The organism is Actinoplanes sp. NPDC024001, from assembly GCF_040638955.1.
Classification (GTDB): Bacteria; Actinomycetota; Actinomycetes; order Mycobacteriales; family Micromonosporaceae; genus Actinoplanes.
Genome location: NZ_JBEZZB010000059.1, coordinates 1 through 54,958, shown reverse-complemented (window position 1 = coordinate 54,958; position 54,958 = coordinate 1). Strand labels below are relative to the sequence as shown.

At 71.7% G+C, this 54,958-nt stretch carries 54 protein-coding genes and 1 pseudogene; 23 read left to right on the top strand and 32 right to left on the bottom strand.

The window, feature by feature from the left end:
• From AB0F81_RS23390 to AB0F81_RS23380, 3 genes are all read left to right on the top strand, one after another.
• The coding region (locus AB0F81_RS23390) for an RHS repeat-associated core domain-containing protein (RefSeq protein ID WP_360200593.1) at positions 1 to 1,817 on the top strand (1,817 nt) is incomplete at its 5' end.
• On the top strand, positions 1,817 to 2,275 hold the full coding sequence (locus tag AB0F81_RS23385) for a hypothetical protein (RefSeq protein WP_360200591.1): 459 nt from the start codon (positions 1,817 to 1,819) through the stop codon (positions 2,273 to 2,275). The genes AB0F81_RS23390 and AB0F81_RS23385, both read left to right, overlap by 1 nt.
• Before the next feature lie 4 nt (positions 2,276 to 2,279).
• A complete protein-coding gene (locus AB0F81_RS23380; RefSeq protein WP_360200589.1) occupies positions 2,280 to 2,870 on the top strand; it encodes a hypothetical protein in 591 nt (196 codons plus the stop codon).
• Position 2,871: 1 nt separating this feature from the next.
• On the opposite strand, the gene AB0F81_RS23375 is transcribed toward AB0F81_RS23380, so the two are convergent.
• Positions 2,872 to 3,636 (bottom strand): IclR family transcriptional regulator, encoded by a 765-nt coding sequence (locus tag AB0F81_RS23375; RefSeq protein WP_360200587.1) that lies wholly within the window; start codon positions 3,634 to 3,636, stop codon positions 2,872 to 2,874.
• Positions 3,637 to 3,724: 88 nt separating this feature from the next.
• Here AB0F81_RS23375 and AB0F81_RS23370 point away from each other — a divergent pair, with 88 nt between their 5' ends.
• The 4 genes from AB0F81_RS23370 to AB0F81_RS23355 all read left to right on the top strand — a co-directional run bounded on the left by AB0F81_RS23370 (position 3,725) and on the right by AB0F81_RS23355 (position 7,766).
• Complete coding sequence (locus AB0F81_RS23370; protein ID WP_360200585.1) at positions 3,725 to 4,423, top strand: CoA transferase subunit A; 699 nt, start codon at positions 3,725 to 3,727, stop codon at positions 4,421 to 4,423.
• Positions 4,424 to 4,427: 4 nt separating this feature from the next.
• On the top strand, positions 4,428 to 5,045 hold the full coding sequence (locus AB0F81_RS23365; protein ID WP_360200595.1) for a 3-oxoacid CoA-transferase subunit B: 618 nt from the start codon (positions 4,428 to 4,430) through the stop codon (positions 5,043 to 5,045).
• 73 nt (positions 5,046 to 5,118) lie between these two features.
• Positions 5,119 to 6,279 carry an acetyl-CoA C-acyltransferase gene (locus AB0F81_RS23360; RefSeq protein ID WP_360200583.1) on the top strand — a complete coding sequence of 387 codons (1,161 nt, stop codon included), beginning with the start codon at positions 5,119 to 5,121 and terminating at the stop codon, positions 6,277 to 6,279.
• 110 nt (positions 6,280 to 6,389) lie between these two features.
• Positions 6,390 to 7,766, top strand: a complete 1,377-nt coding sequence (locus AB0F81_RS23355) for a M20/M25/M40 family metallo-hydrolase (RefSeq protein WP_360200581.1) — start codon at positions 6,390 to 6,392, stop codon at positions 7,764 to 7,766.
• Positions 7,767 to 7,780: 14 nt separating this feature from the next.
• Here the strand turns inward: AB0F81_RS23355 and AB0F81_RS23350 are convergent, their stop codons facing one another.
• The 4 genes and pseudogenes from AB0F81_RS23350 to AB0F81_RS23335 form a co-directional block, all read right to left on the bottom strand.
• Entirely contained in the window at positions 7,781 to 7,972 is a 192-nt protein-coding gene (locus tag AB0F81_RS23350) for a hypothetical protein (RefSeq protein WP_360200579.1), read from the bottom strand.
• A gap of 120 nt (positions 7,973 to 8,092) precedes the next feature.
• On the bottom strand, positions 8,093 to 8,890 hold the full coding sequence (locus AB0F81_RS23345) for a glycoside hydrolase domain-containing protein (protein ID WP_360200577.1): 798 nt from the start codon (positions 8,888 to 8,890) through the stop codon (positions 8,093 to 8,095).
• Positions 8,891 to 8,941: 51 nt separating this feature from the next.
• Positions 8,942 to 9,350: pseudogene (locus tag AB0F81_RS23340) on the bottom strand (glycoside hydrolase domain-containing protein); the annotation flags it as partial.
• A gap of 74 nt (positions 9,351 to 9,424) precedes the next feature.
• On the bottom strand, positions 9,425 to 9,658 hold the full coding sequence (locus AB0F81_RS23335) for a hypothetical protein (protein ID WP_360200575.1): 234 nt from the start codon (positions 9,656 to 9,658) through the stop codon (positions 9,425 to 9,427).
• Between AB0F81_RS23335 and AB0F81_RS23330 the strand changes: the two genes are divergently transcribed.
• The 3 genes from AB0F81_RS23330 to AB0F81_RS23320 are packed head-to-tail and all read left to right on the top strand — an operon-like array spanning position 9,555 to position 11,483.
• Positions 9,555 to 9,782: a hypothetical protein gene (locus AB0F81_RS23330; RefSeq protein WP_360200596.1), complete on the top strand. Its 228-nt coding sequence runs from the start codon at positions 9,555 to 9,557 to the stop codon at positions 9,780 to 9,782. The genes AB0F81_RS23335 and AB0F81_RS23330 overlap by 104 nt on opposite strands.
• Before the next feature lie 31 nt (positions 9,783 to 9,813).
• Positions 9,814 to 10,158: a YciI family protein gene (locus AB0F81_RS23325; protein WP_360200573.1), complete on the top strand. Its 345-nt coding sequence runs from the start codon at positions 9,814 to 9,816 to the stop codon at positions 10,156 to 10,158.
• On the top strand, positions 10,155 to 11,483 hold the full coding sequence (locus tag AB0F81_RS23320; RefSeq protein ID WP_360200571.1) for a sigma-70 family RNA polymerase sigma factor: 1,329 nt from the start codon (positions 10,155 to 10,157) through the stop codon (positions 11,481 to 11,483). Before AB0F81_RS23325 ends, AB0F81_RS23320 begins: the two co-directional genes overlap by 4 nt.
• Here AB0F81_RS23320 and AB0F81_RS23315 read toward each other — a convergent pair.
• Together AB0F81_RS23315 and AB0F81_RS23310 are read right to left on the bottom strand one after the other, a co-directional pair.
• Positions 11,419 to 12,846, bottom strand: coding sequence for an MFS transporter (locus AB0F81_RS23315; RefSeq protein WP_360200569.1), 1,428 nt, complete (start codon positions 12,844 to 12,846; stop codon positions 11,419 to 11,421). The genes AB0F81_RS23320 and AB0F81_RS23315 overlap by 65 nt on opposite strands.
• A 75-nt stretch (positions 12,847 to 12,921) precedes the next feature.
• Entirely contained in the window at positions 12,922 to 13,563 is a 642-nt protein-coding gene (locus AB0F81_RS23310; RefSeq protein WP_360200567.1) for a dihydrofolate reductase family protein, read from the bottom strand.
• A gap of 107 nt (positions 13,564 to 13,670) precedes the next feature.
• Between AB0F81_RS23310 and AB0F81_RS23305 the strand changes: the two genes are divergently transcribed.
• Complete coding sequence (locus AB0F81_RS23305) at positions 13,671 to 14,546, top strand: LysR family transcriptional regulator (RefSeq protein WP_360200565.1); 876 nt, start codon at positions 13,671 to 13,673, stop codon at positions 14,544 to 14,546.
• Here the strand turns inward: AB0F81_RS23305 and AB0F81_RS23300 are convergent, their stop codons facing one another.
• The 6 genes from AB0F81_RS23300 to AB0F81_RS23275 all read right to left on the bottom strand — a co-directional run bounded on the left by AB0F81_RS23300 (position 14,547) and on the right by AB0F81_RS23275 (position 20,112).
• Entirely contained in the window at positions 14,547 to 15,188 is a 642-nt protein-coding gene (locus tag AB0F81_RS23300) for a response regulator transcription factor (protein WP_360200563.1), read from the bottom strand.
• Positions 15,185 to 16,468, bottom strand: a complete 1,284-nt coding sequence (locus tag AB0F81_RS23295) for a sensor histidine kinase (RefSeq protein WP_360200561.1) — start codon at positions 16,466 to 16,468, stop codon at positions 15,185 to 15,187. The genes AB0F81_RS23300 and AB0F81_RS23295 overlap by 4 nt, the downstream gene beginning before the upstream one ends.
• Positions 16,469 to 16,471: 3 nt before the next feature.
• The gene (locus tag AB0F81_RS23290) at positions 16,472 to 17,212 is read right to left on the bottom strand and encodes an ABC transporter permease (protein WP_360200559.1); all 741 of its coding nucleotides are present in this window, start codon (positions 17,210 to 17,212) and stop codon (positions 16,472 to 16,474) included.
• Positions 17,213 to 17,226: 14 nt separating this feature from the next.
• Entirely contained in the window at positions 17,227 to 18,138 is a 912-nt protein-coding gene (locus AB0F81_RS23285) for an ABC transporter ATP-binding protein (protein WP_360200557.1), read from the bottom strand.
• A gap of 129 nt (positions 18,139 to 18,267) precedes the next feature.
• Entirely contained in the window at positions 18,268 to 19,320 is a 1,053-nt protein-coding gene (locus AB0F81_RS23280) for a hypothetical protein (RefSeq protein WP_360200555.1), read from the bottom strand.
• Between the two features lie 126 nt (positions 19,321 to 19,446).
• Entirely contained in the window at positions 19,447 to 20,112 is a 666-nt protein-coding gene (locus AB0F81_RS23275; RefSeq protein WP_360200553.1) for a response regulator transcription factor, read from the bottom strand.
• Between the two features lie 146 nt (positions 20,113 to 20,258).
• Here AB0F81_RS23275 and AB0F81_RS23270 point away from each other — a divergent pair, with 146 nt between their 5' ends.
• From AB0F81_RS23270 to AB0F81_RS23260, 3 genes are read left to right on the top strand one after another with little or no spacing between them, the layout of a single operon-like run.
• Complete coding sequence (locus AB0F81_RS23270; protein ID WP_360200551.1) at positions 20,259 to 20,789, top strand: hypothetical protein; 531 nt, start codon at positions 20,259 to 20,261, stop codon at positions 20,787 to 20,789.
• Positions 20,790 to 20,817: 28 nt separating this feature from the next.
• Positions 20,818 to 21,966, top strand: coding sequence for a hypothetical protein (locus tag AB0F81_RS23265; RefSeq protein WP_360200549.1), 1,149 nt, complete (start codon positions 20,818 to 20,820; stop codon positions 21,964 to 21,966).
• A gap of 6 nt (positions 21,967 to 21,972) precedes the next feature.
• The gene (locus AB0F81_RS23260) at positions 21,973 to 23,049 is read left to right on the top strand and encodes a histidine kinase (protein WP_360200547.1); all 1,077 of its coding nucleotides are present in this window, start codon (positions 21,973 to 21,975) and stop codon (positions 23,047 to 23,049) included.
• A 154-nt stretch (positions 23,050 to 23,203) separates the two neighbouring features.
• On the opposite strand, the gene AB0F81_RS23255 is transcribed toward AB0F81_RS23260, so the two are convergent.
• Both AB0F81_RS23255 and AB0F81_RS23250 read right to left on the bottom strand, forming a co-directional pair.
• Positions 23,204 to 24,442, bottom strand: coding sequence for a PP2C family protein-serine/threonine phosphatase (locus AB0F81_RS23255; protein WP_360200545.1), 1,239 nt, complete (start codon positions 24,440 to 24,442; stop codon positions 23,204 to 23,206).
• 12 nt (positions 24,443 to 24,454) lie between these two features.
• Positions 24,455 to 25,234 (bottom strand): ATP-binding protein, encoded by a 780-nt coding sequence (locus tag AB0F81_RS23250; protein ID WP_360200543.1) that lies wholly within the window; start codon positions 25,232 to 25,234, stop codon positions 24,455 to 24,457.
• A gap of 183 nt (positions 25,235 to 25,417) precedes the next feature.
• Here AB0F81_RS23250 and AB0F81_RS23245 point away from each other — a divergent pair, with 183 nt between their 5' ends.
• Complete coding sequence (locus tag AB0F81_RS23245; RefSeq protein WP_360200541.1) at positions 25,418 to 25,756, top strand: STAS domain-containing protein; 339 nt, start codon at positions 25,418 to 25,420, stop codon at positions 25,754 to 25,756.
• 477 nt (positions 25,757 to 26,233) lie between these two features.
• A complete protein-coding gene (locus AB0F81_RS23240) occupies positions 26,234 to 26,563 on the top strand; it encodes a hypothetical protein (protein WP_360200539.1) in 330 nt (109 codons plus the stop codon).
• A 23-nt stretch (positions 26,564 to 26,586) separates the two neighbouring features.
• Here AB0F81_RS23240 and AB0F81_RS23235 read toward each other — a convergent pair whose 3' ends face one another.
• The 6 genes from AB0F81_RS23235 to AB0F81_RS23210 all read right to left on the bottom strand — a co-directional run bounded on the left by AB0F81_RS23235 (position 26,587) and on the right by AB0F81_RS23210 (position 33,383).
• A complete protein-coding gene (locus AB0F81_RS23235; RefSeq protein ID WP_360200537.1) occupies positions 26,587 to 27,609 on the bottom strand; it encodes a hypothetical protein in 1,023 nt (340 codons plus the stop codon).
• Between the two features lie 153 nt (positions 27,610 to 27,762).
• Positions 27,763 to 28,398 carry a response regulator transcription factor gene (locus AB0F81_RS23230; RefSeq protein WP_360200535.1) on the bottom strand — a complete coding sequence of 212 codons (636 nt, stop codon included), beginning with the start codon at positions 28,396 to 28,398 and terminating at the stop codon, positions 27,763 to 27,765.
• Positions 28,395 to 29,492 (bottom strand): sensor histidine kinase, encoded by a 1,098-nt coding sequence (locus tag AB0F81_RS23225; protein WP_360200533.1) that lies wholly within the window; start codon positions 29,490 to 29,492, stop codon positions 28,395 to 28,397. The genes AB0F81_RS23230 and AB0F81_RS23225 overlap by 4 nt, the downstream gene beginning before the upstream one ends.
• Positions 29,493 to 29,497: 5 nt before the next feature.
• On the bottom strand, positions 29,498 to 31,645 hold the full coding sequence (locus tag AB0F81_RS23220; protein ID WP_360200531.1) for an MMPL family transporter: 2,148 nt from the start codon (positions 31,643 to 31,645) through the stop codon (positions 29,498 to 29,500).
• Between the two features lie 87 nt (positions 31,646 to 31,732).
• Complete coding sequence (locus AB0F81_RS23215) at positions 31,733 to 32,410, bottom strand: DUF6069 family protein (protein ID WP_360200529.1); 678 nt, start codon at positions 32,408 to 32,410, stop codon at positions 31,733 to 31,735.
• Positions 32,411 to 32,414: 4 nt separating this feature from the next.
• A complete protein-coding gene (locus AB0F81_RS23210; protein WP_360200527.1) occupies positions 32,415 to 33,383 on the bottom strand; it encodes an RNA polymerase subunit sigma-70 in 969 nt (322 codons plus the stop codon).
• A 145-nt stretch (positions 33,384 to 33,528) separates the two neighbouring features.
• Here AB0F81_RS23210 and AB0F81_RS23205 point away from each other — a divergent pair, with 145 nt between their 5' ends.
• Positions 33,529 to 34,809: a multidrug effflux MFS transporter gene (locus AB0F81_RS23205; RefSeq protein ID WP_360200525.1), complete on the top strand. Its 1,281-nt coding sequence runs from the start codon at positions 33,529 to 33,531 to the stop codon at positions 34,807 to 34,809.
• A gap of 250 nt (positions 34,810 to 35,059) precedes the next feature.
• Here the strand turns inward: AB0F81_RS23205 and AB0F81_RS23200 are convergent, their stop codons facing one another.
• The 4 genes from AB0F81_RS23200 to AB0F81_RS23185 all read right to left on the bottom strand — a co-directional run bounded on the left by AB0F81_RS23200 (position 35,060) and on the right by AB0F81_RS23185 (position 38,621).
• The gene (locus tag AB0F81_RS23200; protein ID WP_360200523.1) at positions 35,060 to 35,908 is read right to left on the bottom strand and encodes an SDR family oxidoreductase; all 849 of its coding nucleotides are present in this window, start codon (positions 35,906 to 35,908) and stop codon (positions 35,060 to 35,062) included.
• Positions 35,905 to 37,398, bottom strand: a complete 1,494-nt coding sequence (locus AB0F81_RS23195; RefSeq protein ID WP_360200521.1) for an AMP-binding protein — start codon at positions 37,396 to 37,398, stop codon at positions 35,905 to 35,907. Before AB0F81_RS23195 ends, AB0F81_RS23200 begins: the two co-directional genes overlap by 4 nt.
• Positions 37,395 to 38,375, bottom strand: coding sequence for an acyl-CoA dehydrogenase family protein (locus tag AB0F81_RS23190; RefSeq protein ID WP_360200519.1), 981 nt, complete (start codon positions 38,373 to 38,375; stop codon positions 37,395 to 37,397). The genes AB0F81_RS23195 and AB0F81_RS23190 overlap by 4 nt, the downstream gene beginning before the upstream one ends.
• A gap of 108 nt (positions 38,376 to 38,483) precedes the next feature.
• Positions 38,484 to 38,621 carry a transposase gene (locus AB0F81_RS23185; RefSeq protein WP_360200594.1) on the bottom strand — a complete coding sequence of 46 codons (138 nt, stop codon included), beginning with the start codon at positions 38,619 to 38,621 and terminating at the stop codon, positions 38,484 to 38,486.
• Between the two features lie 47 nt (positions 38,622 to 38,668).
• Between AB0F81_RS23185 and AB0F81_RS23180 the strand changes: the two genes are divergently transcribed.
• Complete coding sequence (locus tag AB0F81_RS23180) at positions 38,669 to 39,889, top strand: transposase (protein WP_360200517.1); 1,221 nt, start codon at positions 38,669 to 38,671, stop codon at positions 39,887 to 39,889.
• Here the strand turns inward: AB0F81_RS23180 and AB0F81_RS23175 are convergent.
• Genes AB0F81_RS23175 through AB0F81_RS23165 form a run of 3 tightly spaced genes read right to left on the bottom strand, consistent with a single transcriptional unit; the run spans position 39,886 to position 44,017 of the window.
• A complete protein-coding gene (locus tag AB0F81_RS23175; protein ID WP_360200515.1) occupies positions 39,886 to 41,061 on the bottom strand; it encodes an acyl-CoA dehydrogenase family protein in 1,176 nt (391 codons plus the stop codon). The genes AB0F81_RS23180 and AB0F81_RS23175 overlap by 4 nt on opposite strands.
• 14 nt (positions 41,062 to 41,075) lie before the next feature.
• On the bottom strand, positions 41,076 to 42,656 hold the full coding sequence (locus AB0F81_RS23170; protein ID WP_360200513.1) for a succinic semialdehyde dehydrogenase: 1,581 nt from the start codon (positions 42,654 to 42,656) through the stop codon (positions 41,076 to 41,078).
• On the bottom strand, positions 42,653 to 44,017 hold the full coding sequence (locus AB0F81_RS23165; protein ID WP_360200511.1) for a cytochrome P450: 1,365 nt from the start codon (positions 44,015 to 44,017) through the stop codon (positions 42,653 to 42,655). The genes AB0F81_RS23170 and AB0F81_RS23165 overlap by 4 nt, the downstream gene beginning before the upstream one ends.
• 95 nt (positions 44,018 to 44,112) lie before the next feature.
• Between AB0F81_RS23165 and AB0F81_RS23160 the strand changes: the two genes are divergently transcribed.
• A complete protein-coding gene (locus tag AB0F81_RS23160; protein ID WP_360200509.1) occupies positions 44,113 to 44,742 on the top strand; it encodes a TetR/AcrR family transcriptional regulator in 630 nt (209 codons plus the stop codon).
• Positions 44,743 to 44,749: 7 nt separating this feature from the next.
• Positions 44,750 to 45,493 carry an alpha/beta hydrolase-fold protein gene (locus tag AB0F81_RS23155; RefSeq protein ID WP_360200507.1) on the top strand — a complete coding sequence of 248 codons (744 nt, stop codon included), beginning with the start codon at positions 44,750 to 44,752 and terminating at the stop codon, positions 45,491 to 45,493.
• 43 nt (positions 45,494 to 45,536) lie between these two features.
• On the opposite strand, the gene AB0F81_RS23150 is transcribed toward AB0F81_RS23155, so the two are convergent.
• Positions 45,537 to 46,760, bottom strand: coding sequence for a pectate lyase (locus AB0F81_RS23150; protein WP_360200505.1), 1,224 nt, complete (start codon positions 46,758 to 46,760; stop codon positions 45,537 to 45,539).
• Positions 46,761 to 47,270: 510 nt separating this feature from the next.
• Between AB0F81_RS23150 and AB0F81_RS23145 the strand changes: the two genes are divergently transcribed.
• The gene (locus AB0F81_RS23145; RefSeq protein WP_360200503.1) at positions 47,271 to 48,629 is read left to right on the top strand and encodes a chloride channel protein; all 1,359 of its coding nucleotides are present in this window, start codon (positions 47,271 to 47,273) and stop codon (positions 48,627 to 48,629) included.
• Between the two features lie 2 nt (positions 48,630 to 48,631).
• Here AB0F81_RS23145 and pdxY read toward each other — a convergent pair whose 3' ends face one another.
• Positions 48,632 to 49,483 (bottom strand): pyridoxal kinase PdxY, encoded by an 852-nt coding sequence (gene pdxY, locus AB0F81_RS23140; protein ID WP_360200501.1) that lies wholly within the window; start codon positions 49,481 to 49,483, stop codon positions 48,632 to 48,634.
• A 178-nt stretch (positions 49,484 to 49,661) separates the two neighbouring features.
• On the opposite strand from pdxY, the gene AB0F81_RS23135 reads away from it, so the two are divergent.
• Both AB0F81_RS23135 and AB0F81_RS23130 read left to right on the top strand, forming a co-directional pair.
• The gene (locus AB0F81_RS23135) at positions 49,662 to 50,588 is read left to right on the top strand and encodes a hypothetical protein (RefSeq protein WP_360200499.1); all 927 of its coding nucleotides are present in this window, start codon (positions 49,662 to 49,664) and stop codon (positions 50,586 to 50,588) included.
• Positions 50,588 to 51,262 carry a hypothetical protein gene (locus tag AB0F81_RS23130; protein ID WP_360200497.1) on the top strand — a complete coding sequence of 225 codons (675 nt, stop codon included), beginning with the start codon at positions 50,588 to 50,590 and terminating at the stop codon, positions 51,260 to 51,262. The genes AB0F81_RS23135 and AB0F81_RS23130 overlap by 1 nt, the downstream gene beginning before the upstream one ends.
• 283 nt (positions 51,263 to 51,545) lie before the next feature.
• Here AB0F81_RS23130 and AB0F81_RS23125 read toward each other — a convergent pair whose 3' ends face one another.
• Together AB0F81_RS23125 and AB0F81_RS23120 are read right to left on the bottom strand one after the other, a co-directional pair.
• Positions 51,546 to 52,112 carry a hypothetical protein gene (locus AB0F81_RS23125; RefSeq protein WP_360200495.1) on the bottom strand — a complete coding sequence of 189 codons (567 nt, stop codon included), beginning with the start codon at positions 52,110 to 52,112 and terminating at the stop codon, positions 51,546 to 51,548.
• Between the two features lie 35 nt (positions 52,113 to 52,147).
• The coding region (locus AB0F81_RS23120) for a glycoside hydrolase family 38 C-terminal domain-containing protein (RefSeq protein ID WP_360200493.1) at positions 52,148 to 54,958 on the bottom strand (2,811 nt) is incomplete at its 5' end.

The window sequence follows — 54,958 nt, the reverse complement described above, 5'->3', positions numbered from 1 at the left end:
AGGCCGACGGAACGGTCGTCAACGAGCACACGCTCGACTACAACGCGAACGGGCACCGCACCCGCGACGTCGCCAAGACGATGAACGCGGACAGCGCCGGCGCGTACCTGGACCGCGTCCTCACCTACCAGTACGACCCGCGCGACCGGATCCAGAAGCTCACCAAGAGCGACGCGGCCGGTGCGGTGCTGGAGACCGAGACGTACGTCCACGACGCGAACAGCAACGTCATCCGGCAGTCCGTCGAGGACGTGACGACGACGTTCCAGTACGACCGCAACCGGCTGCTGAAGTCGACCACCTCGGGCATCACGGCCAACTACAACTACGACCCGTACGGGCGGCTCGACACGGTCACCGCGGCCGGGCTGATCGTCGAGAAGTACAAGTACGACGGCTTCGACCGGGTCGCCGAGCACCGGACGCTGGAGGAGGACGCGTCCAGCACCACCACGAAGTACACCTACGACGCGATGGACCGGACCGTCAGCCGTACCGACAACGCCGGCGGCGGCGACGAGAAGCAGACCACCTTCAACTACCTGGGCCTCTCCGGCGAGGTGCTCTCCGAGGAGATCGCCGGGAAGATCCAGAAGTCCTACCAGTACAGCCCGTGGGGCGAGCGGCTGTCGCAGGTCAAGTTCGCCGCCGACGGCGGTGAGGAGGACTCCTACTACGGCTACAACGCCCACTCCGACGTCGAGGTGCTGACCGACGAGAACGGCAACGCCCGGGCCACCTACGGCTACACCGCTTACGGCCAGGACGACGAGGAGTCCTTCACCGGCGTCGACAAGCCGCAGGCGCAGGACCCCACGCGGGAGGCGTACAACGTCTACCGGTTCAACGCCAAGCGGTTCGACCCGGCCAGCGGCAACTACGACATGGGGTTCCGTGACTACAGCCCCGGCCTGAACCGCTTCCTCTCCCGGGACATGTACAACGGCGCCCTCGACGACATGAACCTGTCGCGGGACCCGTGGACGATGAACCGCTACGCCTTCGGCGGCGGCAACCCGATCAGCTCCATCGAGATCGACGGGCACTACGGCATCGGCGAGTTCTTCAAGGACGTCGGCGGCGTCGGCAAGGGCCTGTACGAGGGCGCCGCGGACACCGTCACCGGCCTCTGGGAACTCGGCGGCAACGCGGTCGACTGCGTCGGCGACCTCAGCGGCTGCGGCAACGACCTGCAGGAACTGGGCTCCTACGCGTGGAACAACCCCGGCGACTTCTTCTCCGGGATGTGGCACAGCATCTGGGACCCGATCGCGCAGGACTGGCAGAACGGCAACCAGGGCGAGGCGATCGGCCGGGGCATCTTCGCCATCGTCGAGGTGGTCTTCGGCGCCAAGGGGCTCACCAAGCTCGGCTCCCTGGCGAAGCTGGCCAAACTCGGCAAGATCCCGACGATCAAGCTGCCCGGCGGCTCGCCGTGGCTGGACAACCCGTTCAAACGCGGTCAGCGGATCGAGGACGCGCTCGGGCAGAACCTGCCGGAGCCGTACCCCACCATCGACCGCTTCAAGGACGGGATCGCGACCAGCATCAAGAGCATCGACACCGGCGCGAAGTCCTATCAGAACCTCAAATCCCTGCGTACGACCCTGGAGGGTTACGTCGACGCGGTGGCGGGATTCACCGGCTCCGCGCCGATGAAGGGTATCCACATCCGCGCCGGTGACATCAAAGGACGGGCCCTGGACCTGGCCGTGCCCAAGGGTAAGGTCACCGACGAGCAGTGGCAGGTCATCCAGGACATCATTCAGTACGGTCAGAGCAAGGGCGTGACCGTCAATGTGATCGAGGTGGAGTAATGCAGATCAGTGAGGTGTATCGGCGCGGCAAGCTGATCCTCATCGATGCCATGTCGCGCACAGTGGACGGTTTCTGGATCAGCTCACCGCCGTACCTGGTGCTGGATGTCACGGCCTCGCCGGAGGAGGTCGGGGCGGCGCTCGCCCAGGCCCTGGCCGGCTCCCGGCAGGGCGTGCCGAACCCGCCGGTCCGCAACGCGCCCAGCCCGATCCAGCCCCTGCTGGAGCTGGCCGGCGTCAAGTCCTGGAACACGTTCGTCAAGGGCGCGTCACTGGTCCTGGTCGAGCAGGAGAAGCGGTCCGTCGTGTTCAAGCCGCACCGCAACCGGGGCGCGCGCCAGGGCTTCGAGGAGTTCCAGCCGGAGACGCCCCTGACCGTGGCGCCGGGCGACACCGGGGCCCTGGGCCGCCAGTTGCTCGCCGCACTGGACAGGGCGGACGAGAGCGTCCAGGCCTGACACCGTGACCTTCGGTTACAAGATCGGGTGGCTCGCCGTGCCGCGGCGGGCCCCCGAGGAGGTCGCCGCGGCGATCGGTCTGTCCGAGCCGGCCCGGGTGGGCTGGGCGGAGGGCGTCGACGGCGCGTACGACGCCGCGCTCTTCGTCTGCCCGCCCGTGGCGGGCTGGACCCTGGTGGCCGGCACCACGCTGCTGGAGGCGTCGATGACGCCGGCCTGGGGCACCTGGCTGGCGCGGCTCAGCGAGCCGCTCGGCGAGGTGCAGTACTTCGGCACCCACCGGGTGATCGAGTACCAGGCGTGGTGGCGGGCGCGCGCCGGCCGCCTGGTGCGCGCCTTCACCTTTCTCGGCGAGTCCGGAGAGGTGCTGGCGAACCTGGGGGAGCAGACCGCGGAGGAGGCCGACCTGGGCCTGCCCTACGTCGACCCGGCGATGTCCACCGACGCGTTCTGGGACCTGCCCGGCCTGGTCCTGCCGGACGAGAGCCACGTGCTGGCGCTGGCCGGCCGGTGGAGCATCGACCCGACCGCCCTGGACGAGCCGGCCGGCCCCGGCGAGGGCCTGCTGGGCCGGTTGCCACATGTGACGCGCTGACTCAGCGGCGGGCCAGCCGGCGGCTCAGCGTGTGTGCCGCCTCCAGCAAGATCGTCCCCAGCGCGGCCGTGCGCTCGCCGTTGAACCGGGACTCCACCCCGGTCAGGCTCAGCGCCCACGCGGGCGCGCCGGCCCGGTCGAAGACGACCGCCCCGACACCCCAGCTGCCCGGCACGATCAGGCCGGGGTTGACCGCGTACCCCCGGCGCCGGGTGGCGGCGACCCGGCGGGCCAGCGGCGTCGCCTCGTGGTGGCGGCCGTAGGTCGCCGCCAGCTCCTCCCCGCGCTGGCCGAGGTAGTCTCGCGCGTCCTCCACCGGCAGGTACGCCAGGACGGCCAGCCCCGCCGAGGCGACGCCCAGCGGAAACCGGATGCCCTCGTGCAGCACGTGCGACCGGAGCGGGAAACTGCCCTCCACCCCGGCGAGGCAGACCGTCTCGGTGCCGCGCCGGGCCGAGAAGAAGGCGCTCTCGCCGGTCTTCTCGGCCAGCGACCGCAGGACGTCACGGGCCGTCGACGTCACGTCGTACCGCTCGGCGGCGACCGACCCGAGCAGGAACAGCTCCGGGCCCGGGAACCAGCGACCGCGGCGGGCGTCGCGGTCGACGAACCCCTCCTCGGCGAGCGCGGCGAGCACCCGCTGCGCGGTCGAGCGCGGCAGGCCGGTCGCCGCCGCGATCTCCGCGGTGGTGGCGCCCTCGGACGCCCCGGAACCTACGCGCCGCAGCACCGCGGCCACCCGGGCGATCAGCTGCGTTCCCTGCATGCTCACATTATGAGCACGTGGTGCTCAACGAAGTCACCGAGTGATCAATGGAAGCCGGCCGGCGGCCGGATGCCTAACCTGCCCGGCCATGAGCAAACTCGTCGAGAGCGCGGCGCAGGCCGTCGCGGCCGTCGCCCGCGACGGGATGACGGTCGCGGTCGGCGGCTTCGGCCTGTCCGGCATCCCCACCACCTTGATCATCGCGTTGCGGGACAGCGGCGTGCGTGATCTCACCATCGTCAGCAACAACATGGGCGTCGACGGCAAGGGCCTCGGCCTGCTGCTGGAGAACAAGCAGGTCAGCAAGGTCCTCGCGTCCTACGTCGGCGAGAACAGGCTGTTCGCCCAGCAATATCTGGACGGCGGGCTCGACGTCGAGTTCGTCCCCCAGGGCACCCTCGCCGAGCGGCTGCGCGCCGGCGGCGCCGGCATCCCCGCCTTCTACACCCCGACCGGCGCCGGCACGCCGGTCGGCGCCGGCAAACCCGAGATGCGATTCAACGGCATGCGTACGGTTCTCGAGCACGCCATCGTCGCCGATCTCGCTCTCGTGCGTGCCCACCGCGCCGACCTCGACGGCAACCTGCGGTACCGCCTCACCGCCCGCAACTTCAATCCGCTGGTGGCGACCGCCGGCCGGATCACGATCGCCGAGGCCGAACGGATCGGCACTCTGCACCCGGACGACGTGCACACCCCGGGCATCTACGTGCAGCACCTGGTCCGGACCGAGATCCACGACAAGGACATCGAGCAGAGGACGGTGCGGCCCCGTGTGGACGCGTGACGAGATGGCCGCGATCGCCGCCGCCGAGCTGACCGACGGCCAGTACGTGAACCTGGGCATCGGCATACCCACCCTGGTCGCCAACCACCTGCCCGCCGGGGTGCGGGTGACCCTGCAGAGCGAGAACGGCATCCTCGGCATGGGCCCGTTCCCGTACGAGGGCGACGAGGACCCCGACCTGATCAACGCCGGCAAGCAGACCGTGACGCTGCTGCCCGGCGCCTCGGTCTTCGACTCGGCGCAGTCGTTCGCGATGATTCGCGGCGGTCACGTGCAGACGGCGGTCCTCGGCGCGCTGCAGGTCGCCGCGAACGGTGACCTGGCGAACTGGACCATCCCCGGCAAGCTGGTCAAGGGCATGGGCGGCGCGATGGACCTGGTCGCCGGCACCCCGCGGGTGATCGTGGTGACCGAGCACGTCGCCAAGGACGGCACCCCCAAGATCGTCGAGCGGTGCACGCTGCCGCTGACCGGCGCCGGCGTCGTCGACCGGATCATCTCCGACCGCGCTGTCTTCGACGTCACCGGCGACGGCCTGGTGCTGCGGCGCCTCGCCGACGGGCAGACGGCCGACGGCGTGCTCGCGCTCACCGGCGCCGGTTTCACGGTGGACCTGGCATGAGCGAGCTTGCGAGCGAATCATTCGGCTCAGTTTCGAACTCATGGCGACGCCGGAGCGCAGCGGAGGTGGCGGCATGAGCGCCGTCGTCGCGGGATACGCCCGTACCCCGTTCGTCCGCTACAACGGCGCGTTCGCGAAGATCTCCGCGGTCGGGCTCGGCGCCCATGCCGTCCGGGCCGCGCTGGCCCGCTGCGGGGTGGCGCCCGGCGCCGTCCAGCGGGTCGTCGCCGGGCACGTGCTGCAGGGGCTGGCCGGGCAGAACCCGGCCCGGCAGGCTGCCGTCGCGGCGGGTATCCCGCTCACGACTCCGGCGAGCACGGTCAACGCGGTCTGCCTGTCCGGCCTGGAGGCCGTTGCGGCGGGCGCCGCGCTCATCGAGGCGGGCCGCGCCGACATCGTGGTGGCGCTCGGGATGGAGTCGATGTCGCTGGCGCCGCACGCCATGCGCGGTGGCCGGGCCGGCACCCGGTACGGCGCCGTCGAACTGCTCGACACCCTCGAACACGACGGGCTGACCGACGCCTTCGAGCAGCGGTCGATGGGCGCGTCCACCGAGGAGGGCAACGCCGGCCTGGGGCTCGGCCGCGCCGGTCAGGACGCCTGGGCGGCCCGCTCCCACCAGGCGGCCGCGGCGTCCCGGGCGTTCCTGGCCGGGGAGATCGAGCCGTTCACCGTCGGCGACCATCTGATCGGCGGCGACGACGGCGTCCGCGCCGACAGCACGGTCGAGTCGCTCGCCGGGCTGCGGCCGGCGTTCGCCGCCGACGGGACCATCACCGCGGGCAACGCCTCACCGCTGACCGACGGCGCCGCCGCCCTCGTGCTGATGAGCGACGCCGCGGTGGCCGAGCACGGAGTCACGCCGCTGGCCCGGGTGCTCGCGTCGGCGATGGTGGCCGGCCCTGACGTACGCCTGCATCATCAGCCCGCGCGCGCCGTGCGTGCCGCCCTGACCGATCTCGGCGCCGGCGTCGCGGACCTGCGCCGCGTCGAGATCAACGAGGCGTTCGCGGCGGTGGCCGTGGCCTCCGTCGACGATCTGGGCGTGGATCCGGGCATCGTCAACGTGCACGGTGGGGCCATCGCGCTGGGCCATCCCATCGGCGCGTCCGGCGCTCGCATCGTCGGCACCCTGGCCCGTCAGCTCCGGGAGCCGGGCGCCGGCGGCCTCGGCGCCGCCGCCATCTGCGGCGGCGGCGGCCAGGGCTCGGCGGTCGTCCTCGAGGCGATGTGAGCCTCCGGCCTCGCGCAGCGTGGTGGACATCAGGCGGCTGATGCCGCACACGCATGAGCCGCGCGGGCCGGGGTAGTCGGGGCCGGGCCGAGACGACGGAGGGTGACAGGGTGAGCGCCGGCGCACGTGACTACCTGAACAGGCATCGTGGTGAACTGATCAGTCAGCTCGCCGACTGGATACGGGTGCCGTCCGTGGCCGGCCTGCCCGAGCACGAGACCGATCTGCTGCGCTCGGCGAACTGGCTGGCCGCCGCCCTGCGCGACACCGGTTTCCCGACCGTGGAGGTGTGGAAGGCCGAGGGCGCGCCGGCGGTGTACGCCGAGTGGTGCGCGGCCCCGGGCGCGCCGACCGTGCTGATCTACAGCCACCACGACGTGCGGGCCGTCAAGAGCGAGGAGTGGGAGGAGACGACGCCGTTCGCGGCGGTCGAGCGGGACGGCTACGTCTACGGCCGGGGAGCCTCGGACGCCAAGGGGCAGGTCCTCGCCCACGTGTGGGGAATCCGTGCGCACCTGGCCGAGACCGGCGGCGTACCGGCCGTCAACCTCAAACTTCTGGTCGAGGGGGAGGAGGAGACCGGCTCCGCGCAGCTCGCCGGGATCATCGAGAGGGAACGCGACCGGCTGGCCGCCGACCTCGTGGTCTTCTCCGACACCCTGCTCTGGCACGCCGAGCACCCCGCGGTCTGCACCAGCATGCGCGGCATGGTCCTGGCGAAACTGCAGGTGTACGGGCCCCTGCGCGACGTGCACAGCGGAGCGGTCTCCGGTCCCGCGCCGAACCCGGTGCTCGAGCTCTCCCGGCTGCTCGCCTCCCTGCACGACGACAAGGGCCGGATTACGCTGCCCGGTTTCTACGACGACGTGGCCGAGCCGAGCCAGCGGCGGCGCGCCGAACTCGCCGCCCTGCCCTTCACCGAGCAGGACTGGATCGAGCGTTCACAGACCCGCTCCGTGGGCGGTGAGGCCGGGTACACCGTGCTGGAACGGCTGTGGCTGCGCCCGCAGCTCGAAGTGCTCACCATCGCCGGCGGTGACCCGCTCGGCCCGTCCCGCGGCGCGGTGCCCGCCGCCGCCGAAGCCGACCTGAGCATCCGGTTCGTGCCCGACCAGACTCCGGAGGTGGTCGCCGGACAGCTGCGCCGCTGGATCGCTGACAGCATCAGTGACCGGTTCGACTACGAGCTCACCGTTTCGGAGCAGACGGCGCAGAAGCCATGCACCACACCACCGGACCATCCGGCGGTGGAGGCGCTGGCCGAGGCCATGCGCGACGGCTTCGGCCGCGAGGCGGGCCGGATGGGCAACGCCGGCGGCGGTCCGGCCGAACTGCTGGAGCGCCTGATCGGCGCACCGGTGCTGTTCTTCGGCGCCGGCCTGCCCGAGGACCGCTGGCACGACAGCGACGAACGGATCTCCGTCGAGGTGCTGCTCGCCTGTGCGGCCACCCTGGCGGCTTTCTGGCCCCGGCTGGCCCGGTCATGACCCGTCCGGCGGCCTCAGCCGCCGGACTCGCCGGACTCGGCCAGCCAGCGGGCATGGGCGCGCCGCCACTTGTCGTGGCGGGGCGCGTGCACCGGCAGGCAGCCGGGGCGCTGCGGCCGGCGCATCGTGCACGGCTTGCCGACGCCGGCCTTGCAGCGTGGACAGGTGAAGTCTTCGAAGCGGGGAGCGGTGGTGGTGCTGGTCAATCGGGGTTCCTTGGGCTCGCAGGTGCGCTGGCTCAGGAGTACCCCGCCGGCTCCGCCTGCAACGTGCCGACAGGCCGGTGAGGCCGGCGGATCGGCGCGGGGCCGATCCGCCGGCGTGGCTCAGTGGTCGCGCGGCAGGTCAGCTTCCGCGGTGGCCCACTGCTGGTTCGCCGTCGGCTCGAGGTCGAGGGTCAGGGTGCCGCCGTGCTGGACGAAGGACTCGGGCAGCCAGGAGCGGGTCAGCGGGGCGCCGTTCAGCGTCGCGCCGTGCACGTAGGTGCCGGTGCTGTCGGCGTTGATCACCAGGCGGGCGCCGGTGGAGCGCGGCACCTCGACGCGGGGAAACACCGGGCTGCCGACGAGCAGTTCGGCACGGCCCGGCACCTGCGGGAACACGCCCATCGCGGCGAACACGTACCAGGCGCTCATGGTGCCGAGGTCGTCGTTGCCGGGCAGGCCCGCCGGACCCGTCCCGTACGCGGTGTCGACGATCTGCCGTACCGTCTCCTGGGTCTTCCAGGGCCAGCCGAGCGCGTTGTAGAGCCAGGGCGCGTGGATGCCGGGCTCGTTGGTCGGGTCGTAGCGCAGCGCGTTGCCGCCCAGCACCGCCCAGTTGCCGGCCTCGTCGTGGAAGAACGCGTCGAGCCGGCCGGTGGCCGCGTCGCGGCCGCCCATCAGGCGGGCCAGGCCGGAGACGTCCTGCGGCACCATCCAGGTGTACGTCGCGCTGGAGCCCTGAGCGAAGCCGGTGCCGGTGGCCGGCGTGAAGCCGGGCTGCCAGCTCCCGTCGGCCAGCCGGGCCGCCTGATGGCCGACCGCCGGGTTGAACGTGTTCTTCCAGTAGTCGCCGCGCGGCAGCAGCCGGCGGTAGAGGTCGGTCCGCCCGGCCCGCCGCGCCCACATCGCCAGCCGGATCACCGGTCATCACGTGGGTCGGGGCGCCGAGGTGCAGCCAGCGGTCCCAGATGCCGTCGTTCTGGGCGGCGAGGTCCAGCATCGAGGTCGCCATGTCGCCGGCCACGTCCGGGCGCAGCAGCCCGAGCAGCTGGATCTGCGCCCGGTACTGGTCCCAGCCGGAGAAGGTGCCGTAGACGGCGCGCTGCCCGGGCCGGCGCCGGTGCACCGGCAGGTCCGCGCCGAGGTACCGGCCGTCCACGTCGCTCATCGTCTGCGGCTGCATCAGCGCGTGGTAGAGCGCGGTGTAGAAGGCGGTGGTCCGCGCCGGCGTCCCGCCGGCCACCCGGATCCGGCTCAGCTCGGTGTTCCAGGCCTGCCGGGTCTGCCGGGCGACCCCCTCCGGGGTCGCGCCGGCCGGGATCTCGGCGTCCCGGTTGGCGGCGGCGCCGGCGGCACTTACATAGGAGATGCCCAACCGCATGCGTACGTCGGAGTCCCCGCCCGTGTCGAAGCTGACCCAGCCACCCGAGCCGCGCCCGGCCCGCACCGCACCGGTCAGATAGCCCTCGCCGCCGCTCGCCGAGGTGGCGCCCGGCGTGTGCGTGCCGTCCTTCCAGGTGCCGGTGGCGCTGAAGTCGGCACGTCGCCGGCGGCGCCGGGATGGCAGCCGGCGCCGTTGACGTGGGTGAGACTGAATCCGCGCAGCCGGGTGGTGTTGTGCTCGTACCCGTTCGCCGCGGGCGCGTTGGTCTGGTCGCCGCTGGTGCCGGTCGGACTCCAGGCGATCATGCCGAACGGCGCGGTCGCGCCCGGCCAGGTGTTGCCGCCTGTCGTCCCGATGAAGGTTTCCTTACTTCGGCGCGCGGGCGGGATGCTGTCGATTTCGTCCGGCCCGTTCGACAGGGAGGTGTAGGACGATCGGAGATCGATGAAGGAGGACGACCATGGCGCAGTACGCGATTCTGATCTACCCGGGTGACTCGGCGGGCGGACCGGAGGACCTGCGGGCGCACGATCGGCACGCCGTGGAGCTGGAGGAGTCCGGCTGCCTCACGGCGGCGTTCGCGCTGGCACCCGGCGCGACCGCGACGTCGATCCGGGGCGAGGCGGTGACCGACGGAACGTTCGTGGACGCCAAGGAGGTGGTCGCGGGCTTCTGCGTGATCGAGGCCCCCGACCTGGACGCCGCGTTGCGGATCGCCGGTCGTAACCCGGCCGTGCGGCAGGGCGGGGGAGTCGAGGTCCGGCCGGTCGCCGGCGGTTTCGTCCGCACCCCGGCGCACGGATGACGCTCGACGTCCGCGAGGCGGTCGCCGACGCGCACCGGCGTGGCTGGGCCATGGTGCTCGCCGCGACGGTGCGCGTCACCCGCGACCCGGAGCTGGCCGAGGAATGCGTGCAGGAGGCGTACGCCGGGGCCCTCGCCGCGTGGCCCGCCGCGGGTGTCCCGGACAACCCGGTCGGCTGGCTCACCACGACGGCCCGGCGCCGCGCCGTCGACGCGGTCCGCCGCAACCAGGTGTACCGCACGAAGCTGGCGCTGCTCGTACCGCCCGGCGAGGACGAGCAGCCGGCCGAGATCGCCCCGCCGGAGCCGGGCGGCGCCGTGCCCGACGAGCGGCTGCGGCTGATCTTCATGTGCTGCCATCCGGCGCTGTCCCCGCAGGTGCAGCCCGCGCTCACGCTGCGGCTGGTGTGCGGCCTGTCGACGGCCGACATCGCGCACGCCTTCCTGGTCGCGGAGCCGACCATGGCGGCCCGGCTGACCCGCGCGAAGAAGAAGATCGCGGCGGCCCGGATCCCGTTCCGGGTTCCGTCGGCTGCGGAGCTCCCCGGCCGGCTGCCCGGCGTCCTCGGAGTGATCCATCTACTGTTCACCACCGGGCACACCGCGCCGTCCGGTGCGCTGCTGGTCCGCGCCGACCTCACCGGGCAGGCGCTGCACCTGGCCCGCATGCTGCGCGACCTGATGCCCGGCGAACCCGAGGTGCGGGGACTGCTCGCGCTGTTGCTGGTCACCGACGCCCGGCGCGGCACCCGGGTCGACGCCGAGGGCCGGCTGCTGCGGCTGGACCAGCAGGACCGGTCACGGTGGGACCGGGCCGCCATCGCCGAGGCACACGACCTGATCGTGGACGCCCTGCACGCCGGGCGGCCCGGGCGATACGTGCTGCAGGCCGCCATCGCGGCGCTGCACGCCCAGGCCCCGGCCTTCGAGCAGACCGACTGGCCGCAGATCCTCACCCTGTACGACCACCTCGTCGCGGTGTGGCCGTCCCCGGTCGCGGCGCTCAACCGTACGGTGGCCCTGGCTCACGTGCACGGACCCGCCGAGGCCCTGCGCGACCTCGAGCGGCTGGAGGCCGACGGCCGGCTCGCCGGCTACCGCTACCTGCCGGCCGTCAAGGCCGACCTGCTCCAGCAGCTGGGCCGCCCCGCCGAGGCCGCACCGGCCTACCGTGCGGCGCTGGAGCTGGCCGGCAACGAGCCGGAACGCGAGTTCCTGACCCGGCGCCTGGCCGGCGTCGATCCGCCCGCAGCCGCCTCGATCAGACGCGCAGAGCAGCCGGTGCGGGCCGCCGCACGGTCAGCATCAGCGCCGTCAGACCGGTGAAGATCAGGGCGGCGAGCAGGCCGGTGACGTGCAGGCTGGTGGTGAAGGCCGCCCGCGCGGCGGGCAGGTCGATCGCGTCGGCCAGCGAGTCGGAGGTGCCGTTCATCCGCCACCGGTAGACGGCGGTGGCGGCCACGCCGAGCAGCGCGAGACCGAGGGAACCGCCCAGGTAGTTGCCGGTCTCGGCGATCGACGCGGCGGAACCGGCGCGTTCCGGCGGCACCGAGCCGACGACCAGGCCGGTGCCGAGCGCGAACAGCGGGCCGGTGCCCAGCGCCAGCACCGTGATGCCGGCCATGACCAGCGGCAGGGCGGCCGGCCCATCGGCGGTGGCCAGCAGCAGGCTGCCGAGAGCGGACACGGCCAGGCCGCCGGCGATCGCGGTGGTCGGCGCCGTTCGGCGGGCCAGCATCGGGGCGGCCATCGTGCCGGCGGCGACGCCCAGGCCCATCGGCGCGAACAGCACGGCCGAGGCGAGCGGCGAGTAGCCGAGGACGCCCTGCAGATACTGGGTGACCAGCAGGCCGGTGCCGGCCATCGCGATGCCCGCCAGCACCAGCCCGGCGACCACCGCGGCGAACGGGCGGCTGCGGAACAATCTCAGGTCGAGCAGCGGGCGGGGAGCGCGCAGCTGGCGGCGTACGAAAAAGAATGCCAAGGCTGCGCCGGCCGCGACGGCCGCGGCAGAAGCCCCGCTCGCGTGGCCGACGGCCAGCTGTTTGATGCCGTAGATCAGCAGCAGGACCGCCGCCAGCGACAGGCCGACGCCCACCGGGTCGAGGCGGCCGGCCCGGTCGCTGCGGAACTCGGGCAGCAGGAACGGCCCGGCCACCAGCAGCACCAGCATCGCCGGGACGGCGATCAGGAACACCGAACCCCACCAGTAGTGCTGCAGCAGGAACCCGGCGATGACCGGGCCGAGGGCGCCGCCGGTGAACTGGCAGGTCGCCCAGATGGAGATCGCCTGGCCGCGTTCACGCTGGTCCCGGAACATGTTGGTGATCAGCGCGAGGGTGGACGGCATCAGGGTGGCGCCGGCGGCGCCGAGCAGGAGACGCGCGGCGATCAGCGCCGGCGGGCTGGTGGCCGAGGCCGCGAGCACCGACAGTACGGCGAAAGCCGCCGCCCCGATCATCAGCAGTCGCCGGCGGCCGATCCGGTCACCGAGCGTGCCCATCGTGATGACCAGTCCGGCGACCAGGAATCCGTAACCGTCGCTGATCCACAGCTGCTCGACCGCGGTCGCGCCGAGGTCGGCGCTCAGCTGGGGCAGCGCCAGCAGCAGGGCCGTCACGTCCATCGCGACGAGGAAAGTGGGCAGCGTGAGCACGGCCAGGCCGAGCCACGTCCGGGTGTTGCGCATGGGTGGAAGCTCCCTGTTCGTTCGCGGTTTCGCGAACTGGTCGGAGCGGGCGGGAGCTTCTTGACATCCGCCGGGTCAGGCGGCCGCGCGGGTGAACGTCACGTGGGTGACGCCGCTCGGCGAGGAGGTGGATTCGACCTGGTAGTCCCGTTCCAGACCTTCGAGCCCGTCCCACAGGCGCACGCCCCGGCCGAGCAGGATCGGCACCACGACGACGTGCAGGTGGTCGATGAGCCGGGCGGCGAGGAACTCGCGGATCGTGGTGGCGCCTCCGCCGATGCGTACGTCCTGGCCACCCGCCGCCTTGCGCGCCGTTTCGAGCGCCTCGGCCGGCGGGGCGTCGATGAAGTGGTACGTCGTGCCGCCCTCCATCTCGATCGGCGGCCGCGTGTGATGGGTGAGGACGAAGACCGGGGTGTGGAACGGCGGGTTGGGACCCCATGCGCCCGTCCAGTCCGGCTCCTCGTGCCACCCGGGGTGACCGAACTTGCCGGCACCCATGATCTCGGCGCCGATCCCGGGTTCGAACTGCCGGGTGAAGGCGTCGTCGACGCCGCCGCTGCCGCCCGGCTCGCCCCTTCGCCACCACCTGGTGGCGAACATCCATTCGTGCAGCCGCTCACCGGCGTGACCGAAATGCGCGTCGCGGCTCTGGCCTTCGCCGGTGCCGAAACCGTCGAGGGAGATGGCGAAGTTGTGGACGCGGGCCAGTGACATGATCGACGCTCCTCAGTGCTCGATGGTGTCCTGTTGCGATGATGGCGAGCCCGCTGTCATGACGTCTAATGCCAAAATCGCGCGGTTCTCATAGATAAACTTGATTCATGCTGAACCTGACCCACCTCAAGGTGCTGGAGGCGGTCGCCCGCCACGGTTCGGTGACCGAAGCGGCGAAGGAGCTGCACTACTCCCAGCCGTCGGTCAGTCACCACCTGGGGCGATTGGAGGCGGACACCGGGGCCAAGGTCATCCAGCGGGTCGGCCGCGGGATCCGGCTCACCCCGGAGGGTGAGCTCCTGGCGCGGCGGGCGGCGGAGATCCTGGGACGGCTCGACGCGGCCTCGGCCGAGCTGGCCGCCCGGGTGGGACTGCGCGCCGGGCGGGTCCGGCTCGCCGGTTTCCAGACGGTCCTCAGCACCCTCGTGCCGAAGGCGGGCGCCGAGCTGGCCCGGCTATACCCGGGTGTCGAGCTGAACCTGGTCGACGCGCACCCGGTCGAGGGCCTGCGGATGCTGCGCTCCGGTCACGTCGACGTCGCCCTGATCTTCCGGAACGCGGACACGCCGCCCGACGAGCACGAGGGATACCGGCTCACGCGCCTCCTGGACGATCCGCTCCATCTCATCAGCGACCGGCCCGATCAGCGTCTGGAGGATCACCGCGACTCCGCCTGGGTCGGCGGCTGCGAACGCTGCCGGGCCGCCACGCTGACCGCGTGCGAGCGGGCCGGCTTCGTGCCGCGCTTCGCCTACACCTGCGATGACACGGTCATCGCGCAGGCGCTGGTGGCCGCCGGGATGGGGGTGGCGATCGTCAACGGGCTCGCGCTGGCCGCGCACCGGGCGCCGGGCGTGCACGCGACGCGGCTCAGCGAGAGCCCGCGCCAGATCTGTGCCGCGACGTACGGCGACCCGCCGGACCCGCCCCCCACGACCGCGCTGATCGACCTGCTGGTGTCGGCCGCCCGCACCCTCGGGTGATCAGCGGCTGGAGTGGTTCTCCGGGGTCAGGTAACCGCGGGAGAAGGCGGTCGCCACCGCGGCGGCCCGGTCGTTGACGCCGAGTTTCGCGTACACGTGCAGCAGGTGTGTCTTGACCGTCGCCTCGCTGATGAGCAGCTGTTTCGCGGCCTCGCGGTTGGTCCGTCCCCGGGCGATGAGCTCCAGGACCTCGATCTCGCGCTGCGACAGCGCCTCGGCGGCGGGCTGGCGCATCTGGCCCATCAGCTTCGTCGCGACCGTGGGGGAGAGCACCGCCTGCCCACGTGCCGCGGTCTCCACCGCGCGGAACAGGTCCTCGCGCTGGGCGTCCTTCAGCAGGTAGCCGGTGGCGCCCGCCTCGATGGCCGGCAGCACGTCGCTGTCGGTGTCGTACGTGGTGAGCACCAGGATCCGGGCCGGTACCCCGCGCCTGGCCAGCTCCCGGATCGCCGTGACGCCGTCGCCCCGCGGCATCCGCAGATCCATCAGGATCACGTCGGGCCGCAGCGTCTCCGCGGCGGTGACGGCCTCCACGCCGTCGCCGGCCTCGCCGATCACCGTGAAACGCGGATCGGCGTCGAACATGCCGCGCAACCCGTCCCGCACCACCGGGTGATCGTCCACGATCAACAGCGAGATCAATCCGCACCTCCAGCGGGGATGGCCGGGACGGTCGCCGAGATTACCGCGCCACCGCCCGGTTCCGACTCGATCTCCAGTCGCCCGGCGAGGCGCTGCACCCGCTGCCGCATGCCGGCGAGCCCGAAACCGCCGTTGCGGGAACCGCGGGCACGCCTGGCGTCCGGGTCGAAGCCGACCCCGTCGTCCAGCACGTCGAGGGTGACCAGATCCGCCATGTAGGACAGCGTCAGGCTGACCCGTTGCGCCCGGGAGTGCTTGGCCACGTTGGCGAGCGCCTCCTGGGCCGTCCGCAGCAGTGTCACCTCGACGTCGGGGTGCATCGGCCGGGCGTCGCCGGTGGTGGTCAGCGTCGCCGCGATGCCGTTGACCTCGGACCATCGCTGCGCGATGTCGGTGATGGCATCCGGCAGCCGGGCCTCGGCGAGCACCGTCGGCTGCACCGCGTGGACGGTCTGGCGGGCTTCGGCGAGGCTCTCCCGGGTCAGATTCATCGCGTTGGTCATGTGCCGGCGCAGCTTGGCCGGTTCGTCGATGGTCTGCTCGGCGGCCTGGAGCTGGGTGAGAATGCCGGCCAGGCTCTGGGCGAGTGTGTCGTGCAGTTCCCGGGCCATCCGCTGCCGCTCGTCGAGCACGCCCGCCTCCCGCGCCTGCACCATCAGCTGGGCGTGCAGGCCGGCGTTCTCCGCGAGCGCCGTCTCCAGCTTGCGGTTGGCCTCGTGCAGCGCGACGAGGGCCTGTCGCTGCATGTCGTGGCGGTGACCGGCCATCTCGGTGAAGTAGAAGACGGCGCCGGCCAGCACCACCGAGATCGCCCCGACGGCCAGCCAGGCGCCCCACAGGTTCTCGGCGCTGATGCCGGGCACACCGCCCAGGAAGGCCGCCGCCGAGATCATCGCGGTGGCGGCGGCGCCGGCGTAGCGCCAGCGGCCGTGCAGGTACTGGAAGGCCTGGGGGTAACCGGCGAAGGCGAAGAAGCCGTACCAGGGTGCGATCGCCACCAGGCTCGCGGTCTGCACCGCGAGTCCGGTGTAGTAGAAGCCCATCAGCGGACGGTGGCCGTGCCATTCCGGATGGAGCGTGTGGAACCAGAGAAGCCAGAGCCCCGCGGTGACCGAGAGCCCGAGGACGGTGATCAGGCGCACCGGCTCGTCCCCGAGCGGTTGCAGCAGCGTGATGACGACACCGACAGCCAGCAGCGGGTAGGGCAGCACCTTGAGGATCGTGTTTCCGGCGTTCTCCCACCGGTCGAACTCGTCGCGCAGCTCGGCCTCGATGGTCACCTGTTACTCCCAGCGGAAGTAGCGTGCGGCCAGAGCGCCGGCCGCGATGATCCACGCTAACAGGACCACCAGGTGCATCGCCTGCGGCCACTGGCCGCCGGTGGCGTCCTGCAGTGCCTGGACGCCGGCGCCGAGCGGGGTCAGGTCGCTGATGGTGCGCAGGGTGTCGTTCATCGCGGCGCGCGGCAGCCAGAGCCCGGCGAAGAAGATCAGCGGGAAGAAGACCAGCGAGCCGACCGCGCTGGCGGACCTGCTGGACGGGGCGAGCGCGGCGACGAGCAGGCCGATGGCGAACATGGCCAGGGCGACGAGCAGGTAGGTGATCAGGTAGCCGGGAATCTGGCCGGGCAGGTCCACATCGAACGCGGCCTTACCGATGGCCAGCATCACGATCAAGGTGATGATCGACATGATCGTGGCCATCAGGAGCTGGGCGCTGATCATCGTGGCGGGTTTGACCGGAGTGGTGCGCAGCCGGCGCAGGACACCTTTCTCGCGGTAGGAGGCGAACAGCTGGGACAGGCCGCTGAGCGCGAACAGCGCGATGCCCATCGCGACCACGATCGGCAGGTAGACGTCGATCATGCGGACGCCGCCGAGGTCGGCGACCGGCTCGCGCATGGACGGGATCAGCCCGAGGATGATCAGCAGGATCGGGGCGAAGGCGACGGCGAAGAACACGACGATCGGCTCGCGCAGGAACAGTCTGGTCTCGGTGGCGGTGAGCTTGGTCAGCGCGGACATGGCAGGTCCCACTTTCAGGCGTCGAGGAGGCGGCGGCCGGTGAGGGCGACGAAGGCGTCGTCGAGGGTGGTCTGGTCCACCCGCAGGTCGCCGGCGGTGACCTGGTTGCGGGCGAGCACGGTCGTGACGGCGAGCAGCACGTTGCCGGTGCCGGTGACCACGAGCTGGTGGCCGGCGCGTTCGACGGTGGTGACCTCGGGCAGGGCGGTGAGCAGGCGGTGGTCGACCGGCGCGGACGGCCGGAACCGGATCCGCTGGCGTTCGTCGACTCGGGCTACCAGGCCGGCGGGGGTGTCGAGGGCGACCAGGCGGCCGGCGTCGATGACGGCGAGGCGGTCGCAGAGCCGCTCGGCCTCCTCCATGAAGTGGGTGACCAGCAGGATGGTGACGCCGCGGTCGCGGATGCGTTCGATCAGATCCCAGGCGTCGCGGCGGGCTTGCGGGTCCAGGCCGGTGGTGACCTCGTCCAGCACGGCCACCCGCGGGTTGCCGACCAGCGCCAGAGCGATCGACAGGCGCTGCTTCTGCCCGCCGGAGAGCTTGCCGAACGGCGCATTCAGCTTGGCGGTCAGGTTCAGCGTCTCGATCAGTTCGCGCCAGTCGGCGGGGTCGCGGTAGAAGGAGCTGTACAGCTCCATCGCCTCACCGACCCGCAGCTTGTCGGGCAGCTCGCTCTCCTGCAACTGGGCGCCGAGGACCTGGCGCAGCTCGCCGGTGTCGCCGCGGGCGTCGATGCCGCAGACGGTGATGGCGCCGCCGTCGGGCTCGCGCAGCGCCTCGATGCACTCGACGGTGGTGGTCTTGCCGGCCCCGTTCGGGCCCAGGATGCCGAAGATCTCGCCCGGCTCGACGGCGAAGCTCACCCCGTTGACCGCGGTGTGCTCGCCGTAGCGCTTGACGAGGTCGTTCACCTCGATGATTGCCATGCCGACAGCCTGCCGCCCGCACCCGGGCCGCCGAATCGACTCGGTGGTCACGCCGGGCGCCGACCCTGACGGACACCCTGATCAACCGATCGGTGGATCGCAGGGTCAGCACCCGGGCGTTCGGTGAGGTCAGGCGGGAACGCGGAGGACGTGCAACTCAGCGGGGTCGGCCGGGTCGATGTCGTCAACCGTCAGGGCGTAGAGCCGCCGGCCGTTCGGCGCCCAGGCGAGCCCCCGGGCGACGGCCCGGTTGTTCTGTCCGGTCAGGTCGGTCTGCGTGCTCGCGGATCCGTCGGCGGTGAAGACGAACAGCTGCGGAGAACCCCCGGTAGGCACGGTGGTGGCCGCGGCGACCCGCTCGCCGTCACGGGACAACTCGACGGAACTCGGGAACGGCCCGGTGTCGTAGGCGCGGACCGGCTGACTCATATCGGTCATCGCGTACGCCTGGACGAGGTACGGGTTCGAAGCCGCCGCATACACCGTCACACCGTCCGGATCGAGCGCTATGTCGGCCAGGAAGCCGCGTTCCGGATCCCGGCCGGGAAGACCGGACTGGCTCAGGGTGCCGCCGGTACCCACGTCGTACGCCCAGGTCTCGGCCGGGGTGAGGGCGGTCGTGCCGGCCACCAGAATGGTCGGGTCACGCCGGGCGGTGGCGAGCAGCGGCGGCGCGAAGAACTTCTGCCCGGCCAGCCCGGTGGCCACGGTCGAGCGGCGCAGGTCGACGCGGCCGATGTCGCTGTCCCACTGCCCGCAGCCGTAACTGAACCACAGGTAGCGGCCGCCGAAGGCCAGGCTGGACGGGCAGGCCCCGTCCCCGGTGTCGTAGCGTGCCGACTCCACCAGCGACGCGGTGTCGAAGGCGGCGATGGCGCCGGCCGACGGCAGGGCGACGTACAGCGTGCGGCGATCGTTGCTCAACTGTAGATCGGTCGGGCCCGGCAGCCCGTCCAGGACACCGGTCACGGTGCCGGCCACGTCGGTCACCACGATCTGCGTGGCGTCGCTGCCACCGCTGACGAAGACGCGGTCGCCGGTCGCGACCACATCGGCCGGCCTGGTGAACGGCAGCACGGTGCGTGCCGGCGGCGCGGCCGCCGCCGCGGCCGGGCCGGCGAGAACACCGGCCGCGCACGCCGCGACCGTGGCGGCGAGCGCGAGCTTCTTGACGTTGCTCATGGTTTTCCCCTTTGCGCGTACGTGGGTCGCGCACGGCGGAGCAGTCGGCCACCCCCGTGCGCCGAACTGGAAATCCGAAGATGTACCACAACGGGGCAAGTCCCCCCGGCCGTTGGCCGAGAGGGATCAGCCGTTGTCGCGGGTGGCGAAACCCGTCTGGTAGGCGAGGACGACCGCCTGCACCCGGTCGCGGATGCCGAGCTTGGTGAGGATGCGCGCGACGTGTGTCTTGACCGTCGTCTCGGCGACCACCAGCTCGGCGGCGATCTCGGCATTGGACAGTCCGCGAGCGATCAGCCGCAGCACATCCCGCTCGCGGTCGGTCAGCGCGGCCAGCTCGGCCGGGGCACCGGCCGCGGGGGCGGGCGCGGCGAACCGCTCGAGCAGCCGGCGGGTGATCGACGGCTCGATCAGCGAGTCACCGGTGGCGGCCGCGCGGACCGCCGCGATCAGCCGGCTGGACGGGGCGTCCTTGAGCAGGAAACCGGCCGCTCCGGCGTGCAGGGCACGGTAAACGTACTCGTTCTGGTCGAAGGTCGTGAGCACCACGATCGTCGGCGGGCCGGGCTGCCGGAGGATCTGCTCGGTGGCGGCGAGACCGTCCAGCTCGGGCATCCGGATGTCCATCAGGATCACGTCCGGCGTGGTCAGCTGCGCCTGCCGGATCGCCTCGGCGCCGGTGTCCGCCTCGGCGACGACCTCGATGTCGTCCTCGGCCTCCAGGATCACCCGGAAGCCGGTGCGCACGAGGGTCTGATCATCGGCGATGAGCACTCTGATCTTCCCGGCCACGCGAGAATTCTCCCGCGTGCGGCGTCGTCCCCGGGTCATCCCTGAGGAGGATGGCGGCCGCCGAAATCGTCATTCGGACAGACGACGGCTACCCGGCGCGATCCCTAGCGTCGGATGCATCGCCAACGTCTATCCAGGAGAGAACCATGAAGATCTTCCAGGGTGTCCGGCCCCTCGACTACGTGCTCGCGACAGTGCTGAGCGCCGCCGGTGTGCTCCTCATGTTGCTCAACATCATCGACGGGGACGACCCGTCGCTGGTCCACCCGGTGTCCACCACGTCCTGGCTGATCGTTCCGGCGTTCCTCCTGGTCACCGTGCCGATCCTGTGGCGCCGCCGGAACGTCCTGGCGGTCGTCGCGGTGACCGTGGCAGCCACCGCCGCGCACGTGCTGGCGTTCGGCTGGCTCACCCGCTGCGGTGTGGTCCTGCCCCTGTCGGCGGCTCTGGCGTACGCGGTGGCCCGCTTCTCCCGCACCCGCCGCGACCACCTGCTCGGCCTGACCGGCGTGCTCGCCCTGCAGGTGATCATGCTGACCCGGGACGCCTCCGCCGGGCTGATCGACGCGCTCCCGGTGGCGGTTGTGCCCGCCGCGCTCTTCTACGGGATCGGGCTGCTGGTCCAGAATCGGGTCAGTAAGCGGCAATCCGCGGCCGTGCAGCGCGTGACGGTCTGACCCGGCCGGGATGCAGGGGAGCGCGATCATGGGTGAGGTCTTCCGCGACGTCAAGTTCCGCGACTGGCTGCTCGCGGGAGCCCTCACCGTGCTGGGTGCCGTGCTGATGCTGTTGAACATCACCGCCTCGGACGCCGACATCGCCGCGGACGTCGCGAGCGGCGCGATGGCCCACCCGATCGACAGTCACTCGCTGTGGCTGGTGCCGGTGTTCGCCGCGGCCACGATCCCGGTGCTCTGGTGGCGGCGCAGCGTCCTGACGGCCGCCACCGTCTCCCTGGGCGTCCTCGTGGCGCACGATCTGCTGTTCGGCTGGGTCACCCGGTGCGGGGCCGGACTGCCGTTGGCCTTCGTCCTCGCCTTTCTCGGAGCGGTGGCCTATGCGCGTACGAAAGCATGGGTCTGTCTGGGGGTCTGCGTGCTGATCACGGCCGCCGTGCTGGCGGCGGACGCGTCGGCCGGCCCCTCGGCGCTGCTGCTCGCGCTGCCGATGGTGTTGATCGTCTTCGGCGTGGGCCGGGCCGCCCGGCAGCGCACCGAGCTGAACCGGCAGCTCACGGCCCACGACGAGGAGCTGCGCCAGCTGCGGGACGACCGGGCGGCGCTGGCCGTGGCGGACGACCGGGCGCGGTTGTCGCGGCAGCTCGACGGGCTGTTGCAGGAGCGCCTCGACAGGCTGACCCGCGACGCCGAGTCGGTGGACGGGCTGCCACCCGCGCAGGCCCGGGCCCGGTTCGAGGCGATCGAGTCGGACTCGCGGCAGACCATGGAGGACATGCGGGAGATCGTCGGCCTGCTGCGCGGCGGCGAGGTCGCCCTGGCGCCGGCGCCCACGGTCGCGCACCTCGACGCGTTGCTGGCCCGGCATCGATCGCCGCAGTCGCGGCTGACCGTCAGCGGTGATCCGCGCTCGCTTCCCGCCACGGTGGAGCTGTCCGCCTACCGGATCGTGGAATACCTGGTGACCGCGCTCGGTGACCGTCCGGTGCAGGTGGCGATCCGCTTCGACGACGAGGCCCTGGAGATCCGGGTGCAGGGTTCGGTGGGACGCGGGCCGCAGGTGCGGGCCGCCGTCGCCCGGGTCCGGGAACGCGCGAAGCTGCACGCCGGATCGGTCGAGGTGAAACTCGCCCGCGGGTCCGCGCGGGTGGTCGCGCAGCTGCCCGTGCTGGGATGACGCGCGATGCGCCGGCTCACGATCGCGCTGGTGCTGGCCGTCGTCGTGCTGCCGGCCGCGTGGCACGGCCGGCCCGATCCGATTCTCCTGGCCTGCCTGGCGGCGAGCGGCCTGTCGCTGATCTGGTGGCGCACGCACCCCCGGACGGTGGCGCTGGCCGGCGGCGCGCTCTGGCTGCTCGGCGCGCTGCTGGCCCGTGACGTCTGGTTCCCGGAGTCCGCCTTCGTGATCATGGCGTTGCTGTCGACCGTGACCGCGCTGGGTTTCCGCAGCTGGTGGGCCGGCGCCGGGCTGGCCGCCTATCTGGTCGTGCTCTTCCTCGTGACCGGCGGGACCAACCCCGTGCCGCTGATCGTCTTCGGTCTGCCTGGATATCTGGCCGGGACCGTGCTGCGGCAGCGGCGGGAGACCGCCGACCAGCTCGCGGCCCGCGCGCGGGAACTGGAGGAGGAGCGGGATCTCTTCGCCGACCTGGCGCTGCGGCACGAGCGGTCGCGGATCGCCGCCGAGTTGCACGACATCGTCGGGCACGCGATCAGCGTGATGATCATCCAGGCGGCGGCCGGGCAGCGCCTCGTGGACCGTGACCCGGACCGGGCACGAGCGGCCTTCACGGCGATCGCCGAGTCGGCCCGGCAGGGCCGCGGCGACCTGCAGCGGCTGGTCGATCTGCTCGGTGGCGGCGCTGTCGAGAGCCCGGACCTCGCCCTGATCGACGAGGTGGTCACCCGGGCCGGGCGGTCCGGGCTCGACGTCTCGTGCCGCTTCGACGGCGCCTGCGACGACGTCACCCCGGAGGTCGCGCACCTGGCCTTCCGCGTGGTGCAGGAGAGTCTGACCAACGCCTTGCGCTACGCGCCCGGCGCCGCTGTGCGGGTCACGGTCAGCGGTTCGTCCGACACCTTGCGGGTACGGGTGGAGAACGACCCCACTTCGCTCCGCGTGGGTGGGGTGCCGGGCACCGGGCGCGGGCTGACCGGCCTGCGGGAGCGGGTGCAACAGCTCGGCGGCCAGCTGACCGCCGGGCCGAGATCGGGTGGTGGCTGGGCCGTGCAGGCCGGCTTGCCGCAGCACGGCCGCTGAACCCAGGTCGCATCTCGCGGGTGCTTGCGCAGGCTGCGTCCTGCGGTGCTCCTCAGGCCGCGTTCTGCGGGTGCTCGCGCAGGCCGCGTCCTGCGGGTGCTCGCGCAGGCTGCGTCCTGCGGTGCTCCTCAGGCCGCGTTCTGCGGGTGCTTGCTCAGGCCGCGTCCTGCGGGTGTGGAGCGCGGACCACCAGCACCGCGATGTCGTCGTGGTCGGCGCCGTTCAGCCAGTCGCTGGTGCACTGCTCGATCCGTTCCGCCACGAGAGCGGCCGGCATACCGGCGTAATCAGTCAGCAGGGCGATCAGCCGCTGCTCGCCGAACGCCGCGCCGAGCGGACCACCCTCGGCGTCCACCACCCCGTCGGTGTAGAGCACGCAGGTCTCGCCCGGAGCCAGCCAGATCACCGCCTCGGCGAACTTCGCCGACGCCTCGGCGCCGAGCATCATGCCGCCGATGTGCTGCACCTGCACCGTCCCGGCCCGCCGCACCACCAGCGGCGGAGGGTGACCGCCGGCGGCCAGCCGCAGCAGCGCGCCGCCGTGCGGCACCACCCGGACGACGCCGATGAGCAGCGTGGCGAACTGCGTCGCGTCCGCGCCGTCCGGGTCGAACGTCTCGTCGTTGAGCAGGTTCAGCAGGTCGAGCGGCTGACTGGTGAACGGCTGCAGGGCCCGCAGCGACTTGCGCAGCCGGTTGCCGGCCACCGCCGCCTCGATGCCCTTGCCGCACACGTCGCCCAGCGCGCACAGCGCACCCCCGTCGGCCAGCGACTCGACGTGCAGGATGTCGCCGCCGATGCGATGCGCCTCGCGGGCCGGCCGGTACGCCGCGGCCAGCTCGATCCCGGCGACCGACGGCAGCGGGGCCGGCAGCAGCGCCACCCGCAGCTGTTCGGCGAGCTGCACCTGGTCGCGGTAGAGCAGGGCGGCCGTCACCGCACGGCTGACCGACGCGGCGAACTCCGCCGCGAGCTCCTGGTCAGCGGCGGTGAAGGCCGGCTGATCGGGGTCGCGCAGCAGCAGCAGAACGCCCCGGCACTGGTACGAGCACGACAGCTGCACGACCGCGCCGTGGCCGTCGTGCTCCGTGCCGCCCGGCAGGGCCCACCGTCCGAACGGGACCGGGCGCAGCCGGATGACGTCGGTCTCGGTCAACCGGGACCGGATCCAGGAGGGCAGTCCGGCCGGGGCGGCGATTCCCTCCCGATCCGTGCCGCCCGCCGTCCACCACAGCGCCTGCTGGTCGAGGACCAGGACGAGCACGGCTGACCGGGCCAGCGCCGGCACCGCGAGCCGGACCGCGGCGCCGGCGTTGCGATGCAGGTTCAACGACCGGCCGAGGACCCGGTACGCGGTCATCAGCAGATCTCGTGGCTCGGGCTGCCCGGTCATGACGGTCCCGGCTCAGCCCGGGAAGGAGAAGGTCAGCCGCACGGTGGTACCCCCGGGGCCGGTGTCGATCTCCACCCCGTCGCAGATCTGGCGGACCAGCCACAGGCCGGCCAGACCGATCCGGCCGGGTCGTGGCCGGGGACGCTCCTCCAGGAACCGGCGGGGGATCCCGGGACCCTCGTCGCTGATCTCGATCATCAGCCGGTCACCCCGGCCACGCACCCGGATGTGCCCCTGCCCGCCGCCGTGCCGCACCGAGTTCGCCATCACCTCGGTGACCGCGAGCATCAGTTTGTACTGATCCATGTCGGACATTCCGACGCTGGCGGCGTAGCTGCCCAGGCGGTGCCGGACGGTTCTGATCTCGTCCATGTCGAAAGGCTCGTCCAGGATCTCCACCTCGGTCGTGGCCCGGCTGTCGGCCTTCATCCGGGGAGCCTTGCCGTCAGCGCTCGGAGTGTTGTCCGCCTCCGCCGTGTCCAGACGGAACAGCGTGGTCAGGCCGGCCAGGCGCAGATGGTGCCGCACCTCGGGACGGGCGCCGTACAGGTGGAATTCCGCGCCGGCGCGCAGCGCGCGGCGGCGCAGGAGAAGAAGCAGGGCGATGCCGGAGGAGTCGAGCGACGTGACGTCGGACAGGTCGACGAACATCCGCGTGTTCGGATCCGCCGCCTTCATTGCCCGCTCGACCGGCGTCAGCACCTCGTCGTGCCGCACCAGGATCACCGATCCGGTGAGCACGACACGAACCGTTCCCTGCGCTGTGACGTCGACCTGCACTGGATTGTCCATGCGCATGCCCTCGTTCGTCATCGGCCGGCGCCGTGGCCGGCCGCACGCCGATCCTCAGTACGAGGGTAAATGCCCCACCCGGCGGCGGATGAACCGGCTGCTGTGCCGGGATCGCTGAATCGGGGCAACGCCGCGCGTATCGTGAGTGGTGAGGCCCCTGTCCGGCCGGGTGGAGAAGAGCCGATGGAACTACCCGCGGAACCGGCGAAGTGGAGTCCGGAGCTGTCCGTCACCCCGGCGGGTGACCGGGCCGCCGTCCGGCTCACCGTGAGCGGCGACCTGGACATGGTCGGCGTGCAGGAGTTCCTCGACCGGACCGGCAAGTTGCTGCCGTCCCTGACCGGCCCCCTCGAACTGGACCTCCGCGCGGTCGGTTTCATCGACGGCGCCGGCGTCCGGGCCCTGCTGCAGCTGCAGCACGAGGCGAGCCGCTCCGGTCACCGCATCACGGTGGTCGCCGTCAGCCCCGCGGTGGCCCTCATCCTCACCCTGCTCGGGTGTGAGGACCTGGGCCACCGCTGACGGCGGTCAGTCCAGCAGCGAGCGCACGAACTACGTTGCGGGCTCGCAGCTGACCGGCGTCCGGCCCCGGCGACGCCATTCTCTACCGCCTCGGTGACAGCGACTGGGAGAACGACCACGTCGGCATCGTGGTCGCGGTCAGGGGGTCCATGGTGACCACGGTGGAGGGCAATTCCTTCGACCGTACAGAGCGACGGAACGTGACCCGCGGCGGCCGCAGCATCTCCGGCTATGCCCGCCCGCGAGGCCGCTGATCGCGAGGTGCCCTTACCAGGCTGACCAGCGCTCAGCGGGTCATCCACAGCTTCGAGTTATGCACAGCAGGCGAAGAAGAGGGCGGCACGTCCAATCGCTGTACCGCAAGACTGGGCGTGCTCCCGAGCTGTCATCTTCGTTCCGGACTTTCGGACGGCTCAGGGCGCGGCACGAGACAAGCGAACTTGAGTGATCAACCACCCGAATCCGATGGGACCATGGATGACCCTGCCCCGCCTGCGCGATCGGCTCTGCGACTGCCGATGCCCGCTTCATCACCGCAACTCCCGATCCAGCTACGACAGCGAGGGCTGCGCATGCCTGATGACCTGTTCCTCGCAGCCTCCGACGCTGGTTCTCCAGGATTGGGGATGTGCCCTGTTCCTTCATCCGGACAGCGGCCATCTCTGGTTCGTCATGGCCGACGCCGACGGCGGGTGGGAATGGGATCATGCCAACGACGTCGATGCTCGTTCCGACGTTTTCGAGGTCAGCAGGAAGATCGAGGACTCGCTGCGCCGCATCGAGTCTCTGGTGGAGAGTTCGACGTGAGCGCCCTCGGCGGCCGCCGCGGACTATCCCCAGACGGCCTTCATGCGCTGACGCTGATCGTCGGTGGCGGCGTCACGGATGAAAGCGCCGTCGGGCGCCTGATGGATGCAGTCGATGCCATAACGGTTGAGCAAGGCGATGTCGGCCGGTGACGGCGGTGCCGGGAAGAGAGCGGAGAGCCGGGTCACCGGTTCCGGTGCGTGAATGACGTAGTCGAGAAGTTGCCCGAGGGCCTGCCGTACGAACTGGTGACCGGCAGCGCGTTTGGCCTCGATGATTTCGGGGCCGGCCGGACCGGTGACGTACAGATCAGTGATGCCGGCCCGGGTGCTGATCCTTCTGGCCGTCTCATCGGGTGCGAGTTCGGATCGGTATCGGCTCACCAGCAGCGCCTCGGCACGGTGGACAAGGGTGATGCCGGCCGGCCGCGTGTAGCTGGTGTGCGTGGTGTTCACGGCCTCGACGTCGAGGAACTGGGCCGTCTCACCGGAGAGGGCCGCTGTGAGACGAGATTCCTGTGTTACCTGCTGCGCCGCGGCGGTGAGGGTGTCGATAGCCAGCCCCTGGAGGATGGTGTCGCTCTTGGCCTGGTCCAGGAATCGGAGCCCCATGAAGTTGTCGCCGGGATTGAATCCGGGTAGATCCCAGATCTCCTCATAGGGGATCTCGGTGCGCTGAAATGCGATCAGGCTGTAGACGTTCTGGTAGCTGCCGCGCTCCTCATGGGGATCCCAGAGGGTGTTCGCGAAAGCGGAGTTCCGGAAGCTGTAACCCACCTCGCCGATCGCGCGAACGATCTTCTTGCCGGTGAACAGGATGACGTCGCCCTCCTCCAAGGTCGCCATCCGGGCATCGTGATTACCGGTGGCTCCCCAGAACCTGGCTGATCCGCCGGGATGAAAATCCATCAGAGCGGCCATATCGGCAGTGGTCAGGGCGAGCTGCCTCGGAGCCGTGGTGAATGGCACCTCTTGATCAAGGGTGTCCGCCCAGTGTCGCCAAGCGTCCCTGTTGCCATAGGAAGGTTGGATGACGACTCTGGTCATGCTTGTCTCCGGTCCCGTTGTGGTGGCTGCGCCATGCTGTCCTACCCTGCGGCGGTGCCGCTGTCCAGCCATCCGGAACCCGTCTCGCCTCCGAACGCTCGGGTGCGGATGACAGATCCGATCGGACGCTTCACGACACCGTTGCGAGGACCGCTATCGTCGGCCGGGGCGGGTGATCAGGTTGCGGTCCAGGGCGACCACCACTGCGTGCGTACGGTCGCTGACGTCGAGCTTCGCGAAGATGCGCAGTAGGTGCGTCTTCACCGTGGCCTCCGCGATGACCAGCCGCTTGCCGATGTCGCCGTTGGAGAGACCGTCGGCCACGCCGTTGAGCACCTCGGCCTCGCGGACGGTCAGCGTCACCGGCGCCGGCTGGCGCATGCGGGCCACGAGCCGCTGCGCGACCCGCGGGGCGAGGACCGTCTCGCCGCGGGCGGCGGCGTGGATCGCGTCGACGAGCTGCTCGCGGGTGGCGTCCTTGAGCAGATATCCGATGGCGCCGGCCTCGACGGCGCGTTCGATGTCGGCGTCCGTGTCGTACGTGGTGAGGATCAGCACCCGCGTGTTCCCGCCACCGGCGACGATCTCGGCGGTGGCCTCCACCCCGTCGAGCACCGGCATGCGCAGGTCGAGCAGGGCGACGTCCGGCTGGTGCCGGCCGGCGAGTTCGACGGCCTGCCGACCGTCGGCCGCCTCGCCGACGATGTCGATGTCCGGCTCGGGGGCCAGCAGCGCGACGACGCCGGCCCGCATCACCGTGTGATCGTCGGCCACAATGATCCGTGTCATCTCGTCGCTCCACTCGCCGGTAACGTCGCCAGGATGCGGGTGCCGTCGCCCGGTGAGCTGGTGACGACCAGTTCGCCGCCGAGTTCGGCCAGCCGGCGGCGCATGCCGTCCAGGCCGAAGCCGCGCGAGCCGGCGACGACGAACCCGCGGCCGTCGTCGGTGATCTCCAGTTCGGCGGTGTCGCCGTTCGCCGCCAGCACCACGCCGACGGTCGTGGCGGCGGCGTGTTTGCGGACGTTGGCCAGCGACTCCTGCAGGCAGCGCAGCAGCGCGATCCGGGTCTGCTGGTCGCCGGCGATGTCGGCGAGGTCCGCCTCGACGGCCACCCCGGTGTCCTCGGCGAACCGGTCCAGGACCCGGCGCAGTGCCTCCCGGATGGTTCCGGTGGCCTGCGGCGCCGACCCCACCAGGATCCGTGCCTCGGCCAGGTTCTCCCGGGCCGTCTGTTCGATCGAACGGAGCTGGCGCGCCGTACGGTCGGGGTCGGACGGAAGACCGGCCCGCGCTGCCTCGGCGAGCACCACGATGGACGCGAAACCCTGCGCGAGGGTGTCGTGGATCTCCCGGGCCATGCGGTTCCTCTCCTCGGCGGCGCCTTGGCGCTGCAGCGCCAGATCCAGCTCGGCGCGCAGCCGGGCGGTGTCCACGGCGTGGTCGCGGACCAGCCGCTGGATCAGCAGTGCCCCCAGCGTGCCCACCGCGAAGCCGATGACGACGGCCAGGGAGTTGCCGGTGTAGAGGCCGGTCCGCAGGGCGCCGCCGGCCAGGGTGACCGCGGCGGCCAGCCCGCTGAGCGTGATCGCCTGGCGGGTGTCCCGGCTGAACAGCCAGAACTGGGGGATCGACACGATGAGGAACGCCGCGCCGCCGCCGAGCAGGAAGGCGCTCGCGCCCAGCCCGGCGATCAGCAGGCCGAGGAAGAGCGCCGGGAACCTGCGGGCCGCCGCGTAGCCCGCCGCGAGCACGACCGCGATGATCAGCGACCACGTCCGCAGCCCGGCGGATCGGTCGGCGACCGCGACCAGCGGCGGGCACAGGCCGAGGACCACCCAGGTGACGGCGTAGGCCCGGCTCAGTGCCCGCTGGCGATTCACGCTGGTCAGCGTACTTCCGCGAGGTGCCGGCCGAGGGCCGCCCCCGGCCGGCCCGGCGGGGTGCGGCGTGCCGGCCACCAGCTGCGCTCGCCGAGCAGCAGCATCAGCGCGGGCAGGATCATGATGCGGATGACCACGGCGTCCAGGATGACCGCCACGGCCAGGACGAAGCCCATCTGCTTCATCTCGATGATGTGCAGGCCGACGAAGCTGGCGAAGACCGTCACCATGACGAAGGCGGCGCTGGTCACCACCCGTGCGGAGCTGCCGATGCCGTCGAGGACCGCCTGGCGGGTGGGCACGCCGCGCAGCACCGCCTCCCGGATCCGGCTGATCACGAACACCTGGTAGTCGGTGGAGAGTCCGAAGAGGATCACGAACAGGAACAGCGGCACGCGGGAGCCGATCGAGCCGGTGGAGTCGAAGTCGAGCAGTCTCTCCGCCCAGGAGTTCTGGAAGACCAGCACGAGCACGCCGAGCGAGGCGCCGACCGAGAGCAGGTTCAGGAACACTCCCGCCACGGCGAGGGCCACCGACCGGAACGCCCACACCGTCATCACGAAGGTCACCAGCAGCAACGCTCCGATGATCAGGGGGAGTCGCTGCTTCTGATGGTCCGGGTAGTCGGCGTACCGGGCGACGTCACCGGTGACGGCCACCTCGACGCCGGCTAGCGCTCCGACGGTCGCCGGCACGTATTCGCTGCGCAGGGTCTGCAATGAGGTCTTGGCGGCGCCGGTGCTCACGTAGTGCGGCACGGCTAGCTCCAGCACGCTGATCCGCCCGTCCGCGGAGGTGCGCAGCTCGGCGGTGCCGGCCAGCCGGTCGTCGCTCCTGGCGCGTTGCGCCAGCTCGCCGAGCGCGGCGCCGACTTCGCCGGCGCGGTCGCCGCCGGCCCGGACGACCACCTGATGCATGGCCTTCAGCTCGGGGAACGCCGCGTTCAGCCGATCGTACGTCTGCATCGCCGGCACCTCGCGAGGGTGCGTCTCCCGGCCCATGTCGGTGAGGTTGAGCCCGAGGAGCGGGGCGGTCAGCGCCAGCATGGCCACGACCGCGATGCCCAGGACGGTGGCGGGCCGGCGGCTGGTGAGCCGCAGCAGGGCGCCGGTGATCCGGCCGGCTCCCTGCTTCTGCCGCCGCGCGGAGCGGCCGCCGAGCTTGACCAGCAGAGCGGGCAGCACCGTCATCGAGCTGAGCACCGCGACCAGGGTGACCGTGATCGCCCCGGTCGCGATCGAGGAGAAGATCACGTCGTCGGCCAGGTACATGGTGGCGCTGGAGACGATCACCGCGATCCCGGAGAGCACCACGGCCCGTCCGGACGTCGCCGCGGCGATGTCCACGATCCCGCGGGAGTCGAGCCGGCCGCCGTTTCGGGCCCGCTCCTCCCGTTCCCGCTTCAGATAGAACAGCGTGTAGTCGACGCCGACCGCCATGCCGATCAGCAGGATCACGTTCGTGCCGACACCCGCGTCCGGGAAGAGGTGCGAGGCCAGCATGGACAGACCGATCGCCGCGGCGATCGACGACAGGGCGAGCACCAACGGTACGACGGCCAGCGCGATCGACCCGAACACGACGAAGAGCGTGAGCAGCGTGACCGGCACCGCGATCATCTCGGTACGGGCGAGGTCGTCGCTGCGCAGTTCCCCGATGCCCTTGCTGATCGACGGGCTGCCGGTCTCCTCCACCCGCAACTGCGGATGTGCCGCCTGCACCCGGGCCGTCTGCTCGCGCAGCGGGTCCACGTGCTTCTTGCCCTCCAGCTCCGGGCCGCGCATGGTCACGTCGACGCGGACCGCCGTGCCGTCGCCCGACCAGACCGGCGCGCTCACCGATTCGACCTCGGCCAGCGTCCGCATCCGGGTGGCGACGTCGCGTGCGGCGGTCTCCGCCTCGGCCCGGTCGAAGCCGCCCGCACCGGCGCTGATCAGGACCCGCTCGACGGGTTTCTGCCCCAGCCCGCCCTCGGCGGCGATCGCCTCGGCCCGGCCGGCCTCGCCGATACGGAAGTCCTCAGTGGTGGCCGCGTTGCCGCCCGCCGCCACCCCGGCCGCCATGCACAGGACCACGAAGAGCATCCAGCCGGCGATCGCTTGCCAGGGGTGCCGGGCGCTCCAGCCGGCCACCCGTACAGGAAGGTTTCTCATGGCGTAAATGCTGGTCGCCGGGCTGTGTCCGCGGACAGCCTCGACCGATCTAACCTGCCGTCCACCGACCGGTGGACGGCAGGGCGCTCAGCGGGCTCGCAGGCCGCGGGTCAGGGTGGGGATCATGACGGCTGCGGGGATCAGGTGCAGTGCGATGAGGGCGGCGGTCGTGGCGGCGTTCGCCCCGGAGATCAGCGGCGGGACGAAGGAGATCGCCGTCAGGGTCAGTGCCGTCCAGAGGAATCGCTCGGCGGGGCGAGCGCTCCAGCGCAGCAGCGCGACGGCGATCACGACGCCCACGACCGAGGAGAAGCCGGTCACCACGGCGAACCCGCCCAGCGGGATGGTCTCGCCACCGTCCGGGACCGTGAAGTCGACGCCGGCGGCCCGGGCGAGCGCGGCGGCGAGGGTGGTGGCCACCATCGCCGCCGCTGTGGCGAGCAAACCGGTGACGGCGAGCCAGCCGGATGCCGGGCGTGCGGCCATCGCGATGTCGTTCGTGCTGGTCATGTCGTTCCTCCAGGGTTCGGTGACTGATTCGGGCGTGACGATGCGCAGCCGTGCCGTACGACGGCCGGGGTTGCGCAGGGCACGGACGCCGGTGCCGCGCAGCCAGAAGCCGGCGTTGCGCCCGAGGACCGGCCCGGGCTCGCCGTTGCGCAGCTCCAGCTGCACCCGGCCGCGGGTGACGACGCCGAACGCGTGGTGCCACTGCTCCGCGACCACCGCGACCCGCGCGCCGCCGCGCAGCGCGAGCGTCCGCACCGGGTTACTCCGTGCCGTCCGCCGGCAGGCTCTCCGGCAGCCCGAGGCGCGGGAACTGGTCGCTGTGGAAGATGACCACCTCGGTGATCTTCCCGCCGGTGATGCGCAGGACGTCGATCGTCAGCGGCCGGTACGCACCCTCCTGCCAGTGGTAGAAGGCAACGGCGGGCTGCCGGTTCACCGCGGTCGGCACGGCCCGCAGGCCCGTCATCTCGGCGAAGCCCTGCTCGACCCAGTCCTTCACCACGGTGTCGCGGCCGACGTGGACTCCCGGCGTGGGCGGCATCGCGTAGCGGACGTCGTCGCGCAGCATCGTGGTGATCGCGTCGATGTCCGTGGCCACGCTGGCCTCGGTGAAGCGGCGCACCAGCTCGCGCGTGCCGGCGTCCTCGTCGCCGCCGGTCCAGTCCTGCCGTTCGGCGGGCAGGTGCTCGCGCATGCCGGCGCGGGCCCGTTGCAGCGCGCTGTTGACCGAGTTGACCGAGTCGCCGAGCAGTTCCGCGACGTCCTTCGCCGGCCAGCCGAGCACGTCGCGCAGGATCAGCACGGCCCGCGGGCGCGGCGCGAGGTGCTGGACCGCGACCACGTACGCCAGCTCGATCGTCTCCCGCGCGACGGCGAGGGTCTCCGGCTCGTCCGCGCCGGCCGCGGGCAACTCGTCGAGCAGCCGATCCGGGTAGGGCTGCAACCACAGCACCTCCCCGCCGGTCGCCGGTTCCGGGCGGCACTTGGCGAGCAGGTCCAGACAGGCGTTGGTGGCGATCCGGTAGAGCCAGGCCCGGAACGTCGAGCGCCCGGCGAAGGTCTCCCGCCGCCGCCAGGCCCGCAGGAACGTCTCCTGCACGGTGTCCTCGGCGTCCTCGAACGACCCGAGCATCCGGTAACAGTGCACGTGCAGCTCCCGCCGGTGCCGCTCCGCCAGTCCCGAGAACTCCGGCTCGCCGACCTCGCCGAGCCGCATGTCCGCATCCATCACGTCATCCTTCCGCCTCACCACGTCCTGTCGTAGGTATGACGGGTGCGGGCGGGAGAACTCATCACCGCGGGCCGACTGTGATCACCCTTACCAAAGCGGCGCGGGCGGAAGAACCTGGTCACGGCACTCCTTGTGCGAAAGCGTGGCCGAAAATCGCACCCTGACCAGACCTGCTGCGGACCGCTCGCCCGGAGAGCTGCTCCCACTCGGGCGCCGTTTCCGGATCGTCCTGGTTCTCGGCTTCCTCACCGCGCTGGGGCCACTGACCATCGACATGTACCTGCCGGCCCTGCCGACGATCACCACCGACCTGCACACCAGCGCCGCGGCCGTCCAGCTGACGCTCACCGGAACGCTGGTCGGCCTGGCGCTCGGGCAGTTGCTGATCGGCCCGCTCTCCGACGCCATCGGCCGGCGGCTGCCCCTGCTCGCCGGCATCGCGGTGCACGTGCTCGCGTCGGTTCTCTGCGTGCTCGCGCCCGATCTGGCGATGCTGGGCACCCTGCGCATCCTGCAGGGCCTGGGCGCCGCCGCGGCCGCCGTGGTCGCGATGGCGATGGTGCGTGACCTGTTCGACGGATTCGCCGCGGCCCGCCTCTTCTCCCGCCTGATGCTGGTGGTCGGGGTCGCCCCGATCCTCGCCCCCACGGTCGGTGGCCTGGTGCTGGGCTGGACGTCGTGGCGCGGGGTGTTCGTGGTGCTGGCCGCCGCCGGCGCCGCCATCATGCTGGCCGCCGCGCTGGTCCTGCCGGAGACCCTGCCGGTCACCGGGCGCCGCAGCGGCGGTGTGCGGGGCACGGTCCGTGACTACGGCCGCCTCTTCACCGACCGGGTCTACGTGGGCCTGGTCCTGGTGGCCGGGCTGGCGATGGCGGCGCTGTTCGCCTACGTGAGCGGGTCATCCTACGTCTTCCAGGACGAGTACGGCATGAGCGAGCAGCAGTTCGCGCTGATCTTCGCGGGCGGCGCGGTCGGTCTGATCGGCGCCACGCAGTTCAACGTCCGCCTGCTGCGCCGCTGGACGCCGCAGCAGATCCTGGGCGGTTCGCTGCTGGCCGGTCTCGGGTTCGGCCTGGTGCTGCTGGCGCTGGCGGTCACCGGGACCGGCGGCCTGTTCGGCACCCTGATCCCGCTCTGGCTGGTGCTGACCATGGTCGGCCTGGCCATGCCGAACGCACCGGCCCTGGCTCTCTCCCGCCACGGTGAGGCGGCCGGCACCGCGGCCGCCCTGCTCGGGGCGATCCAGTTCGGCGTGGGCGCGGTGGCCGCACCGCTGGTCGGCATGCTGGGCGTCGGCGCGGTGGCGATGGCGATCGTCGTCTTCGGCGGCATGCTCGCCGCCACCCTGGTCTGCTTCCTGGTGGTCCGGCCGCACCGGCTCACGGTCGAGCACCGGGAGCCGGTCCTGGCCGTGGCCCACTAGGGCGTCTGGCCGCCGGGTGTGACCAGGCCGGTCTCGGCCGGGTGGCGATGAACCTGGCCTGCGGCTCGGCCCGGCTGCCACTGTCCCGGTTCAGCCCCGCCTCGGCGCTCGCCGCGCCGGCCCGGGCCGCCTACACCGCCGGGCTGGGCTTCCTCGCCCGGCGCGGCGTCCGCCGAGAATCCGCGGCCTGGCCGTGTCGTTCGCGCTCGGCGGCCTCGTCGCGATCATCCGCCGGCGGGCTCGCCTCGGATCAATCCGGATCGTCGACCCCGGAACGCGATCCGCGAGCCCGCTCCTCATAGGCCTGACGCGCGACCGGGTCGGCCTGGCTCAGGACCTTCCCGGCGTCCGACATTCTGTCGAGCACGGCCTGCACGCGACGGGGCAGGGCCTGGGTGAGCTTGGTGGGGCCCTGCACCCAGCGCGGGACCCACAGCTCGGCCTGCGGCTTGCGCAGGGCGGACTCGATCACCGTGGCCACGTCGTCCGGGCTGACCGTGGTGACGCCCCGGGCGGCGGGGATGCCGGCGGAGAGCTCGGTCCGCACCACGGTCGGCAGGATGAGCGTGACGTCGATGCCGTCGGGGGCGAGTTCGGCCCGCAGGGCCTCGCTGAACCCGACCACGGCGAACTTCGAGGCGGAGTAGGTGGCGGCGTTCGCGACGGCGAGCCGGCCCACCGCCGAGGCCACGTTGACGATGTGGCCGTGACCGCGGTCGACCATGCCGGGCACGACCGCCTTCGTACCGTTGATCATCCCGAAGACGTTGACGTCGAAGATGGTCCGGGTGATCTGATCGGGCTCCTTGAGCAGCGAGCCGAGCGGCATGATCCCGGCGTTGTTGATCAGCGCGTCCCACGGGCCCAGATGGTCGACCTCGGTCAGGAAGTCACGCCACGAGGCGGGATCGGTGACGTCCAGCCGGGCGGCCGTGACCCGGTCGCCGAAGGGTGCGGCGACCGCGGCCGCCAGGTCGGCGTCGAGGTCACCGATCGCGACCGAGGCGCCGAGCCGGGCCAGGCGCTGGGCGGTGGCCTGGCCGATGCCGCGCGCGCCACCGGTGACGATCACCGCCATCCCGGCGATCCGGCGGCTCATCGCGCTTCCCGGACCAGGTTGCGTACCGCTTTGCGGTCGAGTTTCCCGACGCTGGTCAGCGGCACCGCGTCCAGCACGGTGACCTCGCGGGGGTATTTGTACTTCGCCATCCGCTCCCGGGCGTACTCGACCAGCTCCGCGCCGCTGACCTGCTGACCCGGCGCCAGCTGGACCACGGCGACCACCTCCTCGCCGTGCTCCGGGTCCGGTCTGCCGACACACGCCGCGATCTGCACGGCCGGATGCTCCAGCAGCACGTCCTCGACGTCGCGGGGGAAGACGTTGAAGCCGCCCCGGATGATCAGGTCCTTCAGCCGGTCCACGACGTAGAGGTAGCCGTCCTCGTCGAGGCGGCCGACGTCGCCGGTGTGCAGCCAGCCGTCCCGGACGGTCCGCGCGGTCAGCTCCGGGTCGTTCCAGTAGCCGAGCATCACGCCGGGACCGCGGACGCAGATCTCGCCGTCCGCACCGGTCGGCACCGGCTTTCCGTCGGGGTCCAGGATCGCCGTCTCGTTGTGCGCAAGCGGCTTGCCGACGCTGCCGGCACGGTGCTCGGCGAGTGACTCCGCCGAGATCACCGCGCTGGACTCGGTGCAGCCGTAGCCCTGCAGGACAGTCACGCCGAAGGTCTTCTCGGCCGCGGCACGGATCGCCGGCGGCAGGGTGGCGCCGCCCGAGCCGAAGGATTGCAGCGACGACAGGTCGTAGTCGCCGAGCGGCTGGCCGAGCAGCATTTGCAGCATCGTGGGGACGACCGGGCTGGTTTCGAGGCGGTGCTCGGCGACCAGCTGCAGCCAGCTGACCGGGTCGAACCAGCGCTGCAGCACCGAGACCAGCCGCCGCTCGGAATGCATGCCGGCGATGGTGACGATCAGGCCGTAGGCGTGGGACAGCGGCAGTGGCAGCAGCGACCTCGTCGCGGACGACGACCGGGAGGTCAGCTCGAGGCCACGACCGGCCTCCCACAGCCCGCGATGGCTGAGCATGACGCCCTTCGCCCGGCCGGTGGTCCCTCCGGTGTAGAGCAGCGCCGCGAGATCGTCGTCCGCGCGCGGTTCGATCGGGGCCGGTTCGCCGGCCTCGAGCTCGGCGTAGTTCTCGCCGATCACGAACGTCCTGATGTCCAGGCCCTCGGCGGCGGCGCGGAACAGGGTGACCAGCTCCGGGCTGATGATCGCCGCGGTGGCGCCGGAGTCGGTGAGGATGTGCCGCAGCTCCGGACCGCTCTGCAGGAAGATCACCGGCGTCACCACCGCGCCGGCCCGCCAGATCGCCCGGTAGGAGATGAACACCTCCGGGGTGTTCATGGTCATCACGACCACCCGGTCGCCCGGCTGCACCCCGTGCGCGCGCAGCCCGCCGGCGACCCGGGTGGACCTGTCATGGATCTCGCCCGAGGTCAGCCAGGTGCCCTCGAAGAACAGCGACTCGTAGTCGCCGTGGCGTTCGAAGGCCTTCTCGGCAAGGACCGCGAGGTGGTGACCGCTCATAGCGTTTCCTCCCGCATCGCCAGTCGGGCGACCTCGTCGAAGGCCGCGACGTCGTCACCGAGCAGGAACCGGTCCACCTTGGCGCGCCGCCAGTACAGGTGGGCGTCGTGCTCCCAGGTGAACCCGATGCCGCCGTGCACCTGGATCACGGTCTCGGCGGCGAGCTCCAGCGTGGTGGCCGCGGCGGCTTTGGCGGCGGCCGCGGCCATCGGCAACTCGCCGGGTGCGTGACCGGCGGCCCAGGCGGCCCACCAGACCAGTGACCGCAGCTGCTCGACCGCGACGTACACGTCGACGAGCATGTGCTTGACCGCCTGGTACGAGCCGATCGGGCGCCCGAACGCGTGCCGCTCCTTCGCGTACGCCACGCCCGTCTCCAGCAGGCGGGCCGCGGCGCCCAGCCCCTCGGCGGCGAGGATCGTGCGGCCGACCCGCTCGGCCCGCTGCCACAGCGCGGCGGCATCGGGCGCCAGGGTGACGGTCTCGCCCAGGCCGACGTCGCCGAGACCTCGGGTCGGGTCGATCGGCTCCCGCGCGGTGACCCGGCCCGGCCCGCAGACCAGGGCGCCGTCGCGCAGCGCCAGGAAGGTGTCGGCGCCGATCGCGTCCAGCACCGGGCCGCTGTCGTCGACGACCGCGACGGCCAGGGTGCCGTCGGCGACCCCGGCCAGCCGGTCCGGTTCGCCCTCCAGGAGCACGGCCGCCCGCGCGAAGCTCACCAGCGACGGGCCGGCCAGCACCCGCCCGGCCTGCTCGGCCACCACGGCGAGCTGCAGGACGCTACCGCCGCCCCCGCCGGCGCTCTCCGGGATCGTGATCGTCGCGTAGCCGCTCTTGACCAGCTCCGCACGGCCGGGCCGGGCGCCCGTACCTTCCTCCAGCGCCGTCCGGGCCGCCGCCGGGGAGGCCGAGGCCGACAGGAACTCGCCGGCCGCGCCGGCCAGGTCCCGGTGCTCCTGGTCCAGGTCGAAGTTCATCGGGATCCTTTCGCGGAAACCGCGGCTTTAGCCGTGGGATGGAAGCGGAACCACAGCGGAGCAGGTCAGGGGTGGCCCATCCGCCGCCAGGGCCGGATGGGTGTCTGGTCAGACGTTGCGCTGGTCCTCGCGGATGATCTCTTTGAGCCGGGTGTCGACGTCACCGGTGATGACGTCGCGGCGGTACTTGGGGCACCAGAGGACGTGGTAGGTACAGCGGTATCCGACGGTGTTGTTCGATCGGATCCCGTCCGCCGTGCGAGTGACAAGTTGTCTTGTGTACAGTGGTTGGTGTGGTCGAGACGGTGCGCTACACCTATCGCCTGCGGCCCGGCCGCCAGGCGCGGGCCGCGCTGCTCGCCGAGTGGTCCCGCTGCCGATGGCTGTGGAACGAGGCCGTCCACCAGCAGGCGTCCGGGCGCAAGCCGACGTTCGGCAAGCTGAGCAAGCTGCTGACTGAGGCGCGGAGCCGCAACGCCTGGCTGCGTGCCGGCTCGCAGGTCGCGCAGCAGCAGACGCTGCGCACCTATGGGGCCGCCCTGGACGCCTCGTTCACGGTCAAGGGCCGGGGCCGGCCGAAGGTCAAGCGCAAGAAGGACGCGCTGCCGAGCCTGGAGTACACCACCCGGGGCTTCTCGATCAGAAACGGCCGGCTCTGCCTGCCGGGCAAGAAGACCGTCCCGGTCGTCTGGTCCCGCAACCTGCCGTCCGAACCGACGTCGGTCCGCGTCTACCGCGACAACGTGGGCCACTGGTACGCCTCGTTCGTGGTCCGCCGCGAGCAGGCCGAGGTGCCCGATGCTGATCTGCCGGGCATCGGTGTGGACTGGGGTGTGACGACCACCGCCACCACCACGAACCCGAACTTCGACCTGCCGCACCTGGGCCACCGCAAGCGCTGCGCGGCCGAACTGGCCAAGGCCCAGCGCAGGATGGCTCGCCGCCGCCGGCCCACAGGCCAGCCGGCGTCGAAGGGTTACCAGACTGCGAAGCGGCAGGCCGCCCGGATCGCCAAGAAGGCCGCCCGGCAGAACACCCACGACGCCCGTGTCTGGGCGAAGACCGTGGTCACCCACCACCGCCTGATCGCCGTCGAGGACTTCAAACCGACGTTCCTGGCCAAGAGCCGCATGGCCCGCAAGGCCGCCGACAACGCGATCGGCGCGGCCAAGCGAGAACTGATCGAGCGTGGCATGCGGGCGGGCCGCAAGGTGGTGCTGGTGCCGCCCGCCTACACCACCATGACCTGTTCCGGGTGCGGCGAGAGAGCCAATCTCCGCCTCGGACTGGGTGTACGGACTTTCGAGTGCGCGGCCTGCGGCTACACCGCCGGCCGTGACCTCAACGCCGCGAGGACGATCCTCGCCACGGCGGAACGTCACCGTGCCAGTGCCGACGACGTCAGACATCGGATCGCCTCCTTCCGCGACGGTGGATCAGATGCAGTCCGAGCTGGAAATCCAGGGCCTGTCCCCGGAGGGAAATCCCCCGGATTCATCCGTGGGGATCGTTAAGCCACGCTCTCCTTGAACGGGACGTCCTTGTCGGCCCGGGGCTCGGCGGGCAGGCCGAGGACCCGCTCGCCGATGATGTTGCGCAGCACCTGATCGCTGCCGCCGGCGATCGCGATGCCGGGTAACCCCGCCTGAGCGTTCTGCCAGGTGCTGTCGCCGTCGCGCGACGCGGCGACGCGGGCGTCGTCCCCGAGCACGCGCACCGCCAGGTCGGCCAGATCGCGTGCCGACCGGGTGCCGCTCAGCTTGCCCGCCGACGCCTCCGGACCGGGAAGCTCGCCCCGGCTCAGCTTCGACAGCTGGCGGTAACCGGTGTAGCGGGCGCCGAGCGCGGCGACGTACCCGCGGCCCAGCTGCTGCCGGGCCAGCACCTGCCGGTCGGCGGGCAGCGCGCCGATGTGCTCGGCGACGTGCCGGGCCACCGTCTCCGGTTTCGGCCCGATCGCCGTGCCGCCGCCACCGAGTGAGAGCCGCTCGCTCATCAGCGTCGTCAGCGCCACCCGCCAGCCCTCACCGACCTCGCCCAGCCGCTCGGCGTCGGGGATCAGCACGTCGTCGAAGAACACCTCGTTGAAGTGCGCGGCGCCGTTCATCTGCCGCAACGGCCGGACCGTGACGCCAGGTGCCATCATGTCCACCACGAACATCGTCAGGCCGCGGTGCTTGGGCACGTCCGGATCGGTCCGGGTGAGCAGGATCCCGTAGTCGGCCAGGTGCGCGAGCGTGGTCCACACCTTCTGGCCGCTGACCCGCCAGCCGCCGTCGGCGTCGCGGACCGCCCGGGTGCGCAGCCCGGCCAGGTCGCTGCCGGCCTCCGGCTCGCTGAAGAGCTGGCACCACAGGTCCTCGGCCCGCAGCAGCCGCTTGAGGTAGCGCTGCTTCTGGTCGTCGCTGCCGTGCACGATCACGGTCGGGCCGCACATGCCGATGCCGATCAGGTTGATCAGCGCGGGCAGGCCGAGCCGGGCCATCTCCTGGTCGACGATCGCCTGCTGCATCGGGGTGCCGCCGCGGCCGCCGGCCGGAACCGGCCAGGCCACCCCGACGTATCCGGCGTCGTACAGGGTGGCCTGCCAGGCCCGGGCGTCCGCGTGTTCGCCCCGGTGCTGCTCCAGGAACGAGCGCACCTCGGCGCGCCAGGCCGCCTCGTCGGGGGTGTCGTCGAAATCCATGCTGGTCCCTTCGCTCACCGGATGCCGAGCCGCCGCAGCAGCCTCAACTGCCTGTTGCCGAGCGCCACGAACGACTCCACCGGCCGGCCCGGCGGCGGACCGACCGGGCCGAGACGGGAGACGGCCACCGTCTGCGCGTCGGTGAATCTGCGGATCCCCTCGGGGCCGTGGCGCCGGCCCAGGCCGCTGTCCCCGCGACCGCCCATCGGCGCCTCGACCGTGCCGATGGCGAGTCCGGCGCCGTCGTTGATGTTGACCGCGCCGGAGCGGATCCGGCGCGCCATCGCCTCGGCCTCGGCCGTGTTCGCGCTGAAGATGCTGGCCGACAGCCCGTGGCGGCCCCGGTTGGCCACGGCGATCGCGGCGTCGTCGTCGGTCGCGCGGTGCAGCGCGATCACCGGGCCGAAGGTCTCGCCGAGGCAGACGGCCATGTCGTCGGTCACGCCGGCCAGCACCGTGGGCTGATAGGCGTACGGGCCGATGTCCGGTCGCGCCCGCCCGCCGGCCAGCACCGTGGCGCCCTTGGCGACCGCGTCCCGCACGTGGGCGTCGACCCGGTCGAGCTGGGCCTGACCGGCCAGCGGGCCGACGTCGTAGCTGTAGTCGAAGCCCTGGCCGAGCCGCTGACCGCTGGTGGCGGCCAGCAGCGCCTCGGCGAAGGCCTCGTAGACGTCCTGGTGCACGATGACGCGTTCGATGTGGATGCACATCTGGCCGCTGTTGGCGAACGCCGCCTCGGCGGTGCCGCGGGCGGCCAGCTGCAGGTCGGCGTCGGCGCGGACGATGAGCGGGTTCTTGCCGCCGAGCTCGAGCGAGGTGCCGATCAGGCGGCGCGCGGCGCGCTCGGCGACCAGCCGGCCGGTCGCGGTGGACCCGGTGAAACACAGGTAGTCGACAGCGTCGACGAGGGCCGTGCCGATCGTCGGCCCGTCGCCGCAGACGACCTGCCAGACGTTCTCCGGCAGGCCGGCCTCGGCCATCAGGGCCCGGGCCCAGAGCAGGCTCAGCGGCGTCTGCTGGTCCGCCTTGCTGACCACGGTGTTGCCGGCCAGCAGCGCCGGGACGAGATCGCCGACGCCGAGGTAGAGCGGGTAGTTCCAGGGCGACACGATGCCGACGACGCCCTTGGGCAGGCGCACCTCCCGGGCCCGGGTGACCACCGGGACCGCCGGGCGCACCGGCCGGTCCTCCAGGTAGGTCTGCCCGTGCCGGGTGTAGTGGCGGGTCACGGTGCCCAGCAGCAGCACCTCCTGCCAGGCGTGGAAGCGGGCCTTGCCCATCTCCCACTGGATCAGGTCCAGCACCTCGTCCTGGCGCTGGACCAGCAGGTCGTGGAAGCGGAGCAGCACCTCGGCGCGGGCGGCGTAGGAGAGCCTGGCCCAGGGCTCCTGCGCCGCGCGAGCCAGGGTGACGGCGGCTTCGACGTCGTCGGGGATGCCCGCCGGCACCTCGACGGTGGGCAGGGCGTCGTACGGTGCGATCGCTGTCGTCGTACCCTTGCTGCCGCCGGAGGCGGGAACCGCGACCCAGCGCCGAAGCGAAGCGAGGCGGGCGTCGCTCAGCCAGGCCGGCCGGTGCGCGCTGGCCGCGGTCATGAGTTCGGGAGGAGGACGAGCGGCTGGCCGTCCTTGGGGAACGGCAGGGCGTGCTGGTCGAGCGGCGGGACGTAGCCGGGGTCGACGCTCCAGTGATGGTTCCGCAGCAGCCGGTGCATGATCGCCTTGATCTCCAGGCCGGCGAAGTACAGGCCGATGCATTTGTGCACGCCACCGCCGAACGGCTCCCAGGCGAACCGGTGCGAGCGGTCCTCGCGGCGCTCGGGCGCGAAGCGCTCCGGGTCGAAGACCATCGGGTTGGTCCAGTAGTCCTCCATCAGGTGGGTGAACTGGATGCCCAGCGTGCAGAGCGTTCCGGCCGGGATGCGGACACCCTGGACGACGGTGTCCTTGACGGTCCAGCGCAGCAGCACCGGCACCGGTGCCCGCAGGCGCAGCGCCTCGCGCATGACCAGGTCGATCGAGGTCAGCGACTCCAGTTCGGCCATCGTGGGCTCCGGCCCGAGCGTCAGTGCCTCGGCCCGGCAGCGGTCCTGCCAGGCGGGGTGCTGGCCCAGGTAGTGCAGGATCGCGGAGGTGGTGATGGTCGAGGTGTCGTGCGCTGCCATCATCAGGAAGATCATGTGGTTGATGACGTCGTCGTCGGAGAACCGCTCGCCGTCGTCGGTCTCGATGTGGCAGAGCACCGAGAAGATGTCGTCGGTCAGCGCCGCCCGCTTGGCCGGCAGGTATTTGCGGAGGAAGTTCTCCAGCACCTTGCGTGCGCGGTAGGCCCGGCCCCAGCGGGTGAGCGGCACGTCGGCCCGGATGATGCCGCCGGCGGCCTGCACACAGGTGATGAAAGCCCGGTTGATGCGGGCCATCTCGGCCCCGCTCGTGTCGCCCGCACCGCCCATGAACAGGTCCGCGGCGATGTCGAGGGTGAGCTGTTTGATGCTCCAGAACGCCTTGAACTCCCGGCCGGCCTGCCATCCGGCCATGCCCCGCTCGATGGCCGGATGCAGCCGCCGGGTGTAACCCTCCAGGCGAGGCCGGGTGAACGCCTCCTGCATGATCCGCCGATGGCTGTGGTGTGTCTCGAAGTCGATGAGCATGAGGCCGTGGTGGAAGAACGGGCCGACCAGCTGTGACCAGGCCGGGCCGTTGGCGAACGCCTTGTCCCGGTTCTGCAGCGCCTCGCCGCAGGCGTCCGGGCCGATCAGCATCACCGTGGTCCGGCCGACGTTGTAGGACGGAGCAACCGGGCCGTAGCGCTCCCAGTGGCGCCGGTAGAACCCGACCGGGTCTTTCCGATAGTTGATCGTGTTCCCGATCCAGGGCAGGCCCCGGTCGCCGGGGTGCAGCTCGGGCAGCTCCCGCCCTGTCACGATCTGGCGCAGTTCCCGAGTTTCGGCCGTCATGGCTCACCTCGCGGATGGCATCGTCGTATCGACCAGCGTGATTCGGGAAGGGCGTCCTGTCAATGTTTCGGGCCGGCTGTGGCATGGTTGGCGGCATGGCGGTCCAGTCAGGGATCTACCGGGGCGTCAGCGCCGCCGACCGGGTGGCGCAGCGCCGCGCCCGGCTGCTCGCCGCCGCCCTCACGGTCTGGGCCGACCCGCGGACGCGCACCACGATGACCGCCGTCTGCGCCGAGGCCGGCCTCAGCGAGCGCTACTTCTACGAGAGCTTCTCCGGGCTGGAAGCGCTGCTGGAAGCGGTCATGGACGCGATCGCGGCGGAGATCGAGGAGACCAGCCGCGCCGCGGCCGAGGCCGCGGGCGACGACCCGGTGGTACGGGTACGCGCCTCCGTGCGGGCGTTCATGGAACTGCTGCTGGACGACCCGCGCAAGGGCCGCGTCGCCATCGTGGAGTCGGTCGCCGTGCCGAAGCTGCGCCGCCGCCGCACCGAGCTGCTGCGGCACCTCGCGCATCAGTCGGCGCTCGAATCCCGCAAGCTGCTCGGCGCTCTCGGTCGCAGCGGGGTCTCCGGCCGCAGCGCGATCGAGGACGAGATCGGCGGCATGCTCTTCATCGGCGGCATGGCCGAGCTCATCACCGCGTGGCTGGACGGCACACTCGACGCCTCCACCGACGAGATCGTCGAAGCCGCGTCCCGCGCGCTGCTGGGCATCTACCGCTGAGGCCCGCATGCGTCACTACACCGCAGACCTGCGATCCCCGGCCGGTGCTCACGGCACGGTGGCCGCCTACGGCCACTACGGCCGGCCGGTGCTGGTCTTCCCCAGCGAGAACGGGTACGCCCAGGAGTACGCCGACCGTGGCATGGTGGCGGCGGTCGGTGACCTGATCGAGGCGGGGCGGGTCAAGCTCTACTGTGTCAGCTCGTTCGACGCCGGCACCTGGTCGGCCGCCGACCTTCCGCTCGAGGAACGCGCGCTGCGGCACGCGGCGTACGAATCGTGGATCCTCGACGCCGTCGTCCCGCACATCCGGGCCGACAGCGGCGACGCCGCCGAGATCGTGACGACCGGCTGCTCGCTGGGCGCGTTCCACGCCCTCAACTTCGCCCTCAAGCGGGCTGACCTGTTCCCGCTGGCGCTCTGCTTCTCCGGCAACTACGACCCGACCACCTGGGGCGGCTGGGGTGAGCCGGGCGACGCGGTCTACTTCAACAACCCCATGGCGTACGTGGCGAACCTGCACGGCGACCACCTCGACTGGCTGCGCTCGCGGCTGTCGATCCTGCTCGTGTGCGGACAGGGCCGGTGGGAGGACACCACCGGTTCGTTGCCGTCGACCCGCCGCATGTCACAGTTGCTGTCGGCTCAGGGCGTACGCCATGAACTGGATCTTTGGGGTTTCGACGTGCCGCACGACTGGCCGTCGTGGCGCGCTCAGCTGGCCCACCACCTGCCCCGTTTCGTCTCCTGAGCGCGGCGGGGCGCCCACCTCGCGGTGGACGCCCCGGCAGTGCCTACTTGTAGGTGATGTCGCTCTGGGTGACCTTGCAGTTGCTGTCGTTCCAGCCCTCGCCGAGGTACTTCGGCTCGCTGCCCTTGGCGACGCCCTGGTACTTGCCGCAGACCACGACGCCGGAGCTGTTGCTGATGGTGACCCGGGTGATCGTCGCGGTGTCGCCCCAGTTGCTGTTGATGCCGGCGACCATGTCGATGTTGTTCAGCAGCACGTTGTCGATCTTGACGTGGCGCTGGTGCGACGTGGAGCAGTTGCCGCAGCCGCGGTACAGCTTGCCGGAGCCGTTGAGGTAGAAGCCGGAGATGCTGACCGTGCCGTTGCCGTTGTGCTGGAACGTCTTGTCGCTGCCGTTGCGCGCGCCGCCGCCGATGACGTAGCTGGTGCCGCCGCCGGTGCCCTTGAAGGTGGCGGCGTCCTCACCGATGTCGTTCCACCACACGTTGCGGATGGTGCAGGTGCCCTCGCAGTGCACGCCGTCACCGGCGGGGGAGCCGATGATGACGTTCTGCAGGGTGCCACCGTTGGCGATCTTGAACATCGGGTCCTGGGACTCGCTCTGCGAGCCGTCACCGATGCAGCAGTAGGTCTTCATGCCACCGTCGAAGGTGCCCGAGACCGAGACGGTGCCGGAGATCGACACCGTGCCGGCCGAGCTGGGCCACGCGCCGGTCGGGGTGCCGGTGCCGCCGGTCGGGCCCGGGTTGGCGGTGGGGCTGCTGGTCGGGCCGGCGGTCGGGCTGCTGGTCGGGGTCGAGCCGCCGCTGCCGTACGTCTCGAACTCGGCGATCCGCGGCGCGCTGGACGCGCTGGTGATCTCGAAGGTGATCTTCTTCAGCGACGTCGAGGCGAAGGAGATCGTGCTCGGGCTGCCGCTGCCGCTGGTCAGGACGGCACCGTTGTCGGCGTTGAGCACCCGCCAGGCGCTGATCGAGCCACCGCCGGAGGCCTGCTTGATGACGGCCGAGGAGACCGTCGTGGCGCTGCCCCACTTGACCGAGACGTAACCGGTCGTGCTGTTCGGCGCCCAGTAGGTGCTGGTGTTGCCGTCCTTGACGTTGCCGTAGCTGGTGCCGCTGGCCTTGCTGGAACCGTCGGCGCCGGCGCCGAGACTGAGGTTGTCGGCGGCCAGGGCGTGCGGCAGCGGCAGCGTGAGCATGATCGCAGCGCTTGCGGCCGCGGTGGCTCCGCCGGCTGCCCATCGCAGGGCGACTGATCGTCTCATCGGTGTGTCTCACCTTCGGGTGTGGGGATGGGGCTGCGCCTTCAAGCGGGGGGAAAGCGCTTTCCTGGCGAGGATAGATGCCGGTCTATCGCGAGGCAAGCGTCAGGCCGATTTGTGCAAACGGCATCCCGCTCCCGCCTCGGCTTCGCGTCCGCCTCACCCCGCTTTGCCTCCGCCTTGCGTCCGCCTCACCCCGCCTCCGCCTCACCCCGCTCCCGCCTCCGCTCCGCGTCCACCTCACCCCGCTCCCGCCTCCGCTCCGCGTCCACCTCACCCCGCTCCCGCCTCCGCTCCGCGTCCACCTCACCCCGCTTTGCCTTCGCCTCGCTTTTGCCTTCGCCTCACCCCGCCTCCGCCTCGTCCTGCTTCATCCCGCAGAGGTGATGTGTGGCCGGCGCGCGCTGTGGTGTCGTGCAGCGGTCTCGTCTCGCCGCCGCAGCCGAAAGGTCCGCCATGAGCCGACAGACGCCCGCACCGGGAGGTGCCGGTGAGCCGCCTCCCGATCGGCCGGTGCGGTCGTCTTCCGGGCCGCCGTCAACGCCTGCGGAACGGTCGCCGTCGTCGCCCGCCGGGCAGCCTCAGGCGCCCTCGCCCCGCGAATACGCCCGGATCCTGGTCATCGCCGCCCTGCTGGGCGTGCCGGTCGCCTTCGCCGCGGCCGCCTTCATGAGCCTGTCGCACTGGCTGACCACGCTGGTGTGGACCACCCTCCCGGACAGCGCCGGCTGGACCGCACCGCCCTCGTGGTACGTCCTGGTCGTGCCCACCCTCGCGGGCCTCCTGGTCTTCGGGGCCATGCGTCTGCCCGGCCACGGCGGCGAGCCCGCGGTCGCCGGGATCGGGCTCCACCCGCTGTCGCCGGTCCAGCTCATCAGCGCGATGCTGGCCGCGCTCGCCTCGCTGGCGCTGGGGCTGGTCCTGGGTCCGGAGGCGCCGCTGACCGCCCTCGGTCTCGCCGCCGGCCTGATCGCCGCGCGGGCTCTGCGGCCCGGGGCCTCCGGCGGGCAGCTCCTCGTCGTGGCCGGCGCGTTCGCGGCGATCAGCACGGTGTTCGGCGGCCCGCTGCCGTCGGCGTTGCTGCTGTTCGAGCTGGTGGCCCTCAGCGGCATGGTCCCGTCGGTGTCGCTGGGCCAGGCGCTGCTCCCCGGCTTCCTGGCCTCCGGGACGGCAGCGCTGGTCTTCACCGGCGTCGCACACTGGCCGGGCGTCGCCGAAACCGTGATGCAGCTGCCGCCCCTGCCGAACTATCCGACCGTCCGCCCGGTCGACGTGGCCTGGTGCGCGGTGGTGGCCCTGGCGGCCGGCGTGGTCGCCGCCGGCGCCCGCCGGACAGCGCAGGGGATGGCCGCGCGAACCGCCAAACTCCCGGCGGTCGCGGTTCTGTGCGCGGCCGGTCTGGCCGTGGGCCTGCTCGCCGTCGGCTTCCGGGCCGTCACCGGCCAGCCGGTCGACCTGGTGCTGTTCTCCGGCGAGTCCGTGCTTCCCCAGATCGTCGCGGAGACCTCGGCCGGCGTGCTCGTCCTGCTGATCGTGGTCAAGGGGGCCGCCTACGCGCTGTCGCTCGGAGCCGGCTTCCGCGGCGGCCCCACCTTCCCCGCTGTCGCCCTCGGCGTCGCCATCGGTGTGCTCGCCTCGGTCGTGCTGCCCGATCTGGAGCTCACCCCGGCGGTGATCGCCGGGCTGGCCGCAGCCGCCTCCGCAGCCCTGCGGTTGTCGTTCTTCGGAGCGCTGCTGGCCGCCCTGCTGGCCGGCTCGGCCGCCGCCGAGACCATCCCGATCGCGGTGATCGCTTCAGTGATCGGCTGGCTCGCTGCCACCGCCCTGCAACAGCGAACCACCCGGCATCGTCCCGACGCGGCCGCGGGCTGAGCTCAGCGCACCTGCTTGGCGCTGAACTGCATGCGCGGCGCGGCGTAGAACTCCTGGGCCGGCACCAGCTGGAGCTCACGCTCACCGGACCGGTAGGTCATCTCGATCAGGTCGAAGACGCTGGAGGCGGTGCGCTCCAGGGCCACCGCCGCGCTTCCGGTCTCCACGTAGTGGGCGGTGAACAGGGCGGCCGTGACGTCACCGGACCCGTTCGCCTTGAACGGCAGGTGCGGGGTGCTCACGAGCCACGCGCCGGCGCTGTCCACGGCCAGCATCTCGATCACGCCCTCCTCCCGGTCGGGTCGCTCCACGCTGGTGACCAGCACGGTCGAGGGCCCCATGGCGCGGGCGAGGTCGACCGAGGCGAGGGTCGACTCGATGCTTGCCGGCTCGGTGCCGGTCAGATATCCCAGCTCGAACTGGTTCGGCGTGATGATGTCGGCCACCGGCACCACCCGGTCCCGCAGCAGGTCGGGGATCTCGGGCGCGACGAAGCATCCGGACTTGGCGTTACCCATGACCGGGTCGCACGCGTAGACCGCCGACGGGTTCGCCGCCTTCACCCGGCGCACGGCGTCGATGATGACGTCGGCGATGCCGGCACCACCCTGATATCCGGACAGCACGGCGTCGATCTGCGGGAAGACACCCCGCTCCTCCACGCCGAGGAGGATCTCGGCCACATCCTTCGGCGGGAGGAGCGGCCCGCGCCAGGCGCCGTAGCCCGTGTGGTTCGAGAAGTTCACCGTAGGAATCGGCACGACCTCGACACCGATGCGCTGCAGAGGGAAAACGGCCGCGGAGTTGCCGACATGGCCGTGGGCAACCACCGACTGGATGGACAGAACCTTCATCACCCCAGCCTAGAGACCCACCCGGGGGCGGGTGGGCGCGGCGGCAAGGCAGGCCGCGACTGTACGTTATGACGCAGTCACCCGATGGTGTACATGACGTGCCGCGACTGAACCGGTCGTTCCGGCAATGGGTTCACCCACACGTAAGTCACCTCTATTACCTGTGGAAGTTGCCATCATGCCGAACAAAACCGCCTGCCGGTTCGTATCGTGTCTCGCCGTCACGGCTTTCCTCGCTACCGGATGTGGCAGCAAAAGCCTGGCCGACTCGTCCACCGCCGACGAGATCGCGCCGGCCACGGCTGCCACGACGAGCGCGCCGGAACCCGCCTGCGTCGAGTCCGCCGTCAGCAATCCCGAGCAGGAGACCGGCGCGGACCTGGAGGTGGGCACCACCTTCTCCACCGAGAACGGCCTCGACTACGTGATACCCGAAAACGCCCGCAATGATTTCCCGGAATTGGTGGCGGGGGATTGGACCGGTGACTCCTCCGGGGTCGTCGACCGGGCGCTGAGCGAAGGCGCATTCGCCTACGGCAATCCGCAAATCTTCTCCTGGATTAGCAACAATTCCGGATCCGACATCACGATCACCGGCATTCGCGCGGTCAACACCAGAACCGTGTGCCTGCCCGACGGATACCTGCTGCTGTTCGGCAACCAGGCCGGCGACGTGGCGCACATGGCGATGAACTTCGACGCCGACCGGCCGACCGCCCTGCAGATCAGCGATCCCGAGACCACCCCCACCGTTCCGTTCTTCGACGAGTACGTCATCGAGGTGCCGGACGGGGACACTCAGGACCTGATCATCCACGGTCTGCTGGCCCGCAACGCCCGTACGTTCGACATCGCCCTGACCTACCTGCGCGACGGCGAGGAGTACACGCAGATCGTCCGGCAGGAGAACGGCCAGGAGTTCCGGGTCGCACCGACCGCCTGCCCCGACACCGCGGCCCAGGCCTCGCTGGAGGACACCGACATCGAACGACTGCGCGCCCACCGCTACTCCGGGGCGTTCCGGCAGGCCGAGCACAGCGGCATGGAGCACATCAACATGGAGACCGTCACGTACGACCAGTACCTGCAGACCTGCACGTACTGATGGACAGCCTGGACCGGCGGCGCCGGAAGCGCCGCAACCGTCCCGCGCCGCCCGCGCTGACCGGTGCCGAGAAGCACAGCCTGCTGGCCTCATACCTGCAGGGTGCGGCCGCCGTCATCGCGCTGGGCATCTCCACCGCGGCGTTCGTCCAGCAGATCGATCTCAACCGCAAGCAGGTCGATCTCTACCACGACCAGGTCGTCCTCAACGATTACGCCCGCGCGCGCGACGAGCGCAGATACAGCTCCCGCGTGGCGTTCTGGGTGGTCGCCGGCAAGCGCACCGACAGCACCATGCCGCCCGGCCTCGACGTCTACATCCAGAACCGTTCCCCCACCCCGCTGCGCAACGTGGAGGCCATCGCCGAGCTGGCCTCCGGCGGCAGGGGCGTCGTCACCCTGGTCGACATCCCGCCGTGCACGATCGAGGCCCACCGCATCGCTCCGCCCAGCGGCGACACCCTCGCGAAGACCCAGCGCCGGATCGCCGGTTACGACAAACTCCGGCTCGAGTTCACCGTCGACACCCGCCGCTGGGAGCTGACCAGCGAGAAACTCACGGAGGTCGCGGCCCGGCCGGCCACCGCCCCCGCTCCACGCCTGCGGCACGTGCGATTCGACCCCGACCCCACAACGACAGGCAACCAGGCCGAAGACTGCGGCGAAGGCGGCTGATCCCGTCCTCGGTCCGCTCACCGGTGGAATCGCTCGGCTGACCGTCAGCGTCGTCTCGCTGCCCTAAGCACCTCCCGGCCGCAGCTGGCCAGGCCGGCTGGCGGTCAGTGTCGGCTCAGACCGGCCGCAGCAACTCTCAGGCGCAGCCGGAGGAACCGGCTGACCGCGAGGGCGGTCTGCACGCGCTCGAACAGCGCTGAGAGCCAGCTGACCAAGATCGGCGCGAATCGGCAGGCGCTGACCGGCGGACGATCCCGAAGAACTGCGTACGCGGTGGGAGCTGTCAGTGGCGGTGGGTGGCGTCCGGGTGGGCCGGGTCGGCAGGGTGCTCGTAACCGGGTGCGAGCCGGACCAGGGCGGCGCAGCGCTGGTCCAGCCAGTGGGCGAAGGCGCGCTCGGCGGTGGCGCTGGTCAGGGTGGTCGCGATGCGGGAGCGTTCGTCGTGGTAGCGGCCGGGGTGGCGGTCGCGGTTGCGGGCGTAGTAGGAGCGCAGCTCGGACTCGGGCGGCGCGGGCGGCGGGAGGACGTGGCGGCGCAGCGCCCGGGCCAGCGGGTCGGCGGCCAGGACGGCGGCTGTCATGCCGCCGGTTCGCAGGGCTTGGGCGAGCGTCACCGGGCGGGGCGGGCCGTCCTGCGCGGTGGCGGTGACGCCGCGGGCGGCGGCCTCGTGCCGGACGACCGCTTCGGTGACGATCGCCTGGCAGACCCAGCGGCGCAGGTTGCGGCCCTCGGCGGTCTCCGGGTGGGGCAGGCGGGCGGCGAGCGGGCCGCTGCGCAGCGCCGCCAGCCGCTGGTCGACGAGGGCCGTCGCGATCGGCTGCCCGGCGACCCAGGCGGCGACGGCGGTCACGGCCGGACCTCGGCGGTCGCCGGGAGGGTGGGCGGTCACGGCTGGACCTCGACGGTCACCGGGGCGGTGTAGTGCAGACGGCCGCCGTACGCGAGTTTGACCAGGGCCCACCAGGTTCCGGTGGGGTGGCCGGGCGGCACGCGTACGGGGAAGTGGGTTTCGGTCTTGGCGCCCGGCTGCAGGGTGATGGCGTCGGTGACGGCGGGGAAGAGCTCCCACGTGTGCCACGGGCTGATCAGCTGAGCGTGCACCAGGATCGGCCCGGCGGCGTCGCTGCTCAGATCGAGGCCGAGGGTGGCCGAGTCGCCCGGCCGCAGCCGCAGGCGGGTGTCGTGCAGGGCGGCGGTCACGGTTTCCGGGGTGTCGGTGCCGACCAGGACGCGGGCGATGTCGTCGACGCTCCGCCCGTCGTGGGTGAGCCGGGCGGTGATCCAGTGGCAGCCCTGCACCGGCGAGGGTGTCACCTCGACCTCGGTGACCTGGTGGGCGCCGGGTGCCAGGTCATAGGGCACGGTGGCGGGCGAGCTGGTCCAGCCGTCGGGCAGGCCGAGTTCCACCGCACCCGCGGCGGTCTCCTCGGCCAGCGACGAGGCGACCGTGACGGTCAGCCGGACCGGGCCGTCGGCGAGCGTGAGCGGCGGGTCGACGTGCACGGTCAACGGCAGGTTGCCGGTCGGCGCCGGGCCGGTGTTGTGCAGCCAGTAGCGCGCGTACGCGGGCGGCTCAGCGGGAGTGCCGGCGGGCGGGGGAGTGGTGGTGGGCGGGACGTCGAAGGTGAGCGTCCGGATGGCGGCCGGCGGCAGCGGAATCGCGGTCAGGTCGAGGGCGGAGTCAGCGGGTTCTTCGAGGAGGCTGGCGGGTCGCGGGTCGGTCGCGGGCGTCCAGAGGTCGAGCCGGGCCGAGACGTCGCGGCCGTGTGGCTCGTACAGCCGGGCCGTGATCCGGGAGAGCGAGGGTGCGGGCCGGTGGCCGTCGGCGAGCGGGTTGCCGGCCGGTTTGAAGGCGGCCAGGATGCCGTTGGTGACGCTGACGAACGACCTGTCCTCGTCCGGTCCGGCCGCGACCACGGTCGCCGTCAACGGATGGTTGAGTTCCTGACCGTGGCGGACGAGTTCCGTGTCGCGCCAGTCGCCCTCGCCGGCCACGACGGCGTACTCGAAGGTGTGGGTCCAGTGCTGCTGCTGGAAGTTCGACCCGTCGGGTGCGGTGCGCCGCGGTGGGTCGATCCACACGCCGGAGGGCCAGCCGGTGCACGAGCGCATCAGCGACAGGTGCAGCGCGCCGGAGGTGTCGACCGCGAAGCCGGGGAGGCCGCGGTTGAGCAGCGCCACGGTCCGCGGTGCGAGATCCGGGTCGGGCCCGGCGTCCAGGCCGGTCGCGGCGATGACCGCACCGTCCAGGATCGACAGGTCACCGGCGACCACGAGGACGGGCAGGGCGCGGGCGTCGGTGAGGTCGGCGCCGGGCTGCCAGACCTCGGTCAGCGCGGCGGCCGCCGGGATCCACAGCCGGGCGGCGCCGGTCGCGGTGAGTTGACGGTCGAGCTCGGCGGTGTACGACGGCGGTGCCGCCGCCAGGACCGCCGCCGTGAACGCGTTCGTGGCCGGGCCGCCGACGGCGACGCGCAGGTCGGGCAGGTTGGAGTCGATGGCGAGGCGCCCGTACCGGGGGCCGGTGTCGGTGGACGTGGTGGCCGTGACTCCCTGCCGGACCAGGGCGACCACCAGATCCCGCGCGTCCGCCGGGTCGCCGGACGTGATCACCTCGGCGATGGAGACGGCCCGGCTGTGCAGGTGGGCGCCGGACGGGTCGGACACCTCGACGCGGGCCGTGTGCGAGAGCGCGAACCAGTTCTGAGCCGGGTTGTCGAGCGTCCACGGCGCGTCCTCGGTGTCGGTCTCGACGTGGGCGAAGCCGCGCCCGACGACCGCCGCGCCGACCTCGCTGACCGGCAGGCCGCCCGGGATCGCGGCCGGCCAGCGCAGGCGCACGAGCCGGTCGGCGCCGGTGAAGCCGTCCAGGGTGGTGGCGCAGTCGAGGCGCGGGGAGCCGTCCCACAGGGTGAGGACCTGGGTGTAGGCGACGCCGTCGATCGTCCCGCTGACGGTGAGGCGCTGACCGAGCGAGGAGTGCTCGACGCATACCGTTGCCGGGTTCTGACTCGAGACGTGCGTGGCCGGGCCCTTGGGCAGCAGGTGCCACGGCCCTTCGTGGTACTTGGGGTGCGCCGGGTATTCGTCGTAGAAGCGCAGCTCGTTGCCGGTCTCGCCGGCCGCCAGGTGGTGCCGCCCGGTGCGCACGTCGTCGAGCGCGACGACGCCACCGCCGCGGTCCGGATCGACCTTCACGCGCAGGAACTCGTTGGCGATGACGGGCGGAGAGTCGATCTCCACCCAGGCGCCGGACTCCTTCTCCGAGACAAGCGCGAACGTGCGGTAGCCGACCGGCGGAACGTCCGCCGCGCGGAAGACGACGTCGGCGGCGGCGAGGCTGCCGTCCGGGTGCAGCGCCGCGTTCTCCAGCAGCGACGGCACGCCGGCGACGCCGGCCGCCGTCGTTCCGGGCGAGGCGAATGCCACCCGCACCCGCGCCACGTCCGATCGCGGCCACCCCGACGGATTGAACACCGCGATCCGGCCGGTTCCGGCCGGCGGCGCCAACGTCAGCATCGCTTGATCACGTACGCCGCGCGCCAGCTCCCACGCCTCCCGCCACCCGGTGAGCAGGTCGAGGTAGACCTGGTCCGACTCGGAACCGGTGATGGCGTCGTGGTGCGCACCGAACACGAGCTGCCGCCACGCCCGGTCCAGCTGCGAGTGGGGATAGGCGGCCCCGTGCGCCGCCGC

What these genes read in the sequence shown, in the direction of transcription:
- AB0F81_RS23170 (WP_360200513.1), bottom strand. Translation starts at nt 42,656, where the DNA reads ATGACCGCGGCCAGCGCGCACCGGCCGGCCTGGCTGAGCGACGCCCGC.
- AB0F81_RS23255 (WP_360200545.1), bottom strand. Translation starts at nt 24,442, where the DNA reads ATGACCGGGCAGCCCGAGCCACGAGATCTGCTGATGACCGCGTACCGG.
- AB0F81_RS23195 (WP_360200521.1), bottom strand. Translation starts at nt 37,398, where the DNA reads ATGAGCGGTCACCACCTCGCGGTCCTTGCCGAGAAGGCCTTCGAACGC.
- AB0F81_RS23160 (WP_360200509.1), top strand. Translation starts at nt 44,113, where the DNA reads ATGGCGGTCCAGTCAGGGATCTACCGGGGCGTCAGCGCCGCCGACCGG.
- AB0F81_RS23235 (WP_360200537.1), bottom strand. Translation starts at nt 27,609, where the DNA reads ATGACCAGAGTCGTCATCCAACCTTCCTATGGCAACAGGGACGCTTGG.
- AB0F81_RS23325 (WP_360200573.1), top strand. Translation starts at nt 9,814, where the DNA reads ATGGCGCAGTACGCGATTCTGATCTACCCGGGTGACTCGGCGGGCGGA.
- AB0F81_RS23200 (WP_360200523.1), bottom strand. Translation starts at nt 35,908, where the DNA reads ATGAGCCGCCGGATCGCCGGGATGGCGGTGATCGTCACCGGTGGCGCG.
- AB0F81_RS23280 (WP_360200555.1), bottom strand. Translation starts at nt 19,320, where the DNA reads ATGAGCAACGTCAAGAAGCTCGCGCTCGCCGCCACGGTCGCGGCGTGC.
- AB0F81_RS23210 (WP_360200527.1), bottom strand. Translation starts at nt 33,383, where the DNA reads ATGGATGCGGACATGCGGCTCGGCGAGGTCGGCGAGCCGGAGTTCTCG.
- AB0F81_RS23310 (WP_360200567.1), bottom strand. Translation starts at nt 13,563, where the DNA reads ATGTCACTGGCCCGCGTCCACAACTTCGCCATCTCCCTCGACGGTTTC.
- pdxY (WP_360200501.1), bottom strand. Translation starts at nt 49,483, where the DNA reads ATGAAGGTTCTGTCCATCCAGTCGGTGGTTGCCCACGGCCATGTCGGC.
- AB0F81_RS23175 (WP_360200515.1), bottom strand. Translation starts at nt 41,061, where the DNA reads ATGGATTTCGACGACACCCCCGACGAGGCGGCCTGGCGCGCCGAGGTG.
- AB0F81_RS23230 (WP_360200535.1), bottom strand. Translation starts at nt 28,398, where the DNA reads ATGACACGGATCATTGTGGCCGACGATCACACGGTGATGCGGGCCGGC.
- AB0F81_RS23285 (WP_360200557.1), bottom strand. Translation starts at nt 18,138, where the DNA reads ATGGCAATCATCGAGGTGAACGACCTCGTCAAGCGCTACGGCGAGCAC.
- AB0F81_RS23220 (WP_360200531.1), bottom strand. Translation starts at nt 31,645, where the DNA reads ATGAGAAACCTTCCTGTACGGGTGGCCGGCTGGAGCGCCCGGCACCCC.
- AB0F81_RS23155 (WP_360200507.1), top strand. Translation starts at nt 44,750, where the DNA reads ATGCGTCACTACACCGCAGACCTGCGATCCCCGGCCGGTGCTCACGGC.
- AB0F81_RS23360 (WP_360200583.1), top strand. Translation starts at nt 5,119, where the DNA reads ATGAGCGCCGTCGTCGCGGGATACGCCCGTACCCCGTTCGTCCGCTAC.
- AB0F81_RS23265 (WP_360200549.1), top strand. Translation starts at nt 20,818, where the DNA reads ATGGGTGAGGTCTTCCGCGACGTCAAGTTCCGCGACTGGCTGCTCGCG.
- AB0F81_RS23365 (WP_360200595.1), top strand. Translation starts at nt 4,428, where the DNA reads ATGGCCGCGATCGCCGCCGCCGAGCTGACCGACGGCCAGTACGTGAAC.
- AB0F81_RS23245 (WP_360200541.1), top strand. Translation starts at nt 25,418, where the DNA reads ATGGAACTACCCGCGGAACCGGCGAAGTGGAGTCCGGAGCTGTCCGTC.
- AB0F81_RS23370 (WP_360200585.1), top strand. Translation starts at nt 3,725, where the DNA reads ATGAGCAAACTCGTCGAGAGCGCGGCGCAGGCCGTCGCGGCCGTCGCC.
- AB0F81_RS23290 (WP_360200559.1), bottom strand. Translation starts at nt 17,212, where the DNA reads ATGTCCGCGCTGACCAAGCTCACCGCCACCGAGACCAGACTGTTCCTG.
- AB0F81_RS23375 (WP_360200587.1), bottom strand. Translation starts at nt 3,636, where the DNA reads ATGCAGGGAACGCAGCTGATCGCCCGGGTGGCCGCGGTGCTGCGGCGC.
- AB0F81_RS23305 (WP_360200565.1), top strand. Translation starts at nt 13,671, where the DNA reads ATGCTGAACCTGACCCACCTCAAGGTGCTGGAGGCGGTCGCCCGCCAC.
- AB0F81_RS23130 (WP_360200497.1), top strand. Translation starts at nt 50,588, where the DNA reads ATGGACAGCCTGGACCGGCGGCGCCGGAAGCGCCGCAACCGTCCCGCG.
- AB0F81_RS23165 (WP_360200511.1), bottom strand. Translation starts at nt 44,017, where the DNA reads ATGACGGCCGAAACTCGGGAACTGCGCCAGATCGTGACAGGGCGGGAG.
- AB0F81_RS23315 (WP_360200569.1), bottom strand. Translation starts at nt 12,846, where the DNA reads ATGCGCAACACCCGGACGTGGCTCGGCCTGGCCGTGCTCACGCTGCCC.
- AB0F81_RS23240 (WP_360200539.1), top strand. Translation starts at nt 26,234, where the DNA reads ATGACCCTGCCCCGCCTGCGCGATCGGCTCTGCGACTGCCGATGCCCG.
- AB0F81_RS23335 (WP_360200575.1), bottom strand. Translation starts at nt 9,658, where the DNA reads ATGATCGCCTGGAGTCCGACCGGCACCAGCGGCGACCAGACCAACGCG.
- AB0F81_RS23320 (WP_360200571.1), top strand. Translation starts at nt 10,155, where the DNA reads ATGACGCTCGACGTCCGCGAGGCGGTCGCCGACGCGCACCGGCGTGGC.
- AB0F81_RS23385 (WP_360200591.1), top strand. Translation starts at nt 1,817, where the DNA reads ATGCAGATCAGTGAGGTGTATCGGCGCGGCAAGCTGATCCTCATCGAT.
- AB0F81_RS23250 (WP_360200543.1), bottom strand. Translation starts at nt 25,234, where the DNA reads ATGGACAATCCAGTGCAGGTCGACGTCACAGCGCAGGGAACGGTTCGT.
- AB0F81_RS23260 (WP_360200547.1), top strand. Translation starts at nt 21,973, where the DNA reads ATGCGCCGGCTCACGATCGCGCTGGTGCTGGCCGTCGTCGTGCTGCCG.
- AB0F81_RS23190 (WP_360200519.1), bottom strand. Translation starts at nt 38,375, where the DNA reads ATGAACTTCGACCTGGACCAGGAGCACCGGGACCTGGCCGGCGCGGCC.
- AB0F81_RS23150 (WP_360200505.1), bottom strand. Translation starts at nt 46,760, where the DNA reads ATGAGACGATCAGTCGCCCTGCGATGGGCAGCCGGCGGAGCCACCGCG.
- AB0F81_RS23135 (WP_360200499.1), top strand. Translation starts at nt 49,662, where the DNA reads ATGCCGAACAAAACCGCCTGCCGGTTCGTATCGTGTCTCGCCGTCACG.
- AB0F81_RS23270 (WP_360200551.1), top strand. Translation starts at nt 20,259, where the DNA reads ATGAAGATCTTCCAGGGTGTCCGGCCCCTCGACTACGTGCTCGCGACA.